Annotated in this window: 47 protein-coding genes and 1 tRNA gene (1 of these 48 running past the window's edge); 31 read left to right on the plus strand and 17 right to left on the minus strand. The window is 70.5% G+C overall.

The features are described from left to right. Positions 1–304: 304 nt before the first annotated feature. Positions 305–377: transfer RNA gene (locus ACIP63_RS25175), tRNA-Thr, on the plus strand. 257 nt (positions 378–634) lie between these two features. Here the strand turns inward: ACIP63_RS25175 and ACIP63_RS25180 are convergent. Together ACIP63_RS25180 and ACIP63_RS25185 are read right to left on the minus strand one after the other, a co-directional pair. Beyond that, positions 635–1,042, minus strand: coding sequence for an Imm10 family immunity protein (locus ACIP63_RS25180; RefSeq protein WP_401519593.1), 408 nt, complete (start codon positions 1,040–1,042; stop codon positions 635–637). A gap of 241 nt (positions 1,043–1,283) precedes the next feature. Then, on the minus strand, positions 1,284–3,899 hold the full coding sequence (locus ACIP63_RS25185) for a SpoIIE family protein phosphatase (protein WP_401519596.1): 2,616 nt from the start codon (positions 3,897–3,899) through the stop codon (positions 1,284–1,286). Positions 3,900–4,313: 414 nt separating this feature from the next. Here ACIP63_RS25185 and ACIP63_RS25190 point away from each other — a divergent pair, with 414 nt between their 5' ends. From ACIP63_RS25190 to ACIP63_RS25240, 11 genes are all read left to right on the plus strand, one after another. After that, the gene (locus ACIP63_RS25190; RefSeq protein ID WP_401519598.1) at positions 4,314–9,749 is read left to right on the plus strand and encodes a HAMP domain-containing protein; all 5,436 of its coding nucleotides are present in this window, start codon (positions 4,314–4,316) and stop codon (positions 9,747–9,749) included. Between the two features lie 244 nt (positions 9,750–9,993). Then, positions 9,994–10,674, plus strand: a complete 681-nt coding sequence (locus tag ACIP63_RS25195; protein ID WP_401519601.1) for a two-component system response regulator — start codon at positions 9,994–9,996, stop codon at positions 10,672–10,674. Between the two features lie 110 nt (positions 10,675–10,784). Then, positions 10,785–13,568: a DNA translocase FtsK gene (locus tag ACIP63_RS25200; protein WP_401519604.1), complete on the plus strand. Its 2,784-nt coding sequence runs from the start codon at positions 10,785–10,787 to the stop codon at positions 13,566–13,568. Positions 13,569–13,781: 213 nt separating this feature from the next. After that, positions 13,782–14,582, plus strand: coding sequence for a helix-turn-helix domain-containing protein (locus ACIP63_RS25205; RefSeq protein ID WP_401519607.1), 801 nt, complete (start codon positions 13,782–13,784; stop codon positions 14,580–14,582). Positions 14,583–14,736: 154 nt separating this feature from the next. Further along, positions 14,737–16,215 carry a 30S ribosomal protein S12 methylthiotransferase RimO gene (gene rimO, locus ACIP63_RS25210; protein WP_401519609.1) on the plus strand — a complete coding sequence of 493 codons (1,479 nt, stop codon included), beginning with the start codon at positions 14,737–14,739 and terminating at the stop codon, positions 16,213–16,215. Next, complete coding sequence (gene pgsA, locus ACIP63_RS25215) at positions 16,212–17,054, plus strand: CDP-diacylglycerol--glycerol-3-phosphate 3-phosphatidyltransferase (RefSeq protein ID WP_401519612.1); 843 nt, start codon at positions 16,212–16,214, stop codon at positions 17,052–17,054. Before rimO ends, pgsA begins: the two co-directional genes overlap by 4 nt. After that, positions 17,051–17,563 carry a CinA family protein gene (locus ACIP63_RS25220; RefSeq protein WP_401519615.1) on the plus strand — a complete coding sequence of 171 codons (513 nt, stop codon included), beginning with the start codon at positions 17,051–17,053 and terminating at the stop codon, positions 17,561–17,563. The genes pgsA and ACIP63_RS25220 overlap by 4 nt, the downstream gene beginning before the upstream one ends. A 109-nt stretch (positions 17,564–17,672) precedes the next feature. Next, the gene (locus tag ACIP63_RS25225) at positions 17,673–18,056 is read left to right on the plus strand and encodes a helix-turn-helix domain-containing protein (protein WP_014153702.1); all 384 of its coding nucleotides are present in this window, start codon (positions 17,673–17,675) and stop codon (positions 18,054–18,056) included. 251 nt (positions 18,057–18,307) lie between these two features. Next, complete coding sequence (locus ACIP63_RS25230) at positions 18,308–18,778, plus strand: Dps family protein (protein ID WP_393761917.1); 471 nt, start codon at positions 18,308–18,310, stop codon at positions 18,776–18,778. Positions 18,779–18,803: 25 nt separating this feature from the next. Then, positions 18,804–18,995, plus strand: coding sequence for a CsbD family protein (locus ACIP63_RS25235; RefSeq protein WP_401519618.1), 192 nt, complete (start codon positions 18,804–18,806; stop codon positions 18,993–18,995). A gap of 264 nt (positions 18,996–19,259) precedes the next feature. After that, positions 19,260–19,478: a hypothetical protein gene (locus tag ACIP63_RS25240; protein ID WP_401519624.1), complete on the plus strand. Its 219-nt coding sequence runs from the start codon at positions 19,260–19,262 to the stop codon at positions 19,476–19,478. 113 nt (positions 19,479–19,591) lie between these two features. On the opposite strand, the gene ACIP63_RS25245 is transcribed toward ACIP63_RS25240, so the two are convergent. Then, on the minus strand, positions 19,592–20,398 hold the full coding sequence (locus ACIP63_RS25245; protein WP_401519627.1) for an Fpg/Nei family DNA glycosylase: 807 nt from the start codon (positions 20,396–20,398) through the stop codon (positions 19,592–19,594). Positions 20,399–20,456: 58 nt separating this feature from the next. Then, positions 20,457–25,169, minus strand: a complete 4,713-nt coding sequence (locus tag ACIP63_RS25250) for a DEAD/DEAH box helicase (RefSeq protein ID WP_401519630.1) — start codon at positions 25,167–25,169, stop codon at positions 20,457–20,459. Positions 25,170–25,270: 101 nt separating this feature from the next. Between ACIP63_RS25250 and ACIP63_RS25255 the strand changes: the two genes are divergently transcribed. Genes ACIP63_RS25255 through ACIP63_RS25265 form a run of 3 tightly spaced genes read left to right on the plus strand, consistent with a single transcriptional unit; the run spans position 25,271 to position 27,226 of the window. Next, a complete protein-coding gene (locus tag ACIP63_RS25255) occupies positions 25,271–26,134 on the plus strand; it encodes an AraC family transcriptional regulator (protein ID WP_401519633.1) in 864 nt (287 codons plus the stop codon). A gap of 10 nt (positions 26,135–26,144) precedes the next feature. Continuing rightward, positions 26,145–26,924 (plus strand): AzlC family ABC transporter permease, encoded by a 780-nt coding sequence (locus ACIP63_RS25260; RefSeq protein ID WP_401519636.1) that lies wholly within the window; start codon positions 26,145–26,147, stop codon positions 26,922–26,924. Next, positions 26,921–27,226 carry an AzlD domain-containing protein gene (locus ACIP63_RS25265; RefSeq protein ID WP_401519639.1) on the plus strand — a complete coding sequence of 102 codons (306 nt, stop codon included), beginning with the start codon at positions 26,921–26,923 and terminating at the stop codon, positions 27,224–27,226. Before ACIP63_RS25260 ends, ACIP63_RS25265 begins: the two co-directional genes overlap by 4 nt. Before the next feature lie 9 nt (positions 27,227–27,235). On the opposite strand, the gene ACIP63_RS25270 is transcribed toward ACIP63_RS25265, so the two are convergent. After that, positions 27,236–28,150, minus strand: coding sequence for a hypothetical protein (locus ACIP63_RS25270; protein ID WP_401519642.1), 915 nt, complete (start codon positions 28,148–28,150; stop codon positions 27,236–27,238). A gap of 80 nt (positions 28,151–28,230) precedes the next feature. On the opposite strand from ACIP63_RS25270, the gene ACIP63_RS25275 reads away from it, so the two are divergent. From ACIP63_RS25275 to recX, 4 genes are all read left to right on the plus strand, one after another. Continuing rightward, entirely contained in the window at positions 28,231–28,425 is a 195-nt protein-coding gene (locus ACIP63_RS25275; RefSeq protein ID WP_104789542.1) for a DUF3046 domain-containing protein, read from the plus strand. Positions 28,426–28,621: 196 nt separating this feature from the next. After that, the gene (locus ACIP63_RS25280; protein WP_401520712.1) at positions 28,622–29,767 is read left to right on the plus strand and encodes an AI-2E family transporter; all 1,146 of its coding nucleotides are present in this window, start codon (positions 28,622–28,624) and stop codon (positions 29,765–29,767) included. A gap of 312 nt (positions 29,768–30,079) precedes the next feature. Continuing rightward, the gene (gene recA / locus ACIP63_RS25285; RefSeq protein WP_401519646.1) at positions 30,080–31,210 is read left to right on the plus strand and encodes a recombinase RecA; all 1,131 of its coding nucleotides are present in this window, start codon (positions 30,080–30,082) and stop codon (positions 31,208–31,210) included. A gap of 3 nt (positions 31,211–31,213) precedes the next feature. Next, positions 31,214–31,906, plus strand: a complete 693-nt coding sequence (gene recX, locus ACIP63_RS25290) for a recombination regulator RecX (RefSeq protein WP_401519649.1) — start codon at positions 31,214–31,216, stop codon at positions 31,904–31,906. Positions 31,907–32,152: 246 nt separating this feature from the next. Here the strand turns inward: recX and ACIP63_RS25295 are convergent, their stop codons facing one another. The 9 genes from ACIP63_RS25295 to ACIP63_RS25335 all read right to left on the minus strand — a co-directional run bounded on the left by ACIP63_RS25295 (position 32,153) and on the right by ACIP63_RS25335 (position 39,675). Continuing rightward, a complete protein-coding gene (locus ACIP63_RS25295; RefSeq protein ID WP_401519652.1) occupies positions 32,153–32,815 on the minus strand; it encodes a hypothetical protein in 663 nt (220 codons plus the stop codon). Between the two features lie 275 nt (positions 32,816–33,090). Then, positions 33,091–33,504 carry a rhodanese-like domain-containing protein gene (locus ACIP63_RS25300; protein ID WP_401520715.1) on the minus strand — a complete coding sequence of 138 codons (414 nt, stop codon included), beginning with the start codon at positions 33,502–33,504 and terminating at the stop codon, positions 33,091–33,093. Then, on the minus strand, positions 33,495–34,106 hold the full coding sequence (locus ACIP63_RS25305) for a cysteine dioxygenase (RefSeq protein WP_401519655.1): 612 nt from the start codon (positions 34,104–34,106) through the stop codon (positions 33,495–33,497). Before ACIP63_RS25305 ends, ACIP63_RS25300 begins: the two co-directional genes overlap by 10 nt. 73 nt (positions 34,107–34,179) lie before the next feature. Beyond that, positions 34,180–34,266 carry a putative leader peptide gene (locus ACIP63_RS25310; RefSeq protein WP_311605579.1) on the minus strand — a complete coding sequence of 29 codons (87 nt, stop codon included), beginning with the start codon at positions 34,264–34,266 and terminating at the stop codon, positions 34,180–34,182. 32 nt (positions 34,267–34,298) lie between these two features. Continuing rightward, complete coding sequence (locus ACIP63_RS25315; protein ID WP_401519658.1) at positions 34,299–35,933, minus strand: FAD-dependent monooxygenase; 1,635 nt, start codon at positions 35,931–35,933, stop codon at positions 34,299–34,301. Between the two features lie 282 nt (positions 35,934–36,215). Beyond that, positions 36,216–37,148 carry an amino acid ABC transporter permease gene (locus tag ACIP63_RS25320; RefSeq protein ID WP_401519661.1) on the minus strand — a complete coding sequence of 311 codons (933 nt, stop codon included), beginning with the start codon at positions 37,146–37,148 and terminating at the stop codon, positions 36,216–36,218. Beyond that, the gene (locus ACIP63_RS25325) at positions 37,145–37,792 is read right to left on the minus strand and encodes an amino acid ABC transporter permease (RefSeq protein ID WP_104789549.1); all 648 of its coding nucleotides are present in this window, start codon (positions 37,790–37,792) and stop codon (positions 37,145–37,147) included. Before ACIP63_RS25325 ends, ACIP63_RS25320 begins: the two co-directional genes overlap by 4 nt. A 141-nt stretch (positions 37,793–37,933) precedes the next feature. Further along, the gene (locus ACIP63_RS25330; RefSeq protein ID WP_401519665.1) at positions 37,934–38,857 is read right to left on the minus strand and encodes a glutamate ABC transporter substrate-binding protein; all 924 of its coding nucleotides are present in this window, start codon (positions 38,855–38,857) and stop codon (positions 37,934–37,936) included. 32 nt (positions 38,858–38,889) lie between these two features. Next, positions 38,890–39,675 carry an amino acid ABC transporter ATP-binding protein gene (locus ACIP63_RS25335; RefSeq protein WP_393761947.1) on the minus strand — a complete coding sequence of 262 codons (786 nt, stop codon included), beginning with the start codon at positions 39,673–39,675 and terminating at the stop codon, positions 38,890–38,892. Positions 39,676–40,031: 356 nt separating this feature from the next. Here ACIP63_RS25335 and ACIP63_RS25340 point away from each other — a divergent pair, with 356 nt between their 5' ends. Then, positions 40,032–40,724 carry a response regulator transcription factor gene (locus tag ACIP63_RS25340; RefSeq protein WP_393761949.1) on the plus strand — a complete coding sequence of 231 codons (693 nt, stop codon included), beginning with the start codon at positions 40,032–40,034 and terminating at the stop codon, positions 40,722–40,724. Between the two features lie 14 nt (positions 40,725–40,738). After that, a complete protein-coding gene (locus tag ACIP63_RS25345) occupies positions 40,739–42,133 on the plus strand; it encodes a sensor histidine kinase (protein ID WP_401519670.1) in 1,395 nt (464 codons plus the stop codon). A 16-nt stretch (positions 42,134–42,149) separates the two neighbouring features. Here the strand turns inward: ACIP63_RS25345 and ACIP63_RS25350 are convergent, their stop codons facing one another. Next, a complete protein-coding gene (locus tag ACIP63_RS25350) occupies positions 42,150–43,148 on the minus strand; it encodes a TAXI family TRAP transporter solute-binding subunit (protein WP_401519673.1) in 999 nt (332 codons plus the stop codon). 99 nt (positions 43,149–43,247) lie between these two features. Between ACIP63_RS25350 and miaB the strand changes: the two genes are divergently transcribed. Continuing rightward, positions 43,248–44,768 carry a tRNA (N6-isopentenyl adenosine(37)-C2)-methylthiotransferase MiaB gene (gene miaB / locus ACIP63_RS25355; protein WP_401519676.1) on the plus strand — a complete coding sequence of 507 codons (1,521 nt, stop codon included), beginning with the start codon at positions 43,248–43,250 and terminating at the stop codon, positions 44,766–44,768. 29 nt (positions 44,769–44,797) lie between these two features. Next, complete coding sequence (locus tag ACIP63_RS25360; protein ID WP_401519679.1) at positions 44,798–45,517, plus strand: class III extradiol dioxygenase subunit B-like domain-containing protein; 720 nt, start codon at positions 44,798–44,800, stop codon at positions 45,515–45,517. Positions 45,518–45,602: 85 nt separating this feature from the next. On the opposite strand, the gene ACIP63_RS25365 is transcribed toward ACIP63_RS25360, so the two are convergent. Further along, on the minus strand, positions 45,603–45,848 hold the full coding sequence (locus tag ACIP63_RS25365; RefSeq protein WP_401519682.1) for an antitoxin: 246 nt from the start codon (positions 45,846–45,848) through the stop codon (positions 45,603–45,605). A gap of 133 nt (positions 45,849–45,981) precedes the next feature. Here ACIP63_RS25365 and miaA point away from each other — a divergent pair, with 133 nt between their 5' ends. From miaA to hflX, 6 genes are all read left to right on the plus strand, one after another. Continuing rightward, positions 45,982–46,920, plus strand: a complete 939-nt coding sequence (gene miaA, locus ACIP63_RS25370) for a tRNA (adenosine(37)-N6)-dimethylallyltransferase MiaA (RefSeq protein WP_401519685.1) — start codon at positions 45,982–45,984, stop codon at positions 46,918–46,920. 107 nt (positions 46,921–47,027) lie between these two features. Further along, entirely contained in the window at positions 47,028–47,465 is a 438-nt protein-coding gene (locus ACIP63_RS25375) for a hypothetical protein (RefSeq protein ID WP_401520717.1), read from the plus strand. 101 nt (positions 47,466–47,566) lie between these two features. Further along, positions 47,567–48,439 (plus strand): diaminopimelate epimerase, encoded by an 873-nt coding sequence (dapF, locus tag ACIP63_RS25380; protein WP_401519688.1) that lies wholly within the window; start codon positions 47,567–47,569, stop codon positions 48,437–48,439. A 136-nt stretch (positions 48,440–48,575) separates the two neighbouring features. Beyond that, positions 48,576–50,723: a RelA/SpoT family protein gene (locus ACIP63_RS25385; RefSeq protein ID WP_401519691.1), complete on the plus strand. Its 2,148-nt coding sequence runs from the start codon at positions 48,576–48,578 to the stop codon at positions 50,721–50,723. A gap of 107 nt (positions 50,724–50,830) precedes the next feature. Next, positions 50,831–52,321, plus strand: coding sequence for a M1 family metallopeptidase (locus ACIP63_RS25390; RefSeq protein ID WP_401519695.1), 1,491 nt, complete (start codon positions 50,831–50,833; stop codon positions 52,319–52,321). A gap of 133 nt (positions 52,322–52,454) precedes the next feature. Beyond that, positions 52,455–53,975, plus strand: coding sequence for a GTPase HflX (hflX, locus tag ACIP63_RS25395; protein WP_401519698.1), 1,521 nt, complete (start codon positions 52,455–52,457; stop codon positions 53,973–53,975). 94 nt (positions 53,976–54,069) lie between these two features. On the opposite strand, the gene ACIP63_RS25400 is transcribed toward hflX, so the two are convergent. After that, entirely contained in the window at positions 54,070–55,281 is a 1,212-nt protein-coding gene (locus ACIP63_RS25400; protein ID WP_401519701.1) for a trypsin-like serine peptidase, read from the minus strand. A gap of 338 nt (positions 55,282–55,619) precedes the next feature. On the opposite strand from ACIP63_RS25400, the gene ACIP63_RS25405 reads away from it, so the two are divergent. Then, on the plus strand, positions 55,620–57,011 hold the full coding sequence (locus ACIP63_RS25405; protein ID WP_401519704.1) for a diaminobutyrate--2-oxoglutarate transaminase family protein: 1,392 nt from the start codon (positions 55,620–55,622) through the stop codon (positions 57,009–57,011). A 28-nt stretch (positions 57,012–57,039) separates the two neighbouring features. Then, a protein-coding gene (locus ACIP63_RS25410; protein WP_401519707.1) for an IucA/IucC family protein crosses the window boundary here: on the plus strand, positions 57,040–57,671 show its 5' end (the start). 1,291 nt of this gene lie beyond the right edge of the window; the window shows 632 of its 1,923 coding nt (coding positions 1–632); it begins with the start codon at positions 57,040–57,042; its stop codon lies beyond the right edge, outside the window.

Raw genomic sequence — 57,671 nt, forward strand, 5'->3', positions numbered from 1 at the left:
CGCCGATGGTACTGCAGGGGGGACCCTGTGGGAGAGTAGGACGCCGCCGAACAATTATTCCGGGAAAGCCCCGTGCCCTTGTGGCACGGGGCTTTCCTGCGTTCACGGCAAGGCCCGCTCCAGCCCGGCCGCGGGCCCTTGAGGGAGGAGCCAGGCCCGAGGGCGGTCGTAAGGGCCAGGAGGTTCTGCGGAGGTCGAGCCGGCGGCAACGCGGCCGGGGGAATCGCGAGTGGAAACTTCGACCGGTGGTTCTGAGCACCGCCGAGTTCGGGGTATGCTTTATCTCGTTGCCGCAAGGCAACAGGCCCCAATAGCTCAGTCGGTAGAGCGTCTCCATGGTAAGGAGAAGGTCTGCGGTTCGATTCCGCATTGGGGCTCAGCACAGAGAAAGGCCCCCGCCGGTGGCGGGGGCCTTTCTCATGTCCGGGCGATCCCCGGCCGGTCGAGCCGGTGGCGATACGCCCGCATCGACTCCGTCAGTGTCCAGACGGCAACATGGGGCCTTGGCGGGGCCCGTGTCCTGGCTGCGGCCGCCGGCGGTTGTACCGCCGCTACGAACGCAAGGCCACGCACTTGCTCGCCTTCATAGGCATCGCGGCACTCCTGATCGGATACCGCCGTCTCAACAAGCCGATCACACCGAGAAACCGGTGAGCCGAGGCAGAGCCTCCTCGCGTCCGAAGGCCAGCACCTTCGCGAGTACCTCGCGCATCTCGTCAATGCTCTCTGTCGGTACGTCGAGCACTGCCTCGATCCTCGCGTCCTCCAGCTCCAGATCATCCAGGCAGCCGGGGTCCAGCGACACCGTGAGCAGGGTGTCGGTCAGAGTTACCTCGCGGACACAGCCATAAGCCGTGCACTGGTCCGGGGTCATCACGCAGTACGTGTCGAGCCCAAGCGAGATGTCCTGCGCGGACGGCTCACCGACAGCACTCGTGAACAGCAGGAAGAAGCCCTCATCCTCCTCCGCCACGCCGGCCTGCATCTCGCCGTCGACGTCGACCTCGGCCGCAACCGAAGTGGCCGTGAACCTGTATGTCATATGCCGGTCCTATCAGGCACCCAGCACAGCCCACGCTCGACTGTCGAACTGATCGACGACCCGGAGAAGCCGCTGCCCCGCAAGCTCTCTCGGAAGTACCTGGGCGATGACACGCCGGCCGAGCCGGAGGAGGGGCTGCCCGCCGTGCCGAGCACGGCGGGCAACTGCGTACCTCCGGGGCGAGCTCGGCTCCGATCGGTCACGACCCGTGCGCGGTCACCGTCTACCGCCGGCGTACCGGCTAGAGGCTCTGCGGCTCCGGGACGCGCATGGCCAGGATGGCCATGTCGTCGGATGCCGGCTCCGCGGCGAAGCGCTCGACGGCCCGCAGGATGCGCCCCGCCACCGCGCCGGCCGTCAGGCCCGTACACACGGAGAGGACATCGGCCAGGCCGTCGTCGCCGAGCATGCGGGTCCCCTCGCGGCGTTCGGTGACTCCATCGGTCACACACAGGAGTACATCGCCCGGCTCCAGGGTGACCTCCTGCTCGTAGAGCTCGAGGTCCTCGATGACCCCCAGGAGAGGCTGCGGCTCGGCCGCTGCCTCCACGGTGCCGTCCTGGCGCAGACGCAGGGGGAGGGGGTGGCCGGCGCAGACCACCTTCAGGAGGGCGCTGCCGTCCTCCTGCGGCCACAACTCCCCGTAGAGAAGAGTGAGGAAGCGGCTGCGCGCGCCCTCGTCCAGGATGGCGGCGTTGAGCCGCTCCAGCACCGCGGGGCCCCCGAACCCCTCGCGGGCCAGCAGGCGGAGGGCGTGACGGGCGAGGCCGGTGACAGCCGCCGCCTCCGGGCCCGTACCGCAGACGTCGCCGATGGCGAAGCCGTAGGCACCGTCGCGGATGGGGAACACGTCGTAGAAGTCGCCGCCGACCTCGTTGCCCTCGCCCGCCGCACGGTAGATGACCTCGATCTCGACGTTGGGCACGTCGGGCAGGCCGGGCGGGAGCAGGCTGCGCTGGAGGGACTGGCTGATGGCCATGCGCTCCGAGTACAGGCGGGCGTTGTCCAGGGCCAGGGCCGCCCGTCGGGACAGGTCCTCGGCGAGCTCCAGGATCTCCTGGCGGAAGTGCTCGTCGGACGGCTTGCCGAGCGTGAGCATGCCGATCACACGGTTCCTCGCCACCAGGGGCAGCACCACGGTCTCGCCTCCCACGGCGGCCGCCGTGGCCAGCGTCGTACGGGCAGCCGCCCCCATGCTCAGGGGTGCGTCCCTGCCCAGGGTGCGCTTGGAGGTGCGCAGGGCGGCCTGGTGGCCGGCCTCCGCGGGAACCGGCCAGATGCGGGCTCCGGGGGCCGGGACGGGGTCCGGCGGGTCGATGGAGGAGAGCAGGGCCTTGAGGCCGTCGATGCGCTCCTCGTCCTCATGAAGGACATAGGAGAGGTACGGCTCCGAGGACTGGTCCGCGATGGTGTAGACGGCGCACCAGGTGGCCAGGGTGGGCACGGTCATCTGTGCCATCAGCGCCAGGGTCTGGTCCCTGTCCAGCGTTCCGGCCAGCAGGTCGGACGCCTCGACGAGGAAGGACAGCGAGCCGCGACGCAGGCGTTCCAGCTCGCCCAGCCTCGCCGACTCGACGGCCAGCGCGATGCGGTCCGCGGCGAACTGCAGCCGCAGCGCCTCCTCGTTGGAGTACCGGCCCGCCGCTTCGGCCGCGACGCCGAGGGAGCCGGTGAGACGGCCCTCGACCTTGAGCGGGACCGTGACGACCGAGCGCATCCCGGTGTCGCTGAGCAGCGGTACGGCGCCCGGGACGACGGTGAGGTCCTCGTGGACGGCGGGCATGCGGGCGGAGCCGTAGCGGCCCGTGCCGGCCTCGACAGGCACCCGCGCGAAGCGCTGGCGTGCCGAGGGGAGGCCGGTGGTCGCGCGGACCTCCAGCTCCGTCTCGTCATCGGTGGCCAGCAACAGGAAGGCGGCGTCCGCGTCCAGCATGTCGCGCGCCCGCTCGACCGTGCGCTGCAACAGTCCGTCGAGGTCGTCCGGAGCCGGCGAGCCGATGAAGATCTCGAACGGATCCGCGGTGCGGTTCTCGGCCGAGGCGTCCGACACGGGGGCGCGCACCGGCGTCTGGAGCACCGCGCGTTCGTAATCGCGCACGAGGAGGCAGACGGTGGAAGGCTCCCCGCCCGCGTCGCGGACTCTGAGGTGCGAGGCGTACACCGGGATGACACGGCCGTCTGCGCCGCGGAAACCGTAGCTGCCTTCCCACCGGGAGAGCTGCAGTGCGTCGGCGATGCCGGTGTTGGTGCCCGGAGTGTGCGGCCACGCCACGAAGTCGGTGAACTGTTTCCCGTCAACCTGCTCGGCGGCGTATCCGAAGAGGAAGGACGCGTCGTCGTTCCACGACGCGATGGAGCCGGAACCGTCGATCTGGACGACGGCCACCCGCACACGCTGTTCCGCCACCGGCAGGAGAGCTGTGGGCAGGACCGGACTGGCCGAGCGGATACCCACAGGGCGTTCGGGAAGGTCGAGCTGGAACCAGACGTGCTTGTGCGTCGGTGTGTACTCGACGCCCCAACGGGAAGCCAGAGCCGCGCACAGGAGCAGGCCGCGGCCGCCCTCCCGGTCCGGGCTCCCGAAGTCGAGGCCGGAACTCTGGAGCGGCACCTCCCGCTCCGGGTAGTGGTCGGAGACCTCGACGCGTACGCCGTCCTCGGTGCGCAGACAGAGCACATCGGCGGCCGTACCCGCATGCACGACCGCATTGGTCACGAGTTCACTGGTAAGAACGACGGCGTCGTCAACGACGTCCGTGTAACCCCACCCCTGAAGGGTGTCGCGGACGAACGCGCGGGCGGTCGCGACCGAGCGTCCGACCGGATCGAAGGTGGCAGCCGCGCGCGCGGTGATCACAGCACTCCCCATATGGTGTCTCGTCGCTTCCCCGAGTCCTGTGCCCGTATATCGCCCGCTCGATTCGTCTGCCAGGCTAGACGTTCGCCCGGTGTCCCGGGTACACGAGGGCAGACTTGGGTACGCAGGGCACCCGGTGGTTGTGCGCCCGGCGCACAACTATGGGGCCCCCGGTGAGGGAAATGGGACGACCGTGAGACTGTCCTCGCCCTCCCGTTCCGGCCTGGTACGTTTCAACGATTTGACGACCGCATAGTCACCCGTCAACGGTGTGCTGTGGCGGTGAGCCAAAGTGGAAGTGGGCAAGCTTCCGATAACGGCCCGAGCGATACGGTCAACCCCTGCGGGAGGGACACGGTGGAGTCTGGCGTGGCGGCGCGGGGTTCAGGAACGCGCACAAAAGGCGGGCAGTCCGTGAAAAAGCAGCGCAATGGGACCATCGACGTGGACGCGGCAGCTCTGAACAGACTGCTCGCGGCCCTCGTGGCGATGCGTGACGGCAATTTCCGCAGGAGGCTCACCGTCTCCGGCGACGGTGTCCTCACGGAGATCGCCGCCGTCTTCAACGAGGTGGCCGACCGCAATCTCCACCTGACGGGCGAGCTCGCCCGTGTGCGGCGCGTGGTCGGGCGGGAGGGGAAGCTCACCGAGCGCCTGGAGACCGGCGCCTGTGAGGGTTCCTGGGCGGCCGCGATCGACGCCTCCAACGAGCTCGTCGACGACCTGGCGCGACCTGTTTCCGAAGTCGGACGGGTACTCTCCGCGGTCGCCGACGGTGACCTCGAACAGCGGATGGAACTGCGTACCCACGCACCGGACGAGACCGTACGCCCGCTCCGCGGGGAGTTCCTGAAGGTCGCCCGCACGGTCAACAACCTGGTCGACCAGCTCTCCGCGTTCACCGAGCAGGTGACGCGTGTGGCGGTCGAGGTGGGCACCGAGGGCAAGCTGGGGGGTCAGGCCCAGGTGCGCGGCATGTCCGGGTCCTGGAAGGACCTCACGGACTCCGTCAACACCATGGCCTACCGACTCACCGCCCAGGTGCGCGACATCGCCCTGGTGACGACGGCCGTGGCCAAGGGAGACCTGTCACGGAAGGTCACCGTCCATGTGGCCGGTGAGATGCTCCAGCTCAAGAACACCGTCAACACGATGGTGGACCAGCTGTCGTCGTTCTCCTCCGAGGTGACCCGGGTCGCCCGCGAGGTGGGTACCGAGGGTGAACTGGGCGGGCAGGCGACGGTGCCGGGAGTGGCCGGGGTCTGGAAGGACCTCACCGACTCCGTCAACACCATGGCCGGGAACCTCACGTCCCAGGTACGCGGCATCGCCGAGGTGACGACGGCCGTCGCCAACGGCGATCTGTCGCAGAAGGTCACGGTGAGCGCCCGCGGCGAGGTCGCGCAGCTCGCCGAGACGATCAACCAGATGACCGAGACCCTGCGCACCTTCGCCGACGAGGTGACGCGCGTGGCGAGCGAGGTCGGTGGCGAGGGCCTGCTCGGCGGCCAGGCCCAGGTGCCGGGCGCCGCGGGCACCTGGAAGGACCTCACCGACTCGGTGAACACGGTCTTCCGGAACCTGACGACGCAGGTGCGTGACATCGCGCAGGTGACCACCGCGGTGGCCAGCGGTGACATGACGCAGAAGGTCACCGTCGACGTGGCCGGCGAGATGCTGGAGCTGAAGAACACCGTCAACACGATGGTGGACCAGCTCCAGGCCTTCGGTTCGGAGGTGACCCGGGTCGCCCGGGAGGTCGGTGTCGAGGGCCGTCTCGGCGGCCAGGCGGAGGTGCCGGGTGCGGCGGGGACGTGGAAGGACCTCACCGACTCGGTGAACACCGCCTTCCGGAACCTCACGGGCCAGGTGCGTGACATCGCGCAGGTGACCACGGCCGTCGCCAACGGTGATCTGTCGCAGAAGGTCACCGTCGACGTGGCCGGCGAGATGCTGGAGCTGAAGAACACCGTCAACACGATGGTGGCGCAGCTGTCCAACTTCGCCGACCAGGTGACGCGGATGGCGCGGGACGTGGGTACGGAGGGCCGCCTGGGCGGTCAGGCGCGTGTCGACGGTGTCTCCGGGACGTGGAAGGAACTCACCGACTCCGTCAACTTCATGGCCGGGAACCTGACCTCCCAGGTGCGCCAGATCGCCCAGGTGACCACGGCGGTCGCGCGGGGTGACCTGTCGCAGAAGATCGACGTGGACGCCCGGGGCGAGATCCTGGAGCTGAAGAACACCATCAACACGATGGTCGACCAGCTCTCCGCCTTCGCCGACCAGGTGACGCGCGTGGCCCGCGAGGTGGGCACGGACGGCCGCCTCGGCGGCCAGGCCCAGGTGCCCGGTGTGGCAGGCGTGTGGCGTGACCTGACCGACTCGGTGAACGGCATGGCGGGGAACCTCACCGCCCAGGTCCGCAACATCGCGCAGGTCGCCACGGCGGTCGCGCGGGGTGACCTGTCGCAGAAGATCGACGTGGACGCCCGGGGCGAGATCCTGGAGCTGAAGAACACCCTCAACACCATGGTCGACCAGCTGTCGAACTTCGCCGAGCAGGTGACCCGGGTCGCCCGCGAGGTGGGCACGGAGGGCATCCTCGGCGGCCAGGCGGAGGTACAGGGCGTCTCCGGTACGTGGAAGGACCTCACCCAGTCCGTCAACGGCATGGCGAACAACCTGACGCTCCAGGTGCGCAACATCGCGGAGGTGACCACGGCGGTCGCGAAGGGCGATCTCTCCAAGAAGATCACCGTCGACGCCAAGGGCGAGATCCTCGAACTGGTGACGACGGTCAACACGATGGTCGACCAGCTGCTCAACTTCGCCGACGAGGTGACCAGGGTCGCCCGTGAGGTGGGCACCGAGGGGATCCTCGGCGGCCAGGCCCGGGTGCGCGGTGCGACCGGCATCTGGAAGGACCTCAGCGACAACGTCAACCTGATGGCCAACAACCTGACCAGCCAGGTGCGGAACATCTCCAGGGTCTCCTCCGCGGTCGCCAACGGCGATCTGACGAAGAAGGTGACGGTCGAGGCGCGCGGCGAGGTCGCCGAACTGGCCGACACCGTCAACACGATGGTGACGACCCTGTCCTCGTTCGCCGACGAGGTGACCCGGGTGGCGCGCGAGGTGGGCACCGAGGGAGAGCTGGGCGGCCAGGCGCGCGTACCGGGCGTCTCGGGCACCTGGAAGGACCTCACCGAGTCGGTGAACTCGATGGCGTCCAACCTGACCGGCCAGGTGCGCCAGATCGCCACGGTGACCACGGCCATCGCCAAGGGTGATCTCACCAAGAAGATCGACATCGATGCGCGCGGTGAGATCCAGGAGCTGAAGAACACCATCAACACGATGGTCGACCAGCTCTCCTCCTTCGCCGAGCAGGTGACCCGGGTGGCGCGCGAGGTGGGCACCGAGGGGCAGCTGGGCGGGCAGGCCAGGGTCAGGGACGTCGACGGGACCTGGCGCGACCTCACCGAGTCGGTGAACGAGATGGCGGGAAACCTGACCCGTCAGGTGCGCGCCATCGCGGCCGTCGCCACCGCGGTGACCCGCGGCGATCTCAATCTCAAGATCGACGTCGACGCGGCCGGCGAGATCCAGGTGCTGCAGGACAACATCAATACGATGATCGCCAATCTGCGCGACACCACGCTGGCCAACAAGGAGCAGGACTGGCTCAAGGGCAACCTCGCCAGGATCTCCGGTCTGATGCAGGGCCGCCGGGATCTCGACGACGTCGCCTCGCTGATCATGAGCGAGCTGACGCCGGTCGTCTCCGCCCAGCACGGAGCGTTCTTCCTGGCCATGACCACCGGGGACGGTGACGAGGTCGGGTCGGACAGCGGAAGGGAGAGCTCGTACGAGCTGCGGATGCGCGGCAGTTACGGCTATTCCGCCGGCTCCATGCCGACCTCCTTCCGGCCCGGTGAGACGCTCATCGGAACGGCGGCGGAGGAGAAGCGGACGATCCAGGTGGACAACGTGCCGCCGGGGTATCTGAAGATCTCCTCCGGGCTCGGGGAAGCGCCGCCCGCGCACGTGATCGTGCTGCCGGTGCTCTTCGAGGGCCAGGTGCTCGGGGTCATCGAACTGGCGTCGTTCCAGCCGTTCACGCACATTCAGCGCGACTTCCTCAACCAGCTCGCCGAGATGATCGCCACGAGCGTCAACACCATCAGTGTCAACACGAAGACCGAGAAGCTCCTGGAACAGTCCCAGGAGCTCACCGAGCAGCTGCGTGACCGTTCGCAGGAGCTCGAGAACCGGCAGAAGGCGCTGCAGGCCTCCAACGCCGAGCTGGAGGAGAAGGCCGAACTGCTCGCACAGCAGAACCGCGACATCGAGGTGAAGAACACCGAGATCGAGGAGGCGCGGCAGGTCCTGGAGGAGCGCGCGGAGCAGCTCGCCGTCTCGATGCGCTACAAGTCGGAGTTCCTGGCCAACATGTCGCACGAGCTGCGTACGCCGCTCAACTCGCTGCTCATCCTGGCCAAGCTGCTCGCGGACAACGCCGAGGGCAACCTCTCGCCCAAGCAGGTGGAGTTCGCCGAGACGATCCACGGGGCGGGTTCCGACCTGCTCCAGCTGATCAACGACATCCTCGACCTGTCCAAGGTCGAGGCGGGCAAGATGGACGTCAGCCCGACCCGGATCGCCCTGGTGCAGCTGGTCGACTACGTGGAGGCGACGTTCCGGCCGCTCACCGCGGAGAAGGGGCTCGACTTCTCCGTACGGGTGTCCCCGGAGCTCCCCGCCACGCTGCACACGGACGAGCAGCGGCTGCTGCAGGTCCTGCGCAACCTCCTGTCCAACGCGGTGAAGTTCACGGACAGCGGCGCCGTGGAGCTGGTCATCCGGCCGGCCGGCGCCGATGTCCCGAACGCCATCAGGGAACACCTGCTGGAGGCCGGCTCGCTGCGTGACGCCGACGGCGACCTGATCGCCTTCTCGGTCACCGACACCGGAATCGGCATCGCGTCGAGCAAGATGCTGGTGATCTTCGAGGCGTTCAAGCAGGCGGACGGTACGACCAGCCGCAAGTACGGTGGCACGGGTCTCGGCCTCTCCATCAGCCGGGAGATCGCCCGGCTGCTGGGCGGTGAGATCCACGCGGCGAGCGAACCGGGCCGCGGCTCGACCTTCACGCTGTATCTGCCCCTGCACCCCAGCGAGCTGCCTCCGCAGGGCTATCCGCAGATGGGGCCCGGTCCCATCGAGGCCCACGCGAGTTCCGCCGAGGGTGCCCTGCACCTGGAGGCACCGCAGAGCACCGGCACCGAGCAGCCCCTGGGCGACCCCGCCAACTCCGCCGGGGTGTTCCGGCGCCGCCGCAAGGCCTTGGGAGGCGCGGCACAGCGCCCCGCACTGGCGAATGACAGCTCCGGGGAGGAGACCGGCGCGGCACCCGAGGAATGGGTGCAGAGCGCGCAGGAGGAGCAGGCACCCCGCCGGACGTTCCGCTTCCACGGGGAGAAGGTGCTCATCGTCGACGACGACATCCGCAACGTCTTCGCCCTCACCAGTGTGCTGGAGCAGCACGGACTGTCGGTGCTGTACGCGGAGAACGGGCGCGAGGGCATCGAAGTCCTTGAGCAGCACGATGATGTGACGATCGTTCTGATGGACATCATGATGCCCGAGATGGACGGCTATGCGACGACGACCGCGATCCGCCGGATGCCTCAGTTCGCGGGGCTGCCGATCGTCGCGCTGACCGCCAAGGCCATGAAGGGGGACCGCGAGAAGGCGATCGACTGCGGAGCCTCCGACTATGTGACCAAGCCGGTCGATTCCGACCATCTGCTGTCGGTGATGGAGAAGTGGATGCGCGGAGAGTGACCGGGCGGGGAACGGCTCGTCGGAATTCGGCGTCCGGCTGTGCGCCGAGGGGTGTGAGTGTGCGGATTCCGGGGAACCTTCTGGTCTTCGACCGCGTTTTCGCTATGTGCACAGTGACATCGCGGTGACAGGGTGTGGTGACGGGCGGGGTGCGGCTACCATGACCGGCACAAGGACGGACGGCGTAAGGGAGTCGTCCCCTGGGGCGGCACCCGGTGCGATTCCGGGGCGAGGAGGACGGGCCATGGTGCAGAAGGCCAAGATCCTCCTGGTCGATGACCGGCCGGAGAATCTGCTGGCGCTGGAGGCCATCCTCTCTGCGCTCGATCAGACACTGGTACGGGCATCGTCAGGGGAGGAAGCGCTCAAAGCGCTGCTCACGGACGATTTCGCGGTTATTCTGCTGGACGTACAGATGCCCGGCATGGACGGATTCGAGACGGCCGCACACATCAAGCGGCGGGAGCGGACCCGGGACATCCCGATCATCTTCCTGACCGCGATCAACCACGGTCCGCACCACACCTTCCGCGGTTATGCGGCGGGCGCGGTGGACTACATCTCGAAGCCCTTCGACCCCTGGGTGCTGCGCGCCAAGGTCTCGGTCTTCGTTGAGCTGTACATGAAGAACTGCCAGCTGCGCGAACAGGCGTCGCTGCTGCGGCTCCAGCTCGAAGGCGGCGCCCACCAGGGCGCCCACGAGAAGGAGCCGGCGGGTCTTCTCGCCGAGCTCTCGGCCCGGCTCGCCGCGGTCGAGGAGCAGGCGGAAGCCCTCTCCAAGCAGTTGGACGACGAATCGGCGGACGCGGCCGCGGTGGCCACCGCCGCCCACCTCGAGCGCAAGCTCACGGGCCTGCGCCGTGCACTCGACGCGCTGGAACCCGGGGCGGGCGGTTCCACGGCGCCCCTGCCCTCACAGAGCTGACCTCGTCCCGCTGAGGGCCCGTCAGTTCAACGCCTGTGCAAGGGCGACACGGACGGGTGAAGCCGTAGGCACACGTGTCCACCGGCGTCGGCACCGGTAACCTCAGTCACATGGCCTCACGTACGTCCGGCAAGGGTTCCCTGGGCACGGCGGGCACCGCGAAGGGTGCCGGCCGTACCCAGGGACCGGCGAAGAAAGCCGCGCCCGCCAAGAAGGCGGCGGCGAAGAAGACGGTGCCCGTAAAGAAGGCGCCGGCCAAGAAGGCTGCGGCGAAGAAACCCGCGCCCAAGCCCGCACCGTCCCCCACGGGGGGCGTGTACAGGCTCGTCCGCGCCCTGTGGCTGGGTACGGCGCACGGCGTCGGGGCGGTCTTCCGCTCCATAGGGCGCGGCGCGAAGGGACTTGACCCGGCACACCGCAAGGACGGGCTGGCCCTGCTGCTCCTGGGGCTCGCGCTGGTCGTGGCGGCCGGCACCTGGTCGCATCTGCAGGGCCCCGTGGGCGATCTCGTCGAGATGCTCGTGACCGGGGCGTTCGGCCGGCTCGATCTGCTGGTGCCGATACTGCTGGGCGCCGTCGCCGTACGGCTGATCCTCTATCCGGAGAAGCCCGAGGCCAACGGCCGCATCGTCATCGGGCTCTCCGCTCTCGTCATCGGCGTGCTCGGCCAGGTCCACATCGCCTGCGGATCGCCGGGCCGTGAGGACGGAACCGGCGCCATGCAGGACGCGGGCGGCCTCATCGGCTGGGCCGCTTCCCAGCCCCTCGTCTTCACGATGGGCGAGGTGCTCGCCGTCCCGCTGCTTCTGCTGCTGACGGTCTTCGGGCTCCTGGTCGTGACCGCCACCCCGGTCAACGCCATTCCCCGGCGGCTGCGGCAGCTCGGCGTCAGGCTCGGCATCGTCGACCCGGTGGACGTACCGGGCGAGCAGGACGGGAGCGACGGCGAGCGGTACGACGAGCAGTGGCGCGAAGCGCTGCCCGAGCGCACCCGGCGTGCCTCGGCACGTCGCCCGGGACCCGACGAGGTGTACGACCCGGATCAGGCCGAGGGCGAGGCGCTCGCCAAGCGGCGCCGGCCCCGCAGGCCGTCCGCACAGCCCGCGATGAACCGCACCATGGACGCCGTGGACGTCGCGGCAGCCGCGGCGGCCGCGCTCGACGGGGCGGTACTCAACGGAATGCCGCCCTCTCCCGTCGTCGCCGATCTGACGCAGGGCGTCTCCACGGACCGGGACCGCGAGCGGACCGGCACCCCGGTGCCCGGTGCGAGGTCGGCCGGGAAGATCCCCTCCGGTGGCGGGCGCCCGGAGAAGGGCACCTCGTCCTCCGAGGACAGCGTCCCCGATCTGACGAAGCCGGCCCCCGAGCGGCCTGAAGGGCTGCCCAACCGGGCCGAGCAGCTGCAGCTCTCCGGTGACATCACCTACTCGCTGCCCTCCCTGGACCTCCTGGAGCGCGGCGGCCCCGGCAAGACGCGCAGCGCCGCCAACGACGCGGTCGTCGCCTCCCTGACCACCGTCTTCACGGAGTTCAAGGTGGACGCGGCCGTCACCGGCTTCACCCGCGGCCCGACCGTCACCCGGTACGAGGTGGAGCTCGGCCCCGCCGTCAAGGTCGAGCGGATCACGGCCCTCACGAAGAACATCGCCTATGCCGTCGCCAGCCCTGACGTCCGGATCATCTCCCCGATCCCCGGGAAGTCCGCCGTCGGCATCGAAATCCCCAACTCCGACCGGGAGATGGTCAACCTCGGCGACGTCCTGCGTCTCGCCGACGCGGCCGAGGACGACCACCCCATGCTGGTGGCGCTCGGCAAGAACGTCGAGGGCGGCTACGAGATGGCCAACCTGGCGAACATGCCGCACGTCCTCGTCGCCGGTGCGACCGGTTCCGGCAAGTCCTCCTGCATCAACTGTCTGATCACCTCGGTCATGGTGCGGGCGACACCCGAGGACGTGCGGATGGTGCTCGTCGACCCGAAGCGCGTCGAGCTCACGGCCTACGAGGGCATCCCGCACCTCATCACCCCCATCATCACCAACCCGAAGAAGGCCGCCGAAGCACTCCAGTGGGTCGTGCGGGAGATGGACCTGCGCTACGACGACCTCGCGGCCTACGGCTTCCGGCACATCGACGACTTCAACCACGCGGTCCGCACCGGCAAGGCCAAGGCGCCCGAGGGGAGCGAGCGTGAGCTCTCGCCCTACCCGTACCTGCTGGTCATCGTCGACGAGCTGGCGGACCTCATGATGGTGGCTCCGCGTGACGTCGAGGACTCCATCGTCCGGATCACCCAGCTGGCGCGTGCCGCCGGCATCCATCTGGTCCTGGCCACACAGCGTCCCTCGGTCGACGTCGTCACCGGTCTGATCAAGGCGAACGTGCCCTCCCGGCTCGCCTTCGCGACCTCGTCGCTCGCCGACAGCCGCGTCATCCTCGATCAGCCCGGGGCCGAGAAGCTCATCGGCAAGGGTGACGGTCTCTTCCTGCCGATGGGGGCGAACAAGCCGACCCGTATGCAGGGAGCCTTCGTCACCGAGGGCGAGGTCGCGGCGGTCGTCCAGCACTGCAAGGATCAGATGGCGCCGGTCTTCCGCGACGACGTCGTGGTCGGCACCAAGCAGAAGAAGGAGATCGACGAGGACATCGGCGACGACCTCGATCTGCTCTGTCAGGCGGCCGAGCTGGTCGTGTCCACACAGTTCGGCTCGACATCGATGCTCCAGCGCAAGCTGCGCGTCGGCTTCGCCAAGGCCGGACGGCTGATGGACCTGATGGAGTCGCGCAACATCGTGGGTCCCAGCGAGGGTTCCAAGGCGCGCGATGTCATGGTGAAACCGGACGAACTCGACGGTGTGTTGGCCGTCATCCGTGGGGAAACCGCTTCGTAAGAGTTTTGCGGGCAACCGTTTCGCCCGGCCGTACGTCAAGTTGAAGAAAGGAGCAGCGGGATGATCCGTCCGGTGCTCCGTCCTCTGTCCTGCCCGAGGGGCTTCCCGGCGAACCCGATGGCGTACAAAGTCGTCGCTCCCGGTTGCCCCACCCTTTCGTACCACCCCTAGACTGAACATCCAGCAGGTGGCTCACGCTCGAAAGGCGCCCCCGTGTCCATCGGCAACTCCCCCGAAGACGACCGCCCTTCGATCGGTCGCGCGCTTCAGCAGGCTCGTATCGCCGCAGGTCTGACGGTCGAGGAAGTCAGCAGCTCCACCCGGGTGCGCATCCCCATCGTGCACGCGATCGAGGAGGACGACTTCTCCCGCTGCGGCGGCGACGTGTATGCCCGCGGCCATATCCGTATGCTCGCCCGTGCCGTCCGGATCGACCCCGACGCGCTGATCGCGGAGTTCGACGCCGAGCACGGCGGCCGCCCCGCGCCCACTCCCGCGGCACCGCTGTTCGAGGCGGAGCGGATCCGCTCCGAACCCCGTCGGCCCAACTGGACCGCGGCCATGGTCGCTGCGATCGTCGCCGTGGTCGGGTTCGTCGGCTTCACGCTCTTCAGCGGTGAGGACGAGGGCTCGGGCGCGGCACAGGTGGCCGAAGGCTCGACTCCCGACAAGACCACGCCCAAGCCCACCACGACCAAGCCCGCCGACCCCAAGCCCGTCCCCTCCGAAAGCGCCATCGCCGCAGCTCCGCGGGACAAGGTGACCGTCAGGCTGAGCGCCGCCGAGGGCAAGAGCTGGATCTCCGCCAAGGATCACAACGGGCGGCTGCTCTTCGACGGTCTGCTGGCCCAGGGCGACACCAAGACCTTCCAGGACAAGGAGCGGGTCGACCTCGTTCTCGGAGACGCCGGAGCGATCGATCTCTTCGTGAACGGCAAGAAGGTCGACGACCAGTTCGAATCGGGCCAGGTCGAACGGCTTTCGTACACCAAGGGTGACCCTGAGGTCGGCTGACCTCTCCACCCGTTTCGTCCCGACGGTGAGCGCCCGGCAGATGCTGGCGCTCACCGTCGTGTTTTCCCTCGTCTTCACCGGCTGTTCGGTCACTCCCCGTAGCGGTGAACCCTGCACGGCAGGGTGAGTGCCGGGACAAAGTAGTCTTGAGCCCATGCCCGAACGCCGTACCGTCGCCCTTGTCACTCTTGGCTGCGCCCGTAACGAGGTGGACTCGGAGGAGCTCGCAGGCCGCTTGGCAGCGGACGGCTGGGAGCTCGTCGAGAACGCCACGGACGCGGATGTCGCCGTCGTCAACACCTGTGGGTTCGTGGAGGCCGCCAAGAAGGACTCCGTGGATGCCCTGCTCGAAGCCAACGATCTGAAGGATCACGGCAGAACCCAGGCCGTCGTGGCCGTCGGCTGCATGGCCGAGCGCTACGGCAAGGACCTCGCCGAGGCGCTCCCGGAAGCGGACGGAGTCCTCGGATTCGACGACTACGCCGACATCTCCGACCGCCTGCAGACCATCCTCAACGGTGGCATCCACGCCTCCCACACCCCGCGTGACCGGCGCAAGCTCCTGCCGATCAGCCCGGCCGAGCGCCAGGACACCGCCGTCGCGCTGCCCGGGCACGCCCAGGAGATCGCACCGGCCCCCGCCGACCTCCCGGAGGGTGTCGCGCCGGTCTCCGGGCCGCGGGCACCGCTGCGCCGGAGGCTGGGGACCAGCCCGGTCGCCTCGGTGAAGCTGGCCTCGGGATGCGACCGGCGCTGCTCGTTCTGCGCCATCCCCTCCTTCCGCGGCTCGTTCATCTCCCGGCGCCCCTCCGACGTCCTCGGAGAGACCCGCTGGCTCGCCGAGCAGGGCGTCAAGGAGGTCATGCTCGTCTCCGAGAACAACACCTCGTACGGCAAGGACCTCGGTGACATCAGGCTGCTGGAGACCCTGCTGCCCGAGCTCGCCGACGTCGACGGGATCGAGCGCATCCGCGTCAGCTATCTGCAGCCCGCCGAGATGCGGCCGGGGCTGATCGACGTACTCACCTCGACTCCCAAGGTCGCGCCCTACTTCGACCTCTCGTTCCAGCACTCCGCACCCGGGGTCCTGCGCGCGATGCGGCGATTCGGCGACACGGACCGCTTCCTCGAACTCCTGGACACCATTCGGTCGAAGGCACCGGAGGCCGGTGCGCGGTCGAACTTCATCGTGGGATTCCCGGGTGAGACGGAGGCCGACCTCGCCGAGCTGGAACGCTTCCTCACCGGCGCACGTCTGGACGCCATCGGGGTCTTCGGCTACTCCGACGAGGAGGGCACCGAGGCGGTCGGTTACGAGAACAAGCTGGACGCCGACGTCATCGCGGAGCGTCTCGCGCACATCTCGCAGCTCGCCGAGGAGCTGACCTCGCAGCGGGCCGAGGAGCGGGTCGGCGAAACCCTCCACGTCCTCGTCGAGTCCGTGGAGTCCGAGGAGGACGGGCCCGTGGCGGTGGGCCGAGCCGCCCACCAGGCGCCGGAAACGGACGGGCAGGTCGTCTTCACCGCACGCGAAGGGCTCGTGCCGGGCCGTATGGTCGAAGCTAAGGCAGTGGGCACCGAGGGAGTGGACCTCGTGGCCGAACACCACGAGCTTGCGGAGGCGGCCAGATGACGGGAGCCCCGGCATCCGCGGCAGGCGGCCCCAGCGCGACGCCGGCGACCCGCGGCGGCAAGCTGGGCGGGGCGGCCGTCAACCAGGCGGGGCTGTGGAACATCGCGAACATCCTCACGATGGTGCGGCTGCTGCTCGTCCCGGGCTTCGTCGTGCTGATGCTGCACGACGGTGGCTACGACCCGGTCTGGCGGTCGTTCGCCTGGGCGGCCTTCGCCGTCGCCATGATCACCGATGTCTTCGACGGCCATCTGGCACGCGCGTACAACCTGGTCACCGATTTCGGCAAGATCGCCGACCCGATCGCGGACAAGGCGATCATGGGCGCGGCGCTGATCTGTCTGTCCACGCTCGGGGACCTTCCCTGGTGGATCACCGGCGTGATCCTCTTCCGTGAGCTCGGCATCACGCTCATGCGTTTCTGGGTCATCCGGCACTCGGTGATCCCCGCCAGCCGCGGCGGGAAGGTGAAGACCCTTGCCCAGGGCATCGCGGTGGGGATGTACGTCCTGGCGCTGACGGGCCCCCTGGCGACCCTGCGCTTCTGGGTGATGATGGTGGCCGTCGTCCTGACGGTCGTCACCGGCCTCGATTACGTGCGCCAGGCCGTCGTGCTCCGCCGTCGCGGGCTCGCCGCCGAGCGGGCCGCCGCCATGGAAGCGGTCGCGGCGGCAGCGGACACGGGGGTTCCCGCGGTGGCGCGGAGCGCCACCGGCGTAGCCGGCGGGTCGGCGGACGCTGCGGCGGAGCCCGTCGTGGAGCCGGTGGCGGAGTCCGTCAGGGAGCCTGCCGGGGAGCGCGTGGCGGGCAGCCACCGCGCCGCGGAGGCGGAACGGTGACCTCCGCGGCGGCCCAGGTGCTGCGGCGGCTTCAGGAGCGCGATGAGACGCTCGGGGTCGCCGAGTCCCTCACCGGCGGTCTGGTGGCCGCCGAGCTCACTTCCGTCCCCGGGGCCTCGCAGAGCTTCCGCGGGTCCGTGACGGCGTACGCCACGCCGCTGAAGCGTGATCTGCTGGGCGTCGACGGCGCGCTCCTGGCCGAGCGCGGCGCTGTCGACCCCGAGGTCGCCCGGGCGATGGCCGACGGCGTGCGCCGGGTCCTCGGCGCGGACTGGGGCGTCTCGACCACCGGGGTCGCCGGTCCCGAGCCGCAGGACGGCAAATCTGTCGGAACGGTCTTCATAGCCGTTTCCGGGCCGGGTGGCGTACAGAAAGTCGCCGAGCTGAGGTTGAACGGCGGGAGGGCGGACATCCGTAAGGAGAGTGTGCGGAGCCTGCTCGAACTGCTCTCCGGCGAACTCGGCGAAAATGCGAGGGCACAGGATACGGAACAGAACGGGGGGAATTGATGTTTACAGCCCTGAGTGAACACGACATCGCTCCCCGCACGGCCGCGGCGCAAGGCGGTACGGTGGGGCGTGAAGGATGCGGCTACGCGGTCCGAGGAGGGAGCCACCGATGATTCTGCTCCGTCGCCTGCTTGGTGACGTGCTGCGTCGGCAGCGCCAGCGCCAAGGCCGTACTCTGCGCGAAGTCTCCTCGTCCGCCCGAGTCTCGCTCGGCTATCTCTCCGAGGTGGAGCGGGGGCAGAAGGAGGCATCCTCCGAACTGCTCTCCGCCATTTGCGACGCGCTGGACGTACGGATGTCCGAGCTCATGCGTGAAGTGAGCGATGAACTGTCCCTGGCTGAGCTGGCCGAGTCGGCAGCAGCCAGTGATGCGGTGCCTGTGCCGGTACGCCCGATGCTCAATTCCGTCTCTGTTGCGTCGGTCGCCGGCGTACCGACGGGACGGGTGACCATCAAGGCGCCCGCGGAAGCGGTGGATGTCGTCGCCGCCTGACCGCACGGTTCGTGGTGAACGAAAGCCCCGGCAGACCCTCGAGGGTCTGCCGGGGCTTTCGCGTACCGGGTGTGTGCGGAGCTGTTCGCGGGGCAGGCGCGGAGTGAGGCCGAAGGGTGTTTCTCCGGATCCGGATCTCAGGGTTCGTGGATCTGTGGATCCGTGGAGCAACCACCCGGATGCCCGTTTCGACCTATATGTGACATTGTGGACAATTGGCAGGTCGAAGAGCTATCTGAACGGAGAAGTGCATGTCTGTCGTGAAGAGCGCCCTGTCCGAAGGCGACCGCAAGGTCGTGGGGGACGCGCTGCAAGGCGCACTGGTCGACCTGGTCGACCTTTCCCTGGTGGCCAAGCAGGTCCACTGGAACGTGGTCGGCCCGCGCTTCCGCTCCGTGCACCTGCAGCTCGACGAGGTCGTCGACACCGCGCGGCAGCACTCGGACACGGTCGCGGAGCGAGCCTCCGCGGTCGGCGTCAACCCGGACGGCCGGTCCCGGACGCTCGCGAAGACCACTGCGATCGATTCCGTGCCCGACGGCTGGATCAAGGACGTCGACGCGGTGCGTGTGCTCGTCGACGCTCTCCGCGTGGTCATCGACCGCATGCGTGAGCGGATCGAGGCGACCGACGAACCGGACCCCATCAGCCAGGACATCCTGATCACGCTCACCGCGGATCTCGAGAAGCACGCGTGGATGTTCCAGGCGGAGAGTGCCTGAACCCGAACTCGAGGAAGGAATCGCCGTGACGGACAAGAAGGCCGTGGACAAGCTCAAGGGCAAGGCCAAGGAAGCGACCGGCAAGGTCACCGGAGACCGTCGCAAGGAAGCCGAAGGCAAGTCCGACCAGGCCAAGGCCAAGGCGGAGGGCGCCCTGGGCGCCACGGGCGACCGTGCCAAGGGCGTGAAGGATTCCCTCACCGACGACGACAAGTAGGAGCAGCACCGACCGGTCTGCCCCCGCGGATTCCGATCCCGGGGGCACCGGCATGTCCGGGGTACCGGCGTGCCCGGCCGCGGGATGCAGCCGGCGCCGACCCGGGGGAAACTTCGGGGGAGGGCCGGGACACACCTCTCCCGCCAGCGGCCCCAGGAGAGAGCGCGCACTGTCGTTCCGCTCGCGCCGTGCACGCCGGTAGTGCACCGATGCGCCCTCCCGTCAGGAGATCGTGCCGACTAGCGTCGGCCGGAGGAGGCAGCCATGGTGCGGCGATGGGTGCCGGTGCTCGTCCTCGGTGGCGTGTGGTGGTGGGCGGTGCTGCGGCTGCTTCTGGAGCCGCAGCACGCCGGAGTGGTCGAGGGTACGGTGGCGGCCGGTGGGTGGGGGCTGAGTCTCCTGCCGGTGCATGTGGCGTCCTCGGGGCGGCCGGAGAAGGCTGCCGACGAGCCCGCGGTGGACCGGACGGACATACCCTCCTAGCGCCTCGGCAGACTGCGTCCGTCCCGTCGCGCAGACCTTGCCCGGGGCGGTACCTGACGTTCAGCGCGGGCCGAGGCCGCGGCCGGGCACGGATCTCAGCCGGGGCACGGGTCTCAGCCGGTGGGCCCGGACTGGCAGTGCGGACACCAGTACGTGGGACGGTCGTCGCGGTCCGCGACGCGGATGGGCGTACGACAGCGTAGACAGGGCCGGCCGGCCCGACCGTAGACGAAAAGACGTTCCCGTGTACGGCTGCGGGACATGGCCGCCGTCGCCCCGGTCGTGGTCCGCACGGGCCGGTCGCGATTGGCCTCCAGAAGCTGTCTGGCCGTGCTGACCAGACGGGTGGCGAGGGGCAGGGGCAGCTCGCCCACCGGGAGCCACGGCGTCGCGCGGGCCATGAAGCAGAGCTCGCACATGTAGACATTGCCGATACCGGCCAGATTGCGCTGGTCCAGAAGCGCGTCCCCGAGCCGCCGTCCGGGGTCGGTGAGCAGATTGCGCAGTGCGGTGTCCGGGTCCCAGTCCGGTCCCAGCAGATCGGGCCCCAGATGGCCGACGGCCTGCGCTTCGTCCTCGGTGCGGAGCAGTTCGAGGACGGGCAGGCGGTAGCCGACGGCTGTGTGCTCCGCGGTGGCGAGCACGGCGCGGATCTGGTGGGCGGGGCCGCCCCGCCAGCGCTCGCCTGGGTCGTACACACGCCAGGAACCCTCCATACGCAGATGGCTGTGGAGGGTGAGACCGCCCTGGAACCGGGTGAGCAGATGCTTGCCGCGCGCCGTGACGTCCAGGACGGTCCGGCCGGTCAGGTCTGCTGTGGCGAACCGGGGGACCCGCAGGTCGGAGACCGTCAGCACCTGGCCGGCGAGGGCCGCGTCGAGACGCCGGGCGGTCTGCAGGACGGTGTCACCTTCGGGCATGTGTCCATGATGCGCGGCCCGGGCCGCACATGGTCCCTCGGCCGCGCCGGAGCCGTCCTCAGGCGCGCAGCCGCAGACCTCGTGGCGTGGCGAGGAAGCCGGCGGCCTCCAGGGCGCGGCCGAGCGGGGAGGTGAGGGAGGAGGCGCCGTTGGTGCGCTCCACCGTGACCGTGCCGAGCGTCCCCGCGCGTGCGGCCGACGCGAGCGCCTCCGCCGCGGCCCGGAGCGCCGGGTCGTCCGGATCGGTGGGCCACGCGAGGAGGGACTTGCCACCGCGCTCCATGTAGAGCGTCAGCTCGCCGTCCACGAGCACCACCAGAGACCCCGCCTTGCGGCCGGGCTTGTGTCCCGCGCCGTCCGGTGATTCGGGCCAGGGCAGGGCGGCACCGTACGCGTTGGCCGGATCGGCCGCCGCGAGGACCAGGGCGCGGGGAGCCGAGCCCGGGTCCGCACGGTCGCGTGCGGTGGAGGCTGCCCTGAGCCGGTCCACGGCACCGTCCATGGCGAACTGAGCGGCTCCCAGCCCTTCGACGACGTAACCACGGCGGGCCTGACCGCTGTCCTCGAACGCGGCAAGGATGCGGTAGATCGCCGAGAACCCGCCCTCGACGCCCTCGGCCTGCACCGCGCCGCGGGTCACCACGCCGTGGCGGTCGAGGAGTGTCCGGGCGAGTGCGTGCGCGCGATGGGTCGGCTCGGGCTCGGCCGGGGGCAGCAGCGACCAGCGCCCCGACACGGTCGGCGGGCCGGTGCGGGACGCGGGACGGGCTGCCGCGGTCAGCGACCCGTAACGGCCACGCGGCACATTGCGCCGCGCGCGGTGCGCGGTGGAGCCCGCCGTGCGCCCTGAGCCGAGGAGCGAACGCAGGGGCGCGAGCGTGTCGTTGGTGAGACGGCCTGACCAGACCAGATCCCAGAGCGCGTCGGCCAGCTGGGGATCGGTGCAGTCCGGGTGGGTGGTGGCCCGGACCTGATCGGCGATCTGCCGGAAGAAGAGCCCGAACCCGCCGGAGAGCACGGTGAGAACCGACTCGTGCAACGCGGTCTCCTCCAGCGGAAGGGGCGGCGGGAGGAGCAGCGGAGCACTGTCGGCCAGGTAGACGGAGAGCCAGCCGTCCTTTCCGGGAAGTGCGCCCGCGCCTGCCCAGACGACCTCGCCCGTGGTCGTGAGCTCGTCGAGCATGGCGGGGGTGTACCCCGCCACGCGGCTCGGCAGGATCAGCTTCTCCAGGGCGGACGCAGGGACAGGGGCGCCCTGCAACTGCTCGATGGCACGGGCCAGTCCGTCGATGCCCCGCAGGCTGTTGTCGCCGAGGTGCTGCCACTGGGGGAGGAAGCCGGCCAGCGCGGCGGGTGGCACAGGCTCCAGCTCCTGCCGGAGCGCGGCGAGCGAACGGCGCCGCAGCCGCCGCAGGACCGTGGCATCGCACCACTCCTGGCCGATGCCCGCGGGGTGGAACTCGCCCTGGACGACGCGGCTCGACGCGGCGAGCCGCTGCAGCGCCCCGTCCGTGACGGCGCTGCCGAGGCCGAAACGGCTCGCCGCCTGCGTGGTGGTGAACGGGCCGTGCGTACGGGCGAACCGGGCGAGGAGGTCGCCGAGCGGGTCCTTGACCGGCTCGGTGAACGCCTCGGGGACTCCTACCGGGAGGGCGGTGCCGAGTGCGTCGCGCAGCCGGCCCGCGTCCTCGACAGCCGCCCAGTGGGAGATTCCACCGATGCGGACCTGGATGGCGCGCCGGGCTGTCGCCAGCTCCGGGGCCCATGCGGCCTCCGCGCCGCGCTCGGCCAGCTCGGCGTCGGTGAGGGGCCCGAGCACGCGCAGCAGATCGGCGACCCCCTCGACGTCCTTGATCTTCCTGTCGTCGGTCAGCCACTGGAGCTCCCGCTCCAGTTCGCCGAGGACATCGGCGTCGAGCAGCTCCCGCAGCTCCGCCTGGCCCAGCAGCTCGGCCAGGAGATGGGAGTCGAGCGAGAGCGCCGCTGCCCGCCGCTCGGCGAGGGGTGAGTCGCCCTCGTACAGGAACTGCGCGACATAGCCGAAGAGGAGGGAGCGGGCGAACGGCGACGGCTCGGGGGTGGTCACCTCGACCAGACGGATGCGGCGCGCCTCCAGGTCGCCCATCAGCTCGGTGAGACCGGGGACGTCGAAGACGTCCTGAAGGCACTCGCGGACGGCTTCGAGGACGATCGGGAACGAGCCGAACTCGGAGGCCACCTGGAGCAGCTGGGAGGCGCGCTGCCGCTGCTGCCACAGGGGGGTGCGCTTGCCGGGGCTGCGCCGGGGCAACAGCAGGGCACGCGCGGCGCATTCGCGGAACCGTGAGGCGAACAGGGCTGATCCGCCGACCTGTTCGGTGACGAGCTGGCTGATCTCGCCCTTGTCGAACACCACGTCGGTGGCCCCGACGGGAGGCTGCTCGCTGTCGAACCCGGCGGCGGGGAAACCTGGGCCGGCAGCTCCGCGCCCCGCACCGCCCGCGGCCTCACCGCTCCCCTCGGCCTGGACCGGATCGAAGTCGAGGAGGTCGAGCCCCATCAGGTCGGCGTCGGGCAGCCGCAGCACGATGCCGTCGTCCGCGTGCATGACCTGCGCGTCCATGCCGTACCGCTCACCGAGCCGGGCGGACAGGGCGAGTGCCCACGGGGCGTGGACCTGGGCACCGAACGGCGAGTGCACCACGATCCGCCAGTCGCCCAGCTCGTCCCGGAACCTCTCGACCAGCACCGTCCGGTCGTCGGGGACGTGCCCGCAGGCCCGGCGCTGCTCGTCGAGGTACGACAGGATGTTGTCCGCGGCCCAGGCGTCGAGCCCGGCGGCGACCAGCCGGAGCCGGGCGTCCTCGGCGGACAGCCCGCCGATCTCCCGGAGGAACGCGCCCAGGGCACGGCCCAGCTCCAGCGGGCGGCCCAGCTGGTCACCCTTCCAGAACGGCAGCCGGCCGGGGACTCCGGGGGCAGGCGAGACGAGGACCCTGTCCCTGGTGATGTCCTCGATCCGCCAGGATGTGGTGCCCAGGGTGAAGACGTCGCCGACCCGGGACTCGTAGACCATCTCCTCGTCCAGCTCGCCGACGCGTCCGCCGCCCTTCTTCGGGTCGGCGCCGGCGAGGAAGACACCGAAGAGTCCGCGGTCGGGAATGGTGCCGCCCGAGGTGACGGCGAGCCGCTGGGCGCCGGGGCGGCCCGTGACCGTACCGGTGACGCGGTCCCACACCACACGGGGCCGCAGCTCCGCGAAGGCGTCGGACGGATAGCGCCCGGCGAGCATGTCGAGCACGGCGGTGAACGCGGATTCGGGGAGGGAGGCGAAGGGGGCCGCCCGGCGGGCGAGGGCGAGCAGATCGTCGGCCTGCCAGTTGTCGAGGGCGACCGTGGCGACGATCTGCTGGGCGAGCACGTCCAGGGGGTTGGACGGGATCCGCAGAGCCTCGATGGCGCCCTGGCGCATCCGCTCGGTGACGACGGCCGCCTGGACCAGGTCGCCGCGGTACTTGGGGAAGACCACCCCGGTGGACACCGCGCCGACCTGGTGCCCGGCGCGGCCCACCCGCTGGAGTCCCGAGGCCACGGAGGGCGGCGACTCGACCTGGATCACCAGGTCGACGGCGCCCATGTCGATCCCCAGCTCCAGGCTGGAGGTGGCGACCACGGCCGGCAGCCGGCCCGCTTTCAGGTCCTCCTCGACCTGGGAGCGCTGCTCCTTGGACACCGAGCCGTGGTGCGCTCTGGCGAGCACGGCCGGTGCCCCTTTCGCCGCCCCGGACTGGGCCATGATCTCGGCGGGGGAGTGGGCTTCGGGCAGGGGCCCGCCCGCCCCCGGCTCCTCCTCCGACGCGGCGGTCGCCCGCTCGTGTGCGATCTCGTTCAGCCGGTTGCACAGGCGCTCCGCCAGCCGCCGGGAGTTGGCGAAGACGATCGTGGAGCGGTGCGACTGCACGAGGTCGGCGATGCGCTCCTCGACATGGGGCCAGATCGACGGCTTCTCCGCCTGGCCGCCCTCGTCACCCGTGGCGGGGGAGCCGCCCAGCTCGCCGAGATCCTCCACCGGAACCACGACGGAGAGGTCGAACTCCTTGGTGGACGGGGGCTGGACGATCTCCACCCTCCGTTGCGGCGAGAGGAACCGCGCGACCTCGTCGACCGGGCGGACCGTCGCCGACAGCCCGATACGCCGCGCGGGCCGCGGCAGCAGCTCGTCCAGACGCTCCAGGGACACGGCGAGATGGGCGCCGCGCTTGGTGCCCGCGACGGCATGCACCTCGTCCACGATCACCGTCTCCACCCCGGCGAGCGCATCCCGGGCCGAGGACGTGAGCATCAGGAACAGGGACTCGGGTGTGGTGATCAGGATGTCCGGGGGCCTCGTCGCCATCGAACGGCGCTCGGCGGGAGGGGTGTCGCCGGAACGGATCCCCACCCGCACCTCGGGCTCGGGCAGACCCAGGCGTACCGACTCCTGACGGATCCCGGTCAGGGGTGAACGCAGATTCCGCTCCACGTCCACGGCGAGCGCCTTCATCGGTGACACGTACAGCACCCGGCAGCGCTTCTTCGGCTCGGCGGGCGGCGGCAGGGCCGCCAGCCGGTCCAGGGAGGCGAGAAAGGCGGCGAGTGTCTTACCCGATCCGGTCGGCGCGACGACCAGCACATCCGAACCCTCGCCGATGGCTTGCCAGGCCCCCTCCTGCGCGGCGGTGGGCGCGTCGAAGGCGGCGGCGAACCAGCTGCGGGTCGCGGGTGAGAACGAATCGAGTGCGGAACCGGCCATGCCCCCCATCGTGCACCCCGCCACCGACAACGGCCGGTGGACGTGCCGCCGCCCACCTTTCTGGGCTTCGGCCACCGGCCCGGACCTGCGAGAATACGAGCATGGTGGAGGTGGACACGACACAGGAATGGGCGAGGTACTGGCAGTACGCGGAGCTGCCCCACCTCGATCTGCTGCGTGCCCGCTACGTCCGCCACACCTTTCCGCGTCACAGCCATGAGGGCTACGTCTTCGGGACGATCACCAGCGGTGTCGAGGACGTCGGCCTCCCCGACGGCACCGTGCACGCCGGACCCGGAACCGTGGTCATGATCAACCCGGAGGTGCCGCACACCGCCCGCGCCGGAGTGCCCGAAGGATGGGTGTACGCCACGCTCTACCCCTCCGCCCAGGTGATCAACGACATCGCGGCCGACCTGACGAACCTGCGCGGCACCGTCGGCTTCGCGGAGACCGGCGTGCGGGACCCGTATGCCGCCCGTCTGATCACCGAGGTCCACCGGGCCGCCGAGGAGGGTAACGCCCTGGCCGCCGACAGCGTCCTGCGCGTCCTGGTGGCCCGGCTGCTCGACCGCCACGGCAGCGTGCTGCCGCCCAGGACCCCGCACTTCGCCGGAGCCCGGGACGCCGTCCGCGCACGGACCGCGCTGGAGGAACGGATGGAGCGGCCGCCCACCCTGGAGGCGCTCGCAGCCGAGCTGGGCACCAGCCCGTTCGCGTTGCTGCGGGCCTTCAAGAAGCAGTACGGAATGCCCCCGCACACCTGGCTCACCGACGCCCGGGTGCGCCGTGCGCGACGCATGCTCGACGCCGGGGCCCCGCCCGCCGAGGCCGCCGCCGCCGTCGGCTTCACCGACCAGCCGCATCTCAACCGTCACTTCACCCGGATCGTCGGAGTGCCCCCGGGCGCCTACCAGCGCGAGCGTGCAAGAACGTACAAGACCGGCGGGGATCCCGCCCCTTAGCGTTCCGGGCGTGGCAGAACAGACAGCACCCCCTCAGAGCTCCGGCGCACTCGGTGCCCCGGGCGCGGATACGGAGAAGCCGGACGGCGCCGTCGTCCGGGACGCACTCGGCGTGGGCATAGCCGTGGGCCTCTCCGGGTTCGCCTTCGGCGTGACCTCGGCCGGCTCCGGACTCAGCCTTCTCCAGACCTGCGCGTTGAGTCTCCTCGTCTTCACGGGGGCCTCCCAGTTCGCTCTCGTCGGCGCCGTCGCGGCCGGCGGCAACCCCTACACCGCCGCGGCAGGAGCGTTCTTCCTGGGCATCCGCAACGCCTTCTACGGGCTGCGGCTGTCGCAGCTCCTCGCCCTGCCGCGCTTCGTGCGCCCCCTCGCCGCCCACTGGGTCATCGACGAGACGACCGCCGTCACGCTGCCCCAGCCCACCAGGCGGGCCGCGCGTATCGGCTTCACCGTCACCGGGCTCACCCTCTACGTCCTGTGGAACCTGACCACGCTGGGGGGCGCCCTGGGGGCCAAGGCGCTCGGCGACACCGCCGCCTGGGGACTGGACGCGGCGGGTCCCGCCGTGTTCCTCGCGCTGCTCGCGCCGATGCTGAAGAGCACCACGGAGCGCGTCACCGCGGGTCTGGCGGTCCTGCTGGTGCTGGGCCTCCTGCCGGTGCTGCCGGCGGGCGCGCCCGTACTGGTGTCCGCGCTGGCCGCTCCGGTCGTCCTGTTCCTGAACGGCCGAGGCAGCAGCGGCCCGGACCGGACCGTCACCGAAGGCACGGCGCCCGGGGAGGGCCGATGAACATCTGGATCGCCATCGGGCTCACCGCCGCCGGCTGCTATCTCGCGAAGCTCCTGGGGCTCCTGGTCCCCGCCGGAGTCCTGGAGCGCCCCCTCGTGCAGCGGCTGGCGGCACTCATGCCGGTGGCACTGCTCGCGGCCCTCACCGCTCAGCAGACCTTCGCCGACGGACAGCACCTGATGCTGGACGCCAGAGCGGCAGGGCTCGCCGCGGCGGCGCTCGCCCTCGTCCTGCGGGCGCCCTTCCTCGTCGTCGTCGGCACCGCCGTCGTGGTCACCGCTGCCGCGCGCGCACTGTTCTGAGCGGGCAGGTCAGCGCGGACCCCGGCCGTATGCCCGCAGAGTCTGCAGCGCCTTGATCGTCACGATCGGACGGCCCTCCAGGGCCGTCCCCGGGGCCCACTGGCGCCAGTTGACCGGCCAGCCGCCGTCCTCCTCCTGTTCGGCCGCGAGATGATCCAGAGCGCTCTCCAGCTCGCCCTCGCTGAACCAGCGACGGGCGAGCGACCCGGGTGTGCGGGCGTAGTCGTAGGGGAAGTGGTGTTCCCCCGGGGCGTAGCCAGGAGCCACCGGGTACTCAGCACGGCGCCGGGGATCGAGCACCACCAGCCGCTGCTCACGCACCAGTTGCCCCAGCCGGTCGGCTGCCGACTCGGCACGCGCACGGTCGGGAACGCCGTCCAGGAAGGCCACGGCGGCCTCGATCTCGTACGGATGGGACTGCTCCAGGGCGTCGACGGCGGCCCAGCAGAAGTCGGTGGCCCTGAACAGCCAGGCGTGCCACACCTGATTGCGGTGCAGAAGCCCGACCACCGGGCCCGTCACCAGCAGTTCGGCGGGCGGGTCGTCGACGACGGGGATGAAGGGTGCCGCAGGGTAGCCACGCTGGGAGGGGTGGAGCGCGGGCAGAGCGCCTTCCTTGGTCGACACGTCCGTCAGATAGCGGCAGATCCGTTCCACGCGCATCCCACCGCAGCGGCTGATGGAGTCGAGGACGCTCAGCGCATGAGCGGTGTGGAGCGGCTGACTCACCGGTCCGCGGAGATCGGGTTCGAGCGCGTGACCGTAGCCACCGTCCTCGTTCCGATAGGCGTCGAGCGCGGTTTCGACGGTGTCCGCGCTCCCTCCCAGGAAGAGATGGGCGAACCGCCGCTGTTCGAGGACGCGTGCGGTGAGCCAGATGAACTGCTCGGCGCGGGCGAGGGGATTTGCTCCGGTTCCAGCCATGGAACCGACCGTAAAGGGGAAAACGTCGCCGGCAGGGTCCTCCGGCCCGGCTGCACTCTCAGGAGCGGGATACTGAGGGCATGCGGTTGACGATTTTCTGGGAACGGATGGCGGATCACTTCGGCGAGGCCTACGCCGACTCCTTCGCGCGCGATCACGTCATGGCGGAGCTCGGCGGCCGTACGGTGCACGAGGCCCTGGCCGCGGGATGGGAGGCCAAGGACGTCTGGCGCGGGGTCTGCTCGGCGGTCGGAGTGCCCCCGGACAAGCGCTGAGCGACGCGGTCATGCCCGCCGGCACGGCCGCGGCACCCGCGTCCCCCGCATCGGTCCCTGCCGGGCCGGGGGGCCGGCTGTCACGGCGGTGAGCGAGACTTGTCGCGTGGCACCGACAGACGAGACAGCCCAGACCCAGCCGCCCGCCTCGCCGCCCGCACCACCGAGTCCGCCGCCCGGCACCGGCCCCGTCCGCATGCCCGGCTGGCTGCCGCGCGCGATGGTCATGGCCCTGGCGCTCTACGGGTGCTTCCAATTGAGCAGCTGGGCCTTCTACCAGCTCATCGGGCTGCTGACCAACATCCTCATCGCCTTCTTCCTGGCGCTGGCGATCGAGCCGGCCGTCAGCCGCATGGCCGGGCACGGGATGCGCCGGGGACTCGCCACCTTCCTGGTCTTCCTCGCCGTGCTGATCGCGGGCATCGGCTTCATCGTCCTGCTCGGCTCGATGCTCGCCGGCCAGATCGTCGACATGGTCGAGGAGTTCCCCAAGTACCTCGACTCGGTGATCAACTGGGTCAACCAGACCTTCCACACGGAGCTCTCCCGGGTCGAGGTGCAGGACAGCCTGCTGCACTCCGACTGGCTCCAGAAGTACGTGCAGAACAGCGCCACCGGTGTGCTCGACGTCTCGACCACCGTCCTCGGCGGGCTGTTCCGGCTGCTGATGATCTTCCTGTTCTCGTTCTACTTCGCGGCCGACGGTCCCCGGCTACGGCGCGCGCTCTGCTCCGTACTGCCGCCCTCCCGGCAGACAGAGGTGCTGCGCGCCTGGGAGATCGCGGTCGACAAGACCGGCGGCTACATCTATTCGCGCGGACTGATGGCGCTGATCTCCGGCGCGGCGCACTACGTCCTGCTCCTGGTCCTCGGAGTGCCCTACGCGCCGGCGCTCGCGGTCTGGGTCGGCCTCGTCTCGCAGTTCATCCCCACGATCGGTACGTACCTGGCCGGCGCGCTGCCCATGCTGATCGCCTTCACGGTCAATCCCTGGTACGCCCTGTGGGTTCTCGGTTTCGTCGTGGTCTACCAGCAGTTCGAGAACTACGTGCTGCAGCCGAAGCTCACGTCCAGGACGGTCGACATCCATCCCGCGGTCGCCTTCGGCTCGGTGGTCGCTGGCACCGCGCTGATGGGAGCCGTCGGAGCGTTGATCGCCATTCCGGCCGTGGCCACGCTCCAGGCGTTCCTGGGCGCGTATGTGAAGCGCTACGACGTGATGGACGACCCGCGGGTGCAGGGCGGCCACCGCTGGCGCCGTGGAGAGCCGGTGCTGTCGAGGATCCGCCGGGCCATGGCGGGCGGCGGGCACGCCGGAGGCCCGGCCGACGGCAATCCGTGACACCGGCCGACAGGTCCGGGGTCGGGGCCTGCACCGGCACCGGCACCGGACGGATCAGATATGAGATCGGTCGCAGTTCATTGACTTGATCGATGTCGACTGATATAAGCGGCTACCCTCGGTCCTGTGGGTCCGGCGTGGTGCGCTTGACACTGAAATCGAACATCCATTCTCATGGGATTCCGGCCGGGTTTTGCCGGGCCCGACCGTGGAGTTGTCCACAGGCCGGGAGGACGTCGAGGCCCATTGTCAGTGGCAGGGGTTAGCGTCTGTGACGTGAAGCGATCGACTCAAGCAAATCGGGTGGAACCCATGGCAGGAACCGACCGCGAGAAGGCGCTGGACGCCGCACTCGCACAGATTGAACGGCAATTCGGCAAGGGCGCGGTGATGCGCCTCGGTGAGCGGCCGAACGAGCCGATCGAGGTGATCCCCACCGGGTCCACCGCGCTCGACGTCGCGCTCGGCGTCGGCGGTCTGCCGCGCGGCCGTGTGGTGGAGGTGTACGGGCCGGAGTCCTCCGGCAAGACGACGCTGACGCTGCACGCCGTGGCGAACGCGCAGAAGCTCGGCGGCTCGGTGGCGTTCATCGACGCGGAGCACGCTCTGGACCCGGAGTACGCGAAGAAGCTCGGCGTCGACATCGACAATCTCATCCTCTCGCAGCCGGACAACGGTGAGCAGGCGCTGGAGATCGTCGACATGCTCGTCCGCTCGGGCGCGCTGGACCTGATCGTCATCGACTCCGTCGCGGCCCTGGTGCCGCGAGCGGAGATCGAGGGCGAGATGGGCGACTCCCACGTGGGTCTGCAGGCCCGCCTGATGAGCCAGGCGCTCCGGAAGATCACCAGCGCGCTCAACCAGTCCAAGACCACCGCGATCTTCATCAACCAGCTGCGCGAGAAGATCGGCGTGATGTTCGGCTCGCCGGAGACCACGACCGGTGGCCGGGCGCTGAAGTTCTACGCCTCGGTGCGTCTGGACATCCGCCGGATCGAGACCCTGAAGGACGGCACCGACGCCGTGGGCAACCGCACCCGCGTCAAGGTCGTCAAGAACAAGGTCGCGCCGCCGTTCAAGCAGGCGGAGTTCGACATCCTCTACGGCCAGGGCATCAGCCGTGAGGGCGGTCTGATCGACATGGGCGTGGAGCACGGCTTCGTCCGCAAGGCCGGCGCCTGGTACACGTACGAGGGCGACCAGCTCGGCCAGGGCAAGGAGAACTCCCGCAACTTCCTCAAGGACAACCCCGACCTGGCCAACGAGATCGAGAAGAAGATCCTCGACAAGCTCGGCGTCGGTGTCCGTCCCGAGGATGCCGCGGCGGAGCCCGCAGCCGATGGCGCGGTGACCACGGGGGCTCCGGCCGACGGGGCCGCCAAGTCGGTACCGGCCCCCGCGACCAAGGCCAAGCCCGCCAAGGCCGCGGCGGCCAAGAGCTAGGCCGTGACGCGTCGCACGGAGTGGCCGGGCACCGACGCGGGCGCGGTCCCCGGTTCCGAGTACGCCGCAGAACCGCCCGGGGGTCCCCCGGAGCCCGGCCGGGGGGCCGGGTTCGGTGAGGGGGCGGGCCGTCGTTCCCGCTCCCGCTCCAGAAGCAGCGGTTCCCCTTCCTCGTCGAGGGCCGAGAAGGGGGAACCGCGAGACCCGGTCGAGCAGGCGCGCAACATCTGTCTCAGGCTGCTGACCGGCACCCCGCGCACCCGTAAGCAGCTGGCTGACGCGCTTCGGAAGCGGGAGATTCCCGACGAGGCGGCTGAGGAAGTGCTCTCGCGGTTCGAGGACGTGGGACTGATCGACGACGCCGCGTTCGCCGACGCGTGGGTCGAGTCCCGGCACCACGGGCGAGGGCTCGCCCGGCGTGCCCTCGTGCGGGAGCTGCGCACCAAGGGGGTGGACCCGACAGTGATCGACGAGGCGGTCGGGCAGCTCGACCCCGAGCAGGAGGAGGAGACCGCCAGGGAGCTCGTCGCGCGCAAGCTCCGCTCCACCCGGGGGCTGGACCGCGACAAGCGTCTGCGCCGGCTCGCGGGCATGCTCGCGCGCAAGGGGTACGGCGAGGGGATGGCCCTGCGCGTGGTGCGTCAGGCGATCGAGGCGGAGGGGGAGGACGTGGAAGGGCTGGACGAGCCCTTCTGACCGGTGGAGCGGGGGCGGGAGCAGCGGGGGCGGGAGCAGCGGGGGAGCGCGCAGCCGGGCCGGCGTGGGGATCGGCGCCCGGCCGGCGCCGAGGGGCTGGTGGATGAACGCGCAGGTCACGGGGGTGGTCGGCGACGGTGGCGGAGGGGGCCACCGCCGCGGACCGCACCCGGTGCCGGGCAGGGGAGGGCTGAAGGCCGGTGCTCAGTGTCCTGCAGCCGGGCAGGAGCGCTCGAAGTCCGGTGCTCAGTGGCCTGCGAGGGACGCGCGGCGGATCGTGGCGTCGATCAGGGCCAGTGCGTCGGCGGCGGTGCGGCCGGGGTGCCGGTTCCAGGGGCCGATCAGGCCGGACCAGCCTTGCGAGCGCAGCTCGGTGATCATCCACGCACCGGCACGGTCGACGGTGTCGAGCGACCCGTAGCCGAGCCGGTGGGCCGTCAGCATGGCCCCGCAGAGGCAACGCGCGCCACGGGTGTTGCGCAGGCGGTAGGGGGTGTTCTGCCAGCCCCACTCGGTGAGGATCTGCCGGGCGTAGCCCAGATGGGTGGACGGACGCACATCAGGCTGTCCGACGCGGCGCCACGCGTGCAGACGCTCGGGCAGTACGGCGCCGAGGCGCCCGGGGAGCCGGCGCTCGCGCGGCTGTCGCGGAGGCAGGGACCGCAGGGAGTCCTCGACGAGCCGGTCGACAGGCACGGACAGCAGATCACGCCAGTCCGCAGGCGGGGGTGCGGGCCGCGTCTCGTCGTCCGGTGCGGATGCCGGGGGTGCGGTCGGGGGTGCCGTCGGGGGTGCGGGCTCCCGGGCGGTCTGCTCCCAGCCGGTGACGATGTGCTGCCACGCGTCGGTGCCGTGGAGCAGGGAGGCCTGTGCGTCGAGCTGGTCCGGGGTGAGCTGAGCGGTTTCCATCGGCGCGACATCTCCGTACATTCCGGTCCTCAGTGATGAGGTGAATGTCCGTCGCGCGCGGCGATTGCTCCACCGGGGAGCAGCGTTCGGGTGGGTCGGAGCGTCGTTCGGTCCAGTGAGCGGCCGGATGACGGGTGACCGTGGCACCGGTCATCCAGTCATCCGGCATCCGCCATCGATCACCGGCCATCGGAACGCCATCGGAAGCGGCAGGGCCGCCAGCGCGGTGTGGCGGCGGCGCCGGCGCACGGGGGCAGGCGCGTCAGTGATCTCCGTCAGGGAGCTACCGGGAGCCCGGCCGCGCGCCACGCCTGGAAGCCACCGGTCAGGTCAGTGGCCCGGTGCAGTCCCAGCCCGCGCAGGGAGGCGACCGCGAGACTCGACGCGTAACCCTCGTTGCAGATCACCACGACCCGCAGATCGTGGCTCACCGCCTGCGGGGCACGGTGGCTTCCCTGCGGATCGAGCCGCCACTCCAGCTCGTTGCGCTCGACGACCAGAGCCCCGGGGATCAGGCCGTCCTTCTCGCGCAGCGCCGCGTAACGGATGTCGACCAGCAGCGCACCTTCGGCAGCCTCGGCTGCGGCCTCCTCGGGTCCGACCCGCTCGTAGCCCGCCCGTACCCGGTCGAGCAGTTCATCGATGCCCACCGGTTTCCCGTGGACCTGGTCCGCGTCGCTCACTGCCAGTCCTCCGGGCGTTCGGTCTGTTCCAGGCGCAGGACCGCTCCCGTGCGGCTGTAGCGGCGGATCCGCGGCAGGGGCGGGTAGTACGCGTGCACCGATACGGCGTGCTCGTCGCCGGACTCGTTGAGTACCTCGTGGACGTGGTGGCGGCCGAAGGCCCGGCCCTGCCCGGTCGCCAGGTGCCGGTCCCGGTCGATGCCCTCGCTCAGTTCGAGGGTCTTCCAGCCGTCCGTGGGCAGTCGTGCGGCCAGCGAGTGTTCCCGCAGGGCGCCCGCTGCGACGGTGAAGGCCCCCGTCGACTCGGCGTGGTCGTGCCAGCCCGTGCCCGTACCGGGCGGCCAGCCGATCAGCCACGCCTCGCTGCCGCCGGGACCTTCGAGCCGGAGCCAGGTGCGGCCCTCGGGATCGAGCGGGAGCGAGGCTACGAGCGCGGAGTCCTCCGCGGTCCGGCGGACGAAGTCGAGCAGTTCCGCGGCGGTCGGGGCCGGGGAGCCCGTACCGGCGACGGCAGGCACGCCCGGGTCGTCGGCAGCGGGGGCCGACGGGCCCGCTCCGACGGCGGGCTCGGACGCGGGTGTGGGCAGGGTGGGAAAGGATGCAGACACGGGGACCGTCCTGAGAAGTTCGCGTGGGAGCACAGGCGTGCGCGAAACAGCACGGTGTGCGGGGAAAGGCGATTCAGCAGGACGGGCGACACACGCAGCCCGCATAGCGGACGAGGTCCATATGGACCCTCCGCCACAGGCGCACATCGGTGTCGGTCATGATCTGGAGTACACCATGTGCGCCTGCGACGGTCAATTGACGTCCGCGGTCCGGTCGGAGCTCGTGGTGGTGCGCGCCGGGTCGCCGTGCGCCGTGTCCGGACTACCCCCGCGCGCCGCGTCCGCCGCCGCGAACAGTTCGGCGGGCCGCACCCCGCTGAAGGCCGCGACGAGGTGCCCGTCCGGCCTGACCAGCAGCACCGTGTGGGCCGTCGCCCCCGGGTAGCTCTCGGTCACCAGCAGCTCGGCGTTCACGGGGAGGGCGTCCACCGCGTCGACGAGCCGGGGCATGACTCCCGCGGTCAGCCAGTGCCGCCTGTCCCACACCCCCGTGCCCGGTGCGACCAGGATCACGAGCAGATGCCCCAGGCCCAGCCGGTCGCGCAGCCGCACCGTCTTCCCGTCGGGCGCGGTCACCCGCACATCGGCGACCGGCGCGCCGGGATCCGTCCCCACCGACGCGTGCCCCTCGGCGCGTCGAGGCGAAAGAGGGGAGTGCGGGTACGCGGGGGGCGCGCCCAGGGGACCGCACCCCAGATGGCCATCGGCCAGCAACGTGTCGTGCCCGCGCGCGGTACCGGGCACGAGCGTCCGGAGGCCCGCGCCGCCCCGCAGTATCGGCAGCGACTGGTCGGCGGCGCGCAGCCGGGCGGCGACGGCGGCCCGGCGCTCGGCCTGGTAGCTGTCGAGCAGGAGTTCGGAGGCACTCTGGTGCCAGGCCTGCGCCAGCTTCCAGGCCAGGTTCTCGGCGTCCCGCAGCCCCTCGTCCAGGCCCTGGGTACCGAGCGCGCCCAGCAGGTGGGCGGCGTCCCCGGCGAGGAAGGCGCGCTTGGACCGCCAGCGCCTGGCCAGCCGGTGGTGGAGGGTGTACACCCCCGTGTCCAGCAGTTCGTAGGCCGGCGTCTCACCGCACCAGCCCTCGAGGGTGTCGCGGATCCTGGTGATCAGGGCTTCGGGGGTGACCAGTTCACCGCGCGGCGGAAGGAGCCAGTCCAGCCGCCAGACACCGTCGGGCAGCGGACGCGCGGTGACCTCGGCGCCACCGGTGCGCCAGGGCGGGGACCGGTGCAGCACCGCCTCGTCCGGCCAGGGGAGTTCGGCGCGGAGCGCCGCGACAGCGTGCCGCTCGACCGCCGTACGACCGGGGAACCTGATGTCGAGGAGCTTGCGTACGGTGGACCGCGCGCCGTCGCAGCCCACCAGGTAACTCCCGCGCCACCAGGTCGATCCCGGCTCACGGGTGTGCACCGTGACCCCGTGCGCGTCCTGCTCCAGGGTGTCGATCCTGCTGAAGGGCACCATGGTGACCAGGCTCTGCGCGGCGACCGCGGCCCGAAGACCGCCTGCCAGGGCATGCTGGGGCAGATGGACGGGTGAGGGCAGCGGTACGGTGCCCTCCTCCTCGCCCAGCGGTACGGCCCGCACCAGTTGCTTACGCCGCACCGAACGCCAGCCGGCCCACCGCAGCCCTTCGTCGTGGAGCGCCGGGCAGCCGAGCCGTTCCACCAGGTCCGCGGTGTCCTCGCGCAGCACGACGGTGCGGGCGGGGCGCGGTTCGTCCTTCCCCGGGCCCTCGTCGAGCAGCACCGTGGGAACGCCCTGGGCCGCGAGGGCGAGCGACAGCGCCAGCCCGACCGGGCCGGCGCCGACGACGATCACCGGGTCCACGGCGTGAACCCTCCGGCGCTGGTGGGGGTGGCCGTGGAGGAAGGGGGTGCGGCGGCGGTGGTTCGGGGCGCGATCACAGAACGAATGCAACCCACTGCCGGTGCTTGCGTCAAGCGACGGCGGGACCGGGCGCCCACGTTGCCGCCCCACGCAACCCATGCAGCTCCCGCGCCTCAGCGATCCGGAAACAGTGACAGCCCGCCGGTGTTCCGGCGGGCTGTCACGAAGGGTGGGGAGGGACGCCGGCACGTCCCTTCACGGGACGTCCGGCCACCCGCTCCGTCAGTCGGTCTTGGCGGTCCCCTCGGTCGGCTCGGGCCCGCCTGACGGGCCGTCCTCGGCGCGGGGCGCCGCGAGGCCGCCGACCGGGAGGATGCCCGGCGTCTCGGCGGCCGCGGCCATCGCGATACCGGTCTTGGCCCGCCGCCCACGCTTCTCGATCCAGGTGGCCAGCGCCGACAGGAGCAGACACATCGCGACATAGATCGTGCCGATGACCGCGATCGTCGAGACGTACGGGTACTGGCTGTTGACCTGGGTGTTGGAGGCGATCAGACGCGCCGTCTGGAGCAGCTCCGGGTACAGGATGATGAAGCCGAGCGAGGTGTCCTTGAGGGTCACCACCAGCTGGCTGATGATCGTCGGCAGCATCGCGCGCACCGCCTGCGGGATCAGCACGCTGACCATGACCTGGGTCTTGCTCATCCCGAGGGCGTACGCCGCCTCGCTCTGCCCCTTGGGCACGGAGTTGATGCCCGCGCGCAGCACCTCGGCCTGCACACAGCCGTTGTAGACCGACAGTCCGAGCGCCAGGGCCCACATCGAGTAGTCGGTGAGGAAGCCGACCCAGATGGCGTAGATGGTGATCAGCAGCGGGATCGAACGGAACAGTTCGATGAAGGTGGTCGCGACCCAGCGGACCGGCTTGTGCTCGGAAAGCCGGCCGATGGCGAGCAGGACCCCGAGGATCAGTGAACCGACAGCCGCCAGACCGAAGGCCTTGAGCGTGGCGAGCACCGCGTCGGCGATGTTCTGCCGGATGCCCGCGTAGTTGAAGATGTCCCACATCTCGGGGGCCAGGTGCCCCTTGTCGGACAGCCGCACCAGGCTGACCGCGATCAGACCCAGGATGGCGAGGCTTCCGGCCACGGCATAGATCCGGTTACGGACGGCAGCCTTGGGACCCGGGGCGTCGTAGAGAACGCTGGCACTCATCGGGCGACCTCCATGCGACGCTCGAGCAGCCGGAAGAGACCGCTGATGGCAAAAGTGACGACCAGGTAGCCGAGGGCCACCCAGACGAAGACGGGCATGATCTCGTAGCCCCGGTCACTCATCAGCTTCTGCCACCCGAAGAGTTCGGTGACGCTGAAGGCCCCGGCGATCGCCGAGTTCTTCGTGAGGGCGATGAAGATGCTGCTCAGCGGCGGGATGACGGACCTGGTGGCCTGCGGGAGAACCACGATCCGCAGGGTCTGGGCGAACGTCATGCCGATGGAGCGGGCGGCCTCGGCCTGCCCCAGGGGGACGGTGTTGATACCCGAGCGGACCGCCTCGCACACGAAGGAGGAGGTGTAGAAGCCGAGTGCCAGCGAGCCGAGCAGGAAGGGGCTCATGCCCGGGAAGAGGATCTCCGGCACCACGAAGAAGAAGATCAGGAAGAGAAGCGTCAGCGGGGTGTTGCGCAGCAGGGTCACCCAGGCGGTGCCGAAGAAGCGCAGCGGCGGCACGGGCGACACACGGAAGCCGGCGATGGCGACGCCCAGGACCAGAGCGATGACCGAGCTGATGGCGGTGATCGACACGGTGCCTATGAAGCCGTCGCGGTATTCCGGGAAGTTGTCGAGCAATACGTTCATGGGGTCTCCGCGTCGGCGGTCAGCGGCATCTGGGCAGGGGAAGGGGCGCCCCGTACACCGCCGTACTCAGTGACGGTGGCGTACGGGACGCCTCACTCACGCGTGTGGCGTCAGTGACAGGACGTCAGCGACGGAGCTGCGTCAGTAGCTCTCGATGGCCGGCGGCTCGGTGTACTCCGAACCGGACAGGCCCAGGGTCGCCTCGTAGATCTTCTTGTACGTGCCGTCCTTGATGTGGGTCTCCAGCGACTTGTTGATCGCCTCGCGGAGCACCTTGTCGTCCTTGTTCAGGCCGACGCCGTAGGGCTCGTCGGTGAACGGCTTGCCGACGACCTTCAGCTTGCCGGAGTTGGCGGCGGCGTAGCCCTTGAGGATCGAGTCGTCGGTGGTGACGGCGTCGACCTGCTTGGTCAGGAGCTGCTGCACGCAGTCCGAGTACTTGGCCAGCTCGACGACCTGCGCGCCGTACTCGGGCTTCTTGATCTCCTGGAGCGGGGTCGAACCCACGATCGAGCAGACCTTCTTGTCCTTCACCGACTCCTTGCCGGTGATGGAGGTCTCGTCCTTGCGCACCAGGAGGTCCGCGCCGGCCTTGTAGTACGGGCCCGCGAATCCGACCTGCTTCTTGCGCTCGTCGTTGATCGTGTAGGTACCGACGAAGTAGTCGACCTGGCCCTTGGAGATGGCCGTCTCACGGATGCCGGAGTCGACGGTCTTCCACTCGATCTGCTTCTCCGAGAAACCGAGGTCGGCCGCGATCATCCGGGCGATCTCGACGTCGAAGCCGGAGCGCTCCTTCGTCGACTGGTCCTCGAAGCCGAGGTACGGCTGGTCGGCCTTGGCGCCGATGACCAGCTTGCCGCGCTTCTTCGCTTCCTTGAAGGTCGGCGAGTCGAGGTCGACACCGGTGGCGACGGTGTACTTCGGCAGCTCGGGGGCCTCGGACGAACCGGGCTTGACGCCCGACGGCTTGTCGCCGGCGGAGCCCTCCTTGCCGCCACAGGCGGTCGCGGTCAGGGCGAGCACAGCGATGGCCGCAACGGCGGCCGACTTGCGGAGCTTCATGTGAACAATCCTCATGTCGTAGGTCGTCGGTATCAGTGGTGCAGAATCTTCGACAGGAAGTCCTTGGCCCGGTCGCTGCGCGGATTGCTGAAGAACTGGTCGGGAGTTGCCTCTTCGACGATCTTCCCGTCCGCCATGAAGACCACACGGTTGGCGGCCGAACGGGCAAAGCCCATCTCGTGGGTGACGACGACCATGGTCATCCCCTCCCGGGCCAGCTGCTGCATGACCTCGAGCACCTCGTTGATCATCTCCGGGTCGAGAGCCGACGTGGGCTCGTCGAAGAGCATGACCTTGGGGTCCATCGCCAGCGCGCGTGCGATCGCGACGCGCTGCTGCTGACCGCCCGAGAGCTGCGCCGGGTACTTCTCCGCCTGCACGCCGACGCCCACTCGGTCCAGCAGGGTCCGGGCCTTCTCCTCGGCGGTCTTCTTGTCCGTCCCGCGAACCTTGACCTGGCCCAGCATCACGTTCTCGAGCACCGTCTTGTGCGCGAAGAGATTGAACGACTGGAAGACCATGCCGACATCGGCACGCAGCCTCGCCAGCTCCTTGCCCTCCTGGGGCAGGGGCTTGCCGTCGATCGCGATCGCGCCCGAGTCGATCGTCTCCAAGCGGTTGATCGTGCGGCACAGCGTGGACTTCCCGGACCCGGAGGGCCCGATGACTACGACGACCTCGCCACGGGCGATGGTCAGATCGATGTCCTGGAGCACATGCAGCGCGCCGAAGTGCTTGTTGACGTTGCTCAGTACGACAAGGTCGTCTCCCGCAGGTGCGGCATCCTCGGCGGCCTTGGTCACTGAAACTCCGCTCATCGGCTTCTTGCTCCGTCCTCCTCGGTTAGGCAAGGACCCTAGTGACGCAGTGCTACCAGCGTCATTACATCTGAGCGGAAATTGAGCATAACGATCCGGCCGCAACCGGACACACCGCGTGAACGGGACGCCACGGGGCGCTCGACGGCATACCGGGTGGGTAACGGAAACCTGGTGGTAACCGGCAGGGACTTGACTGACCCACCCGTCATCGGCGTGGATGCCCTGGTACGGGGATGACGTGAATCGGTGCTGTACGGAAAGGTTCGCCGGGCGGAACGCCGGTGGACCGTCACGCACGGTTCTCGCGGTCGTCGCGAAGGAACGCGAGAAGACATGAGGCGGAGAGGGGGGTCATGAGACTGCTGCTCGTCGAGGACGACGACCACGTCGCGGCCGCCCTGTCCGCCGTGCTCTCACGCCACGGCTTCAAGGTCGTGCACGCCCGCAGCGGCGAGGAGGCCCTCCAGGCGCTGCTGCCGGCCGAGAAGGAGCCCTTCGGGGTCGTGCTCCTGGATCTCGGGCTGCCCGACCAGGACGGCTACGAGGTGTGCGGGAAGATCCGCAAGCGCTCCGCGATCCCGGTGATCATGGTGACCGCGCGGTCCGACGTCCGCTCGCGGATCCACGGCCTGAACCTCGGCGCCGACGACTACGTCGTCAAGCCGTACGACACCGGCGAGCTGCTGGCCCGTATCCACGCCGTGGCCAGGCGCAGGACGGCCGGTGAGGACACCGGGCCGACCCCGCTCGCGGCGCTGCGGATCGGGCCGGTCCACATCGAGCTGCCCACCCGCAGGGTCAGTGTCGACGGCCAGGAGGTCCAGCTCACCCGCAAGGAGTTCGACCTGCTCGCACTCCTCGCCCAGCGCCCCGGCGTGGTCTTCCGCCGGGAGCAGATCATCAGCGAGGTGTGGCGGACGAGCTGGGAGGGAACGGGACGCACCCTGGAGGTGCACGTCGCCTCGCTGCGCTCCAAGCTGAGGCTTCCCGCACTGGTCGAGACCGTGCGGGGCGTCGGCTACCGGCTCGTCCCGCCGCCGGCCTGAGGACGTACGCCCCCGTGCGCACCCGCCTGCTCCCCCTGCTCATCGTCCTGATGGCCGCCGTGCTGCTCGCCCTCGGCTTCCCGCTGGCCGTCCGCGTGGCCGCCGCCGAACAGCAGCGGGTCGTCATCGACCGGATCGACGACACGGCACGCTTCGGCGCGCTGGCCCAGTTCGTCGACGAACCCGTCCGGGGCACCGAGGAGCGGCAGCGCACCCTTCAGACCGAACTGGAGGCGTACGACTCGGTCTACGGGATCCGGGCCGGAGTCTTCTACCGCGACGACAGAGCCCTCGCCAAGGCACCGGCCTCCTGGACCCTGCCCACCGAGGGAGAAGGGCGTGAGGCCTTCGCGGAGGCCCTCCTCGGCCGTCGCTCCCACGACCCGCCCCAGGTCTGGCCCTGGCAGAACGGCCGGATCGTCGTCGCCTCCCCGGTCGTACGCGACGGGGACGTGGTCGCCGTCGTCGTGACCGACTCGCCCACCGGGGACATGCGCTCCCGCACACTGCGCGGCTGGCTGCTCATCGCCCTCGGCGAGGCCGTGGCCATGCTCGTGGCGGTCGGCGCCGCGTTCCGCCTCACCGGATGGGTGCTCCTGCCCGTACGGACCCTGGACGCGGCCACGCACGACATCGCGAGCGGCCGGATGAGGTCCCGTGTCGTCGCGTCCGGCGGGCCTCCGGAGCTCCGGCGCCTGGCGCGCTCGTTCAACGAGATGGCCGACAACGTCGAGGACGTGCTGGAGCAGCAGCGTGCCTTCGTCGCCGACGCCTCGCACCAGCTGCGCAACCCGCTGGCGGCGCTGCTGCTCAGGATCGAGCTCCTCGCACTCGAACTCCCCGAGGGCAACGAGGAGATCGCCTCGGTCCGCACGGAGGGCAAGCGCCTCGCCCAGGTCCTCGACGACCTGCTGGACCTGGCGCTGGCCGAGCACACCGCGGCGGATCTCCAGCTCACGGACATCGCCGCACTCGCCGGTGAACGGGTCGCCTCATGGCGTCCGCTGGCCGAGGAGAAGGGCGTACGGCTGACCCTGGACGGGGCCCCAGCGGTGACCGGCTGGGCGGACCCGATCGCCCTCTCCAGCGCGCTGGACGCAGTCATCGACAACGCGCTCAAATTCACCCCCGAAGGCCAGGAGGTCCGGGTCACGGCCGGGCTCGACGGCGAGGGCGCCACGGTCGTCGTCGCCGACCGGGGGCCCGGCCTGACCGAACAGGAGCTGGAGCGCGTCGGCGACCGCTTCTGGCGCAGCGGGCGGCACCAGAACGTCAAGGGATCCGGCCTCGGACTGTCCATCTCGCGCGCTCTGCTCGCGGCGGGCGGCGGAACGATCCGCTACGGGACGCACGAACCGCACGGCCTGCGGGTGACGGTCACCGTGCCGCGCAACCCGCCACACGCGTGAGCCCGGGCCCGGACCGTCAGGGCTTGGCCGAGCGGTAGTAGCGCTTGGCGCCCTCGTGCAGCGGCAGCGGATCGGTGTAGATGGCGGTCCGGAGGTCCACCAGTTGCGCCGAGTGCACCTCGCGGCCGATCCGGTCCCGGCTGTCGATCACGGTCCGGGTGAACGCCTCGGTCGTCAGCGGATCCGTACGGTCCGTGGTGATCAGCAGATTGGAGACGGCGACCGTCCGCACGGCCTGACCCTGCTGCGCGTGCAGGTAGGCGTCGGCCGGCATCACGGCCGAGCGGTAGTAGCGCGTGGACCCGCCGGCCGCCTGGAGCTGGGTGATCAGCGCGTCCTCCAGGGGCACCAGCCGGATCGCGAATTTCTCCGAGAGGTCCTGCACCGCGCCGGTCGGCAGTCCGCCCGACCAGAAGAAGGCGTCCAGCCGGCCGTCCGCCAGCCGCGCGGGCATCGTGTCGATCCCAGCCTGGACGGGAGTGATGTCCTCCGCCGGATCGACGCCGGCCGCCTTCATCAGCCGGTCCGCGACGAGAAGCACCCCCGACCCCTTCTGTCCCACACCCACCCGCTTGCCCCGCAGGTCCGCGACCTCACGGATCCCGGAGTCGCGGGGCACGATCAGCTGGACGTAGTCGTCGTACAGCCGGACACAGCCGCGCAGCCGGCCCGCGCCCGGTTTCCCGCTCGCAAGGTAGGTGGCGACGGCGTCGGCGGTGGCGATGGTGAAGTCGGCCTTCCCCGTCGCGACGCGGGCGATGTTCTGCTGCGAGCCCTCGCTGGTCCGCAGCCGTATCGACACCTTGGGCATGTCCTTGGCCAGCGCGCCTTCCAGCCGCTGTCCGTAGCGCTGGTAGACCCCGCTCCGTACGCCCGTGGAGAACGTGAGAGAACCGCTCGGCTCCTCCTCCCCGATCGGGAGCACCCACCACAGGAGCAGTCCGAGCACGACCACGGCGGCGGCGCTCCCCTGAAGGGTGCGTCGCCGGCCGAACCGGGACAGTGCGTGCAGCATGGCGCGATCCTGCCAGGCCGTGCCCCGTCCTGGCCAGGCCGGATCCGGGCCACGGGCTCCGGCGGCGGGAGAGGCGCCGTCACCGCCTACCCTTGTCCCATGACCAGCGGCAACCGGAGCGAAGCAGTGGACGTCCAGAAGAGCTACGAGGTACGCACTTACGGGTGCCAGATGAACGTCCACGACTCCGAACGCTTGTCGGGGCTCCTGGAGGGCGCCGGCTACGTGCGCGCCCCCGAAGGCTCCGACGGCGACGCCGACGTCGTCGTCTTCAACACCTGCGCGGTGCGTGAGAACGCCGACAACAAGCTCTACGGCAACCTCGGCCGCCTCGCCCCGATGAAGACGAAGCGCCCCGGGATGCAGATCGCCGTCGGCGGCTGTCTGGCGCAGAAGGACCGCGACACCATCGTGCGGCGTGCCCCCTGGGTGGACGTCGTCTTCGGTACGCACAACATCGGCAAGCTGCCGGTGCTCCTGGAGCGCGCCCGGGTCCAGGAGGAGGCGCAGGTCGAGATCGCCGAGTCGCTGGAGGCGTTCCCCTCGACGCTGCCCACCCGCCGTGAGTCGGCGTACGCCGCGTGGGTGTCGATCTCGGTCGGCTGCAACAACACCTGCACCTTCTGCATCGTCCCGGCGCTGCGGGGCAAGGAGAAGGACCGCCGCACCGGCGACATCCTGGCCGAGATCGAGGCGCTGGTCGCCGAGGGCGTCAGCGAGATCACCCTGCTCGGCCAGAACGTCAACGCGTACGGCTCCGACATCGGTGACCGCGAGGCCTTCTCCAAGCTGCTGCGGGCCTGCGGCACGATCGAGGGCCTGGAGCGCGTCCGCTTCACCTCGCCCCACCCCCGGGACTTCACCGACGACGTGATCGCGGCGATGGCCGAGACACCGAACGTGATGCCCCAGCTGCACATGCCGATGCAGTCCGGCTCGGACACGATCCTCAAGGCCATGCGCCGCTCGTACCGCCAGGAGCGCTTCCTCGGGATCATCGAGAAGGTGCGCGCCGCCATGCCGGACGCGGCGATCTCCACCGACATCATCGTGGGCTTCCCCGGGGAGACCGAGGAGGACTTCGAGCAGACCATGCACGCCGTGCGCGAGGCCCGCTTCGCGAACGCCTTCACCTTCCAGTACTCCAAGCGCCCCGGGACGCCCGCCGCCGACATGGAGGGACAGGTCCCCAAGGAGGTCGTGCAGGAGCGCTACATGCGCCTCTCCGCCCTCCAGGAGGCGATCTCCTGGGAGGAGAACAAGAAGCAGGTCGGCCGCACCCTGGACGTCATGGTCGCGGAGGGCGAGGGCCGTAAGGACGGCGCCACGCACCGGCTCTCCGGCCGCGCTCCCGACAACCGTCTGGTCCACTTCACCAAGCCGTCCCAGGACGTACGCCCCGGGGACGTGGTGACGGTCGAGATCAGCTACGCCGCCCCGCACCACCTGCTCGCCGAGGGAACGCCCCTGGGCGTCCGGCGCACCCGGTCGGGCGACGCCTGGGAGAAGCGCAACGCGACCCCTGCCGACCGGCCCGCCGGAGTGATGCTCGGCCTGCCCGGGATCGGCGCGCCCGCCCCGCAGCCCGTGGCCGCCACCCCGGGGTGCGGCTGCGACTGAGACCGGCCCGCCTGAGTACGCTGACCCGCATGCTTGCCGCCGCCGCCGTCTGTCCCTGCCCGCCGATCCTGGTCCCCGAGGTGGCCGCGGGAGCCGCGCCCGAGCTCGACGCCGCGAGGAACGCGTGCCTCGACGCACTGGGCGTGCTCGCCGCCGCGAAACCGGACCTGCTGATCGTGGCCGGGCCGGCCGGGCCCGACAGCCGCGGGCCGTTCCCCCAGGGATCGGCAGGTTCCTTCGCCGGGTTCGGCGTCGACCTGACCGTGCGGCTCGGTGAGGCCCCGGGCGGACCACCCGTCCCCGGACGCCGGCTCCCCGCGTCACTGGCCGTCGGCGCCTGGCTGCTGGAGCGCGCCCACTGGGACGGCTCCCCGGTCGAGGGGCTCGGCGTGGGGGAGCCCCTCGCCGCGGACCGCTGCCTGCGGGCGGGAGCGGACCTGGCGGCCGGGGCGGAGCGGGTGGCCCTGCTGGTCATGGGCGACGGCAGCGCCTGCCGTACGGTCAAGGCGCCCGGCTATCTGGACGAGCGGGCGGCGGACTTCGACGCGGCGGCGGCCCGTGCGCTGGGGAGCGCCGACGTGGCCGCGCTGAGCGCTCTGGACGAGTCGCTGGCGTACGAACTGAAGGCGGCGGGCCGGGCGCCCTGGCAGGTGCTCGCGGGCGCGGCCCGGGGTGCCGGCCTCGGCGGGCAGCTGCTGTACGAGGACGCGCCGTACGGCGTGGGGTACGTCGTCGCCGCCTGGTCGTGACCCTCCGGCCCTGAGCCCGCCACGGCACGGACGAGGGCCGTGGAGCCCTGTCGCTCCACGGCCCTCGGTTCCGATGAAACCCGGGTCAGTGCGCGGGCGGTGGCGGCGGTGTACCGCCCTGGTTCTTCTGGCCCAGCCGGTCGACCGCGTCCTTGGCCTTCTGCGTGCCGGACACGATCTTGTCGCTGTACTTGCCCTTGGTCCTTTGGTCGACCGTGCGGGCGGCCTTGTCGATGCCCTGGTCGATCTTGCCCCCGTGCTGCTGCGCGAGGTCGCCGACCTTCTCCTTGGCCGGGGCCAGCTTGGCCTTCAGGTTGTCCAGGAAACCCATGGGTCACCTTCCGTGCTGGGGGACTGTGGTCACATTTTACTCGTCTGTGAGAAATCACGCGTTACTCGCCGTGTCCGTCCGTTCCCGGTCTCTTCCGGTCGGGAGGCGTTCCGAAGTTTGGGAGACTGTCTCGGTGAGAAGACCAGCTCCCACCCCCCGCGTCATCACCGTCGTCGGCCCCACCGCGGCCGGAAAGTCCGATCTGGGAGTGTTTCTCGCCCAGCAGCTCGGTGGTGAAGTGGTCAACGCCGACTCCATGCAGCTCTACCGGGGCATGGACATCGGCACGGCGAAGCTGACTCTTCCCGAGCGTGGCGGGGTTCCGCACCATCTCCTGGACATCTGGGACGTCACCGAGGCCGCGAGCGTCGCCGAGTACCAGCGCCTCGCGCGCATCGAGATCGACCGGCTGCTGGCCGAAGGACGTACGCCCGTCCTGGTGGGCGGCTCGGGCCTCTACGTGAAGGGCGCGATCGACGCCCTCGAATTCCCGGGTACGGACCCCGGCGTACGCGCCCGGCTCGAACAGGAGCTCACGGAGCACGGCTCCGGTGCCCTGCACGCCCGGCTCGCCGCCGCGGACCCCGAGGCGGCCCGCGCCATCCTGGCCGGCAACGGCCGCCGTATCGTCCGCGCCCTGGAGGTCATCGAGATCACCGGCAAGCCCTTCACGGCCAATCTGCCGAGCGGCGAAGCGGTGTACGACGCCCTTCAGATCGGTGTGGACGTCGGACGCCCCGAACTCGACGAACGCATCCGTACCCGCGTGGACCGGATGTGGGAGGCCGGGCTGGTGGACGAGGTGCGTGACCTGGAGGCCCGGGGGCTGCGCGAGGGACGCACCGCCTCGCGCGCGCTGGGCTACCAGCAGGTGCTCGCCGCACTCGCGGGGGAGTGCACCGAGGACGAGGCACGCACGGAGACCGTACGCGCCACCAAACGCTTCGCGCGGCGGCAGGACTCCTGGTTCCGCCGCGACCCGCGCGTCCGGTGGCTGAGTGGTGCCGAGGGAGAGCGCGGAGAACTCCCGCGCCGGGCGCTGGCGTTGGTCGAACGAGCGGTTACAGCCTGATCACGTGATGGCATCGGGACGCTCCGCCCGTCATTTCGGCGGCCGGGGCCGTGCCATCATCGAGCATCGATCGACCAGTGGAGTCCGAGTTGGGAGGGCGCGTGGCGATGGAGGCCGGCCCTCGCGACACAGACAGAGACGCACCGGATACGCAGCACGAGGCAGGACGCCTGAGCCCCGACGGGCCGGACGAGCTCGAGGTGGCCCCCGAGGTCGAGGTCGAGCTCAGGCCCGCCCGCCGGCTGCGGATCTGGCAGCTCGCCCCCATCGTGGGGCTGGCGGCGGTCGGCTCCCTGATGTTCGCCTTCCCGCTCGCCTTCGAGTTCGGCGGCGGCGGTGCCGTCGTGGCGATGCTGGGCCTGCTGATCAGCGGCTGTGCCGCGGGCTGGGGCATGATGGCCGCCCGCCGTGTCGGCAACACCTGGCCCGGCCTGCCCGCCAGGGGATCGAACGAACGCCCCGACTGGCGCGTGGTCACGCTGTACGTGGCCGTCTGCGCCGTGCTGGTGGCCCTGGCCGTCTGGCGCGTGGCCCGGCTCCGCTGACCGGCCGGCCCGGACCCCGGGAGCCCCTTCCGCGGGCAGGCGCCGGCCCACGGTGTGGCCCGGACCCGCTGACTGTCGGCGGAGCCTCGTACAGTTGCTTCGTGAGCACTTCGCAGATCACCTTCCTCAAGGGACACGGCACCGAGAACGACTTCGTGATCGTTCCCGACCCGGACAACGCCCTCGACCTGCCGGTCTCCGTCGTCGCCCGGCTCTGCGACCGCCGGGCGGGCATCGGCGGCGACGGGCTGCTGCACGTCGTGCGGTCCGCCGCGCACCCCGAGGCGCGAGGCATGGCCGAGCAGGCCGAGTGGTTCATGGACTACCGCAACGCGGACGGCTCGGTCGCCGAGATGTGCGGCAACGGGGTGCGGGTCTTCGCCCGCTACCTCCAGCGTGCCGGGTTCGTCGCCGAAGGTGATCTGGCCGTCGCCACGCGGGGCGGGGTCAAGCGGGTGCACATCGCGAAGGACGGCGACGTCACGGTCTCCATGGGGCGCGCCCTGCTGCCCGACGACGGCGTCACGGTCACCGTGGACGGCCGCAGCTGGGAAGCGCGCAACGTGAACATGGGCAACCCGCACGCCGTCGCGTTCGTCGAGCACCTGGACCACGCCGGAGAGCTCTCCTCCGTACCGCCGTTCAGCCCGCGGTCCGTCTACCCCGACGGGGTCAACATCGAGTTCGTCGTGGACCGCGGCCCCCGGCACGTCGCGATGCGTGTCCACGAGCGCGGTTCCGGTGAGACCCGGTCGTGCGGCACCGGCGCCTGTGCGGTGGCCGTCGCAGCCGCACGCAGGGACGGCGTGGACCCGGCGGAGACCGGCGCCCCCGCGGCATACACCGTGGACCTGCCCGGCGGCACCCTGGTGATCACCGAATACCCGGACGGCGGGATCGACATGACGGGGCCCGCCGTGATCGTCGCGGAGGGCGTGATCGACCCCGCCTGGCTCGAAACGATGATCGGTTAGAGCTTCGCTCGAATGGGTGATCCGTTTCACGCCGGGCGAGAGCTGGACTGCGCCACGTGGTGGGGTCGATAGCATCAAGCACCGGCTCGGGGGTGTAACCGCATCCACCGCCGGTCGACGTTGCCGGAGGTGCCCCATGAGCGCAGAGGCCACCAATCCAGGTGCTCCCCTTCGCAAACGCGGTCGTCCACGGATCGACCTGCGCAGGCTGGGCCGTGTCGCCCTGCTCGGGCCGGTCTCCCGTGACCGGCTCCCCGACGCCATCGGGCATGTCGCGGAGGCGCATCGCGCGCACTACCCGGACGCCGACCTCGCCATCCTGCGCAAGGCGTACGTCCTCGCCGAGACCTCCCACCGCGGCCAGATGCGCAAGAGCGGTGAGCCGTACATCACCCATCCGCTGGCGGTGACCCTGATCCTCGCCGAACTCGGCGCGGAGACGACGACCCTGACGGCCTCGCTGCTCCACGACACGGTCGAGGACACCGATGTGACCCTCGATCAGGTGCGGGAGCAGTTCGGCGAGGAGGTCTGCTACCTGGTCGACGGCGTCACCAAGCTGGAGAAGGTCGACTACGGGGCCGCCGCCGAGCCCGAGACCTTCCGCAAGATGCTCGTCGCCACCGGGAACGACGTCCGCGTCATGTCCATCAAACTTGCCGACCGGCTGCACAACATGCGGACACTCGGCGTCATGCGCCCCGAGAAGCAGGCCAGGATCGCCAAGGTCACCCGGGACGTGCTCATCCCGCTCGCCGAACGCCTCGGCGTGCAGGCGCTCAAGACGGAGCTCGAGGACCTCGTCTTCGCGATCCTGCACCCGGACGAGTACGAGCGTACCCAGGCCCTGATCTCCGCCTGGAGCGGAGCGGAGGACCCTCTCACGGAGATCGCAGGAAGCGTCAGATCGACCCTGCGGGAAGCCGGCATCAGCGCCGAAGTGCTCATCAGACCGCGTCACTTCGTCTCCGTGCACCGGGTGAGGATCAAACGCGGCGAGATGCGGGGCACCGACTTCGGACGGCTGCTGGTGCTGGTCGGGGAGGACGCCGACTGCTACGCGGTCCTGGGCGAGCTGCACACCTGTTTCACCCCGGTCATCTCCGAGTTCAAGGACTTCATCGCGGCGCCCAAGTTCAACCTCTACCAGTCGCTGCACACAGCGGTAGTCGGACCCGAGGGCGCGGTCGCCGAAGTCCTGATCCGTACGCACCGGATGCACAAGGTCGCCGAGGCGGGTGTCGTCGCGCTCGGCAACCCGTACACCCAGGACGGCACCACCGCCGCGCACCAGGCCGAACCCGCCGACGGCGAGCGCGCCGACCCGACCAGGCCCGGCTGGCTCTCCCGCCTCCTGGACTGGCAGGAGTCGGCGACCGACTCCGACACGTTCTGGGCCACGCTGCGCGCCGACCTCGCACAGGACCGGGAGATCACGGTCTTCCGCACCGACGGCGGGACCCTCGGGCTGCCGGCCGGCGCCAGCTGCGTCGACGCCGCCTACGCGCAGTACGGCGAAGAGGCGCACGGCTGCATCGGAGCCCGCGTCAACGGCCGGCTGGCGACGCTGAGCACCGCGCTGAACGACGGTGACACCGTGCAGTTGCTGCTCGCCCAGGACGCCTCTTCCGGGCCCTCCCCGGAGTGGCTGGACCACGCCCGTACGCCTGCCGCACGGATCGCGATCACGGCATGGCTCGACGCCCATCCGGACGGTGCGCAGGGCCCCCACAAGAGCAGGGCCGACGCCCCGAGGCCGCAGGCCCAGCCCGCCGACGACGCGGCGAACAGCCGGGCCAGGGCGGCCGGCAGGGCTCCGATCGTGGCGGTCGGCACGCCCGGCGCACCGGTCCGGCTCGCAGGATGCTGCACCCCCGTCCCGCCCGACGGCATCATCGGATTCACGGTGCGCGGCGGCGCCGTCACCGTGCACCGCGAGGAATGTCCGGCCGTGGCCCGGATGCGGGCGATCGGCCGGGCGGCCGTAGAGGCGCGCTGGAACGACCCGGGCGACCGGAGCGGCACCCCCGACTACCGGGTCACCCTCGTCGCCGAGTCCTTCGGACGCCCCCGGCTCCTCGCCGACCTCACCGAGGCCATCGCTGCCGCGGACGCCGCCATCGTCTCTGCGACCGTCGAGCCGCCCAGCGAACAACGCGTCCGGCACACCTACACGCTGCAGCTGCCCGACGCGGCGGGACTGCCGGGCCTCATGCGGGCGATGCGTGACGTACCCGGCGTGTACGACGTGAGCCGCGCCCAGCAGCCCGCCGCGACCGGCTGACACCCTGGCCGTCCGGGGCCTCTCCTTGCCGCTCACCGGCGACCCCGTTCGGGTGGTGCGGCGCGCGCCAACCCCGTGGGGACGGTGCGCGCTGGTAGCCGTAGTCCATGCCGCTCACCTCCCGCCGACTGCGTGCCGCTCTGCTGGCCACCGCGTCGGTCACCCTCGTCGCCGCCACCCTGCCCGCACCCGAACCGCTCGGCATCGGCGACCGGCTCTTCCCCCACCTCGGCAACCCGGGCTACGACGTCCTCTCGTACGACATCTCTCTCACCTACAAGGGCCGCAACACGGAGCCCCTCGACGCCGTCACCACGATCGACGCGCGGACCACCGCACCGCTGGAACGGATCAACCTCGACTTCGCGCGGGGCGCCGTCCGCTCCGTCGAGATCGACGGGCTGAACTCGGAGTTCGCCACCGCCGGTGAGGACCTGGTCGTCGACGCGCCCTCCCGGATCCCGGCCGGAGTGCCCGTACGGATCACCGTCCGGCACACGAGCGACCCCTCGGGGGACCGGGCCAACGGGGGCTGGGTGCCGACCGCCGACGGCCTCGCGATGGCGAACCAGGCCGACGCCGCCCACCGGGTCTTCCCCGGCAACGACCACCCCGCCGACAAGGCCTTCTTCACCTTCCGGGTGACCGCGCCGAAGGACCTCACGGTCGTGGCGGGCGGTCTTCCCGCCGGGAAGCGGGACCACGCCGGCGCGACCACCTGGACCTACCGCACGGAACACCCGATGGCGACGGAGCTCGCCCAGGTGTCCATCGGCCGCTCCGCCGTCCTCCACCGCACCGGGCCCCGGGGGCTGCCGGTACGCGACGTGGTGCCCACGGCCGACCGGGCGAAGCTGGAACCCTGGCTGGAGAAGACCCCGGCGCAGCTGGCCTGGATGGAGCAGCAGGTCGGCCCGTACCCGTTCGAGACGTACGGACTCCTCGTCGCGGACACCGAGACGGGCTTCGAGCTGGAGACGCAGACCCTCTCGCTCTTCGAACGCTCCCTGTTCACCGGGGACGGATATCCCGAGTGGTACGTCGACTCGGTCATGGTGCACGAGCTCGCCCACCAGTGGTTCGGCAACAGCGTCTCCCCGCGGTCCTGGTCCGATCTGTGGCTCAACGAGGGACACGCCACCTGGTACGAGGCCCGCTACGCCGAGGAACACGCGCAGAAGCCCATGGAACGCCGGATGCGCGAGGCCTACGCCCGCTCCGACACCTGGCGCGCCGCGGGCGGTCCGCCCGCACACCCCGACGTCCCCACCCCCGACCACAAGATCAGCCTCTTCAGGCCGGTCGTGTACGACGGGAGCGCGCTCATCCTGTACGCGCTGCGCGAGGAGATCGGCGTGGCCGCGTTCGACCGCCTCGAACGGACCTGGGTACGCGTCCACAGAGACGAATCGGCGACCACCGAGCAGTTCACGGAGCTGGCGTCGAGGATCGCGGGACGGAACCTGACGGCGTTCTTCGACGGGTGGCTGTACGGGAAGAAGACCCCGCCGATGCCGGGGCACCCGGACTGGCGCAGCGAGACGCCCCGGAGCGCCACGGGCGGGCAGAGCCCGGCGCGGGCACCGAAACCCGAGTGACGGCCCGGACGGGGACATGCCACTATCGACGCGTCGGCACGGCGGCCGGCCGGTGGATCCCCTCCAGGGGAATCTTCCGGCGGGGTCACGCGTTGTGACTGACGTATCGGACTTCTATCGACGTAAGGATCCAATGACCTCCTCTTCTTCCCTTCCCCAGGACGCGCAGGACGCGCAGAGTGCCACGGAAGCCAACTCCGAGAGCCTCACCGAGAGCCTTCGGGCCGACGCCCTGATGGAAGAGGACGTCGCCTGGAGCCACGAGATCGACGGAGAGCGGGACGGCGAGCAGCTCGACCGTTCCGAGCGTGCGGCTCTGCGCCGCGTGGCAGGCCTCTCCACCGAGCTCGAGGACGTCACCGAGGTCGAGTACCGACAGCTGCGCCTGGAGCGCGTGGTTCTCGTCGGTGTCTGGACATCGGGGACCGTCCGTGACGCGGAGATCTCCCTCGCGGAGCTCGCGGCCCTCGCCGAGACGGCGGGCGCCCAGGTGCTCGACGCCGTGTTCCAGCGGCGGGACAAGCCCGACCCGGCCACCTACATCGGCTCGGGCAAGGCGCTGGAGCTGCGCGACATCGTTCTCGAATCCGGGGCCGACACCGTCGTCTGCGACGGTGAGCTCAGCCCCGGCCAGCTGATCCACCTGGAAGACGTCGTCAAGGTCAAGGTGGTCGACAGGACCGCCCTGATCCTCGACATCTTCGCCCAGCACGCCAAGTCCCGGGAGGGCAAGGCGCAGGTGTCGCTGGCACAGATGCAGTACATGCTCCCGCGCCTGCGCGGCTGGGGTCAGTCGCTGTCCCGGCAGATGGGCGGCGGCGGTTCCAGCGGCGGCGGCGGCATGGCCACCCGTGGTCCTGGTGAGACCAAGATCGAGACGGACCGGCGACGGATCCGCGAGAAGATGGCGAAGATGCGCCGGGAGATCGCGGAGATGAAGACCGGCCGGGAGATCAAGCGCCAGGAGCGCAAGCGCAACAAGGTGCCCTCGGTGGCGATCGCCGGATACACCAACGCCGGGAAGTCGTCGCTGCTCAACCGGCTCACCGGCGCGGGCGTCCTCGTGGAGAACGCCCTGTTCGCGACCCTCGACCCGACCGTGCGCCGGGCCGAGACGCCGAGCGGCCGCATCTACACCCTGGCCGACACCGTCGGGTTCGTGCGGCACCTGCCGCACCACCTGGTCGAGGCGTTCCGCTCCACCATGGAGGAGGTCGGCGAGTCCGACCTGATCCTGCATGTGGTGGACGGTTCCCATCCGGTGCCGGAGGAGCAGCTCGCCGCCGTGCGCCAGGTGATCCGGGAGGTCGGCGCGGTCGACGTACCCGAGGTCGTCGTGATCAACAAGGCGGACGCGGCCGACCCGCTCGTGCTGCAGCGCCTGATGCGCGCCGAGAAGCACGCGATCGCGGTGTCGGCGCGTACCGGCGCCGGTATCGACGAGCTGCTCGCGCTCATCGACGCCGAGCTCCCGCGGCCGTCCGTGGAGATCGAGGCGCTCGTGCCCTACATCCAGGGTGCGCTCGTCTCCCGGGTGCACGCCGAGGGCGAGGTGATCTCCGAGGAGCACACGCCGGAGGGCACTCTGCTCAAGGCCCGGGTCCACGAGGAGCTCGCCGCGGAGCTCGCCGTCTTCGTGCCGGTGGCTCACTGACGCGTCGGACAAGCAGGAGGCCGGGCTCCCCTCGACGAGGGGAGCCCGGCCTCCTTGTGCTCCGGCCGGCAGCCGCCGGACCAGGGCCCGCGGCCTACCGGCCCGCGTACTTCTTGCTGACGGCCTCGTAGATGCCCTTGGCCTCCTCGCCCAGGCGGGGGCCTGCCAGCCAGCCCGCCGTCACCGGGCCGATGGAGGTGTTGGAGACGAGGGCCGGCTCACCGTCCTGGCCCTTCGCGACCCAGCCGCCCCCCGAGGAACCACCGGTCATCGTGCACCCGATGCGGTACATCGTCGGCTGCTCCTCGAAGACGGCCAGGCGGCCCGGCTCGTCGGTGCACTGCAGAGCCTTCTGACCGTCGAACGGCGGGGCCGCCGGATAGCCGGTCGCCGTCATGCTGTCGATCTCCGGGACGGCCGGGGCGTTGAAGTCGACCGGGAGTGCCGAACCGACGGTCTCCTCGAGGGACTTGCCCGTCGAACCCTTCTCCGGAGCGACCTGCAGCACCGCGAAGTCGTACGGTGCTCCCTGGCCGCCGGTCGCGGCACCCTGGTTGATCCACTGGTCGGAGGTCTGCGCCCACTGGCCCCACCACACGCCGTACGGAGCGATCTCCTCCTTCGTCGCGTTCTGCAGCTCGGCCGTCGACATACCGCTGTCGTTGTACGAGGGAACGAAGGCGATGTTGCGGTACCAGCCGCCGTTCTTGCCGGCGTGCACACAATGCCCGGCTGTCCAGACCATGTTGGACTTGCCCGGGTGGGCCGGGTCCTGCACCACGGTCGCAGAGCAGACCATCGAGCCCTCGGGCCCGTCGAACAGGAGCTTGCCGGACTCGGGCGCACTCGCGTGGTACGGCGTCCGCAGGTTCGCGGCCTCGACCGGCGCGGGGGTCGGGTCCGTCACGCCCTCGTCACCGGAGATGTCGTTGTCGACGGGGTTCTCCGGGGCCTTGTCGGCGTCCCGCATCCGCTCCGGGTCCCAGAGGTCCTCGATGATGGGGTTGACGTAGTCCTTGGCCTCACGCAGCCACTTGTCCCTGTCCCAGTTCTTCCACTCGCCGTCCCGCCACTTGTCGAGGTCGATCCCGTGCTCCTTGAGCCGGTCCTTGAGATCGTCCGGGATCACGACCTTCCCGTCGGAGGACTGGCCGGTGGAGCTGCTCGGCTCGCTGATCGCGCCGTCCTCCTCAGGCCCGCAGGCCGTGGCGGAGAGCGTCAGAAGAGCGGCAAGGGCGGTCGCGGCGAACACCCGAGGGGTGCGGCGGGCGCTCCCCCCGCGGTGAGCGGTATCGGTCGGGCGCATGGGTCGCATCTGGTGATCCCCCTGGGACTTCGTCACTGACTTCGGTACCGCACTGCGGACTTGGAGTACGCGGCAGGGCCGTCAGGCCACATCGCGGACCCTCGGAGCGGCGGCTCCGTGCCGAGTGCGGCCCCTACTATGCCGGTGCCGTGGGGGACGGTGCGCGGCAGGGCCACGGTTCCGCCCGCACAAGGATCTTCCGATTTACCCGTGATCTCCCGCGTTCCGCGTCGTTGGTACGTACGGGGGACACCCGGACAGCGTTCATCGGCGCAGTCCGCCCCGGGGGAGCGTACCGATGCGCAACGCAACTGTTACAGCAGGAGGACCGAGCAGCCGTGGCCGTGACCGAACCAGCTCCGGTGGTGCTTTCCCCTGCGCACGAAGGGATTCTGCGGCGTCAGGCACTACGTGAATCGGCGGCCCGCACCTATGCGCGGTCCCTGCCGATCGTGCCGGTACGCGCGCGGGGCATGACGATCGAGGGCGCGGACGGCCGACGCTATCTCGACTGTCTGTCAGGCGCGGGCACGCTGGCCCTCGGACACAACCACCCCGTGGTGCTCGAGGCCATCCGGAAGGTCATCGACTCCGGCGCACCCCTGCATGTGCTCGATCTCGCCACACCCGTCAAGGACGCCTTCACGACCGAGCTGTTCGCCACCCTGCCCCGTGAACTGGCCGACAACGCCCGGATCCAGTTCTGCGGTCCGGCCGGAACGGACGCCGTCGAGGCGGCCTTCAAGCTGGCCCGGGCAGCGAGCGGGCGCAGCGAACTCCTCGCCTTCACCGGCGCGTACCACGGAATGACCGCCGGTGCCCTGGCCGCTTCGGGCGGGGCCACGGACGTCCGGGTGACGCGGCTGCCCTTCCCGCAGAACTACCGCTGCCCCTTCGGAGCCGGCGGGGAGCGCGGCGCGGACATCGCCGCGCGCTGGACGGAATACCTCCTGGACGACCCGAAGGGCGGGGTGCCCGCCCCGGCCGCCATGATCCTGGAGCCGGTCCAGGGCGAGGGCGGGGTGAACCCGGCCCCGGACGGCTGGATGCGCCGGATGCGGGAGATCACCCAGGAGCGTTCCATCGCCCTGATCGCGGACGAGGTGCAGACCGGAGTCGGCAGGACCGGCACCTTCTGGGCGGTCGAGCACAGCGGTATCGTGCCGGACGTGATGGTGCTCTCGAAAGCCATCGGCGGCTCGCTGCCCCTCGCGGTGATCGTCTACCGCTCCGAGCTCGACCTCTGGCAGCCGGGCGCCCACGCCGGCACCTTCCGGGGCAACCAGCTGGCCATGGCGGCCGGCGCCGCGACCCTCGCCTACGTACGGGAGAACGGGCTCGCCCAACGCGCGGGGACACTCGGCGCGCGCATGCTCGCCCGGCTCCAGGCGCTCGGCGCGGACCATCCGAGCATCGGCGACGTCCGTGGCCGCGGCCTGATGATCGGCATCGAACTCGTCGACCCCGAGGCAGGGCCGCTCACCGTCACCGCCGAGAGCGGCTCCGCCCCGCCGCCCGATCCGGCCCTCGCCGCGGCGGTGCAGCAGGAGTGCCTGCGCCGCGGCCTCATCGTCGAACTCGGCGGACGCCACAGCGCCGTGGTGCGACTGCTCCCTCCCCTCACTCTCACCGACGAACAGGCCACGGCGGTCGTCGACCGCCTCGCCGACGCGCTGAGAGCGGCCGAGCGCTCTCCGTACCGCCGGGCCGCTGCCGGGCCGACCCGCTGATCCCGGACCCCTCACAAGGAAGACCGCCGTGAACCCCACCCCTGCGCCCGAGGCCGACGGCCCCCTCACCAGCCAGCAGCGAGGACATGACCTGCCGGAGGGCCCCCTCGCCGTCGAGTCGACGACCGTGCCGCGCCAGAAGGCCGGTCCGCACGGCGCCCCGCGTGCCGGTTCGGACGCCCTCACGGGCGCCGTCCCGGCGGACCGCCCCGTCGACACGGCGCGGGACCCGCTCGACCATCCGGACCCGCTCCGGGCTGCGGACGCGGCCGGCACGGAGAATCTGCTGCGCTGCTGGACCAGGGAGAACGACCTGCCCCGCCCCCGGGGAAACACCCTGCGCGTTCCGCTCCCCGCCAGCGGCACCGCCCTGCTCGTCCCGGTCGCCCACTGGTCCGCGACGGGCTGGCACCGCTTCGGGACGCCGTCCCTGGAGAACGCGCCCGACGGCGCCCGGGGCGTCGACGCCGTCACGGTGGCCGCGCTGCTCAGCCGGGAGAGCGAGCGGAACGCCGGTGTCGACCTGGTGGCCAGGGTGGCCGACTCCGTACGGCACACGGCGGCCTTCATCGCCGACCGGCGCCGCACACCCACCGCGCCGCCCGAGGCCGATCTCTTCCTCACCGCCGAGCAGTCCCTCGTCCTCGGTCACCCTCTGCA

The organism is Streptomyces sp. NPDC088746, from assembly GCF_044751065.1.
Classification (GTDB): Bacteria; Actinomycetota; Actinomycetes; order Streptomycetales; family Streptomycetaceae; genus Streptomyces.

Coding starts and splice junctions, on each gene's coding strand:
- ACIP63_RS25375 (WP_401520717.1), top strand. CDS start 47,028: ATGGAGGCCGGCCCTCGCGACACAGACAGAGACGCACCGGATACGCAG.
- ACIP63_RS25240 (WP_401519624.1), top strand. CDS start 19,260: ATGGTGCGGCGATGGGTGCCGGTGCTCGTCCTCGGTGGCGTGTGGTGG.
- ACIP63_RS25255 (WP_401519633.1), top strand. CDS start 25,271: ATGGTGGAGGTGGACACGACACAGGAATGGGCGAGGTACTGGCAGTAC.
- ACIP63_RS25230 (WP_393761917.1), top strand. CDS start 18,308: ATGTCTGTCGTGAAGAGCGCCCTGTCCGAAGGCGACCGCAAGGTCGTG.
- hflX (WP_401519698.1), top strand. CDS start 52,455: ATGACCTCCTCTTCTTCCCTTCCCCAGGACGCGCAGGACGCGCAGAGT.
- ACIP63_RS25225 (WP_014153702.1), top strand. CDS start 17,673: ATGATTCTGCTCCGTCGCCTGCTTGGTGACGTGCTGCGTCGGCAGCGC.
- ACIP63_RS25180 (WP_401519593.1), bottom strand. CDS start 1,042: ATGACATACAGGTTCACGGCCACTTCGGTTGCGGCCGAGGTCGACGTC.
- ACIP63_RS25325 (WP_104789549.1), bottom strand. CDS start 37,792: ATGAACGTATTGCTCGACAACTTCCCGGAATACCGCGACGGCTTCATA.
- ACIP63_RS25365 (WP_401519682.1), bottom strand. CDS start 45,848: ATGGGTTTCCTGGACAACCTGAAGGCCAAGCTGGCCCCGGCCAAGGAG.
- ACIP63_RS25320 (WP_401519661.1), bottom strand. CDS start 37,148: ATGAGTGCCAGCGTTCTCTACGACGCCCCGGGTCCCAAGGCTGCCGTC.
- rimO (WP_401519609.1), top strand. CDS start 14,737: ATGCCCGAACGCCGTACCGTCGCCCTTGTCACTCTTGGCTGCGCCCGT.
- pgsA (WP_401519612.1), top strand. CDS start 16,212: ATGACGGGAGCCCCGGCATCCGCGGCAGGCGGCCCCAGCGCGACGCCG.
- ACIP63_RS25280 (WP_401520712.1), top strand. CDS start 28,622: ATGCCCGGCTGGCTGCCGCGCGCGATGGTCATGGCCCTGGCGCTCTAC.
- ACIP63_RS25390 (WP_401519695.1), top strand. CDS start 50,831: ATGCCGCTCACCTCCCGCCGACTGCGTGCCGCTCTGCTGGCCACCGCG.
- ACIP63_RS25400 (WP_401519701.1), bottom strand. CDS start 55,281: ATGCGCCCGACCGATACCGCTCACCGCGGGGGGAGCGCCCGCCGCACC.
- ACIP63_RS25195 (WP_401519601.1), top strand. CDS start 9,994: ATGGTGCAGAAGGCCAAGATCCTCCTGGTCGATGACCGGCCGGAGAAT.
- ACIP63_RS25330 (WP_401519665.1), bottom strand. CDS start 38,857: ATGAAGCTCCGCAAGTCGGCCGCCGTTGCGGCCATCGCTGTGCTCGCC.
- ACIP63_RS25295 (WP_401519652.1), bottom strand. CDS start 32,815: ATGGAAACCGCTCAGCTCACCCCGGACCAGCTCGACGCACAGGCCTCC.
- ACIP63_RS25385 (WP_401519691.1), top strand. CDS start 48,576: ATGAGCGCAGAGGCCACCAATCCAGGTGCTCCCCTTCGCAAACGCGGT.
- ACIP63_RS25265 (WP_401519639.1), top strand. CDS start 26,921: ATGAACATCTGGATCGCCATCGGGCTCACCGCCGCCGGCTGCTATCTC.
- ACIP63_RS25350 (WP_401519673.1), bottom strand. CDS start 43,148: ATGCTGCACGCACTGTCCCGGTTCGGCCGGCGACGCACCCTTCAGGGG.
- ACIP63_RS25335 (WP_393761947.1), bottom strand. CDS start 39,675: ATGAGCGGAGTTTCAGTGACCAAGGCCGCCGAGGATGCCGCACCTGCG.
- ACIP63_RS25360 (WP_401519679.1), top strand. CDS start 44,798: ATGCTTGCCGCCGCCGCCGTCTGTCCCTGCCCGCCGATCCTGGTCCCC.
- ACIP63_RS25270 (WP_401519642.1), bottom strand. CDS start 28,150: ATGGCTGGAACCGGAGCAAATCCCCTCGCCCGCGCCGAGCAGTTCATC.
- ACIP63_RS25200 (WP_401519604.1), top strand. CDS start 10,785: ATGGCCTCACGTACGTCCGGCAAGGGTTCCCTGGGCACGGCGGGCACC.
- ACIP63_RS25340 (WP_393761949.1), top strand. CDS start 40,032: ATGAGACTGCTGCTCGTCGAGGACGACGACCACGTCGCGGCCGCCCTG.
- miaB (WP_401519676.1), top strand. CDS start 43,248: ATGACCAGCGGCAACCGGAGCGAAGCAGTGGACGTCCAGAAGAGCTAC.
- ACIP63_RS25245 (WP_401519627.1), bottom strand. CDS start 20,398: ATGCCCGAAGGTGACACCGTCCTGCAGACCGCCCGGCGTCTCGACGCG.
- recA (WP_401519646.1), top strand. CDS start 30,080: ATGGCAGGAACCGACCGCGAGAAGGCGCTGGACGCCGCACTCGCACAG.
- ACIP63_RS25275 (WP_104789542.1), top strand. CDS start 28,231: ATGCGGTTGACGATTTTCTGGGAACGGATGGCGGATCACTTCGGCGAG.
- ACIP63_RS25310 (WP_311605579.1), bottom strand. CDS start 34,266: ATGACCGACACCGATGTGCGCCTGTGGCGGAGGGTCCATATGGACCTC.
- ACIP63_RS25250 (WP_401519630.1), bottom strand. CDS start 25,169: ATGGCCGGTTCCGCACTCGATTCGTTCTCACCCGCGACCCGCAGCTGG.